At 49.7% G+C, this 44,371-nt stretch carries 42 protein-coding genes, 1 tRNA gene and 4 pseudogenes; 24 read left to right on the top strand and 23 right to left on the bottom strand.

Going from position 1 to position 44,371, the window contains the following annotated elements:
• The 3 genes and pseudogenes from OGV38_RS24260 to OGV38_RS25205 form a co-directional block, all read left to right on the top strand.
• Window positions 1-1,049: beta strand repeat-containing protein (locus tag OGV38_RS24260; protein WP_502874084.1), on the top strand; the 1,049-nt coding region annotated here is incomplete at its 5' end.
• Window positions 1,050-1,063: 14 nt separating this feature from the next.
• Window positions 1,064-2,521 (top strand): annotated as a pseudogene (locus OGV38_RS25210) (pectate lyase-fold domain-containing protein); the annotation flags it as partial.
• A 33-nt stretch (window positions 2,522-2,554) separates the two neighbouring features.
• Window positions 2,555-4,018, top strand: a pseudogene (locus OGV38_RS25205) (autotransporter outer membrane beta-barrel domain-containing protein); the annotation flags it as partial.
• Window positions 4,019-4,079: 61 nt separating this feature from the next.
• On the opposite strand, the gene ridA reads toward OGV38_RS25205, so the two are convergent.
• The 4 genes from ridA to pyrL form a co-directional block, all read right to left on the bottom strand.
• Window positions 4,080-4,466, bottom strand: a complete 387-nt coding sequence (gene ridA / locus OGV38_RS24250) for a 2-iminobutanoate/2-iminopropanoate deaminase (protein ID WP_016151491.1) — start codon at window positions 4,464-4,466, stop codon at window positions 4,080-4,082.
• A 76-nt stretch (window positions 4,467-4,542) separates the two neighbouring features.
• Window positions 4,543-5,004, bottom strand: a complete 462-nt coding sequence (gene pyrI, locus OGV38_RS24245) for an aspartate carbamoyltransferase regulatory subunit (RefSeq protein WP_016151492.1) — start codon at window positions 5,002-5,004, stop codon at window positions 4,543-4,545.
• A gap of 13 nt (window positions 5,005-5,017) precedes the next feature.
• Complete coding sequence (gene pyrB, locus OGV38_RS24240) at window positions 5,018-5,953, bottom strand: aspartate carbamoyltransferase (RefSeq protein ID WP_016151493.1); 936 nt, start codon at window positions 5,951-5,953, stop codon at window positions 5,018-5,020.
• 35 nt (window positions 5,954-5,988) lie between these two features.
• Window positions 5,989-6,090, bottom strand: coding sequence for a pyr operon leader peptide (gene pyrL, locus OGV38_RS24235; RefSeq protein ID WP_003025819.1), 102 nt, complete (start codon window positions 6,088-6,090; stop codon window positions 5,989-5,991).
• On the opposite strand from pyrL, the gene OGV38_RS24230 reads away from it, so the two are divergent.
• A complete protein-coding gene (locus tag OGV38_RS24230) occupies window positions 6,070-6,192 on the top strand; it encodes a hypothetical protein (RefSeq protein ID WP_085951096.1) in 123 nt (40 codons plus the stop codon). The genes pyrL and OGV38_RS24230 overlap by 21 nt on opposite strands.
• Here OGV38_RS24230 and OGV38_RS24225 read toward each other — a convergent pair.
• The 5 genes from OGV38_RS24225 to arcA form a co-directional block, all read right to left on the bottom strand.
• Window positions 6,189-6,668, bottom strand: a complete 480-nt coding sequence (locus tag OGV38_RS24225; RefSeq protein WP_003839609.1) for an arginine repressor — start codon at window positions 6,666-6,668, stop codon at window positions 6,189-6,191. The two genes, OGV38_RS24230 and OGV38_RS24225, sit on opposite strands and share 4 nt — an antisense overlap.
• A 144-nt stretch (window positions 6,669-6,812) precedes the next feature.
• On the bottom strand, window positions 6,813-8,216 hold the full coding sequence (locus OGV38_RS24220; protein WP_047414703.1) for a YfcC family protein: 1,404 nt from the start codon (window positions 8,214-8,216) through the stop codon (window positions 6,813-6,815).
• A 55-nt stretch (window positions 8,217-8,271) separates the two neighbouring features.
• Window positions 8,272-9,276 carry an ornithine carbamoyltransferase gene (gene argF / locus OGV38_RS24215; RefSeq protein ID WP_286475325.1) on the bottom strand — a complete coding sequence of 335 codons (1,005 nt, stop codon included), beginning with the start codon at window positions 9,274-9,276 and terminating at the stop codon, window positions 8,272-8,274.
• 55 nt (window positions 9,277-9,331) lie between these two features.
• Window positions 9,332-10,264, bottom strand: coding sequence for a carbamate kinase (gene arcC, locus OGV38_RS24210; RefSeq protein WP_046275810.1), 933 nt, complete (start codon window positions 10,262-10,264; stop codon window positions 9,332-9,334).
• Window positions 10,265-10,273: 9 nt separating this feature from the next.
• Window positions 10,274-11,494 carry an arginine deiminase gene (gene arcA / locus OGV38_RS24205; RefSeq protein ID WP_286475409.1) on the bottom strand — a complete coding sequence of 407 codons (1,221 nt, stop codon included), beginning with the start codon at window positions 11,492-11,494 and terminating at the stop codon, window positions 10,274-10,276.
• Window positions 11,495-12,167: 673 nt separating this feature from the next.
• On the opposite strand from arcA, the gene OGV38_RS24200 reads away from it, so the two are divergent.
• Window positions 12,168-12,620 carry a YhcH/YjgK/YiaL family protein gene (locus OGV38_RS24200; protein WP_016151499.1) on the top strand — a complete coding sequence of 151 codons (453 nt, stop codon included), beginning with the start codon at window positions 12,168-12,170 and terminating at the stop codon, window positions 12,618-12,620.
• A 99-nt stretch (window positions 12,621-12,719) separates the two neighbouring features.
• Here the strand turns inward: OGV38_RS24200 and argF (OGV38_RS24195) are convergent, their stop codons facing one another.
• Together argF (OGV38_RS24195) and argL are read right to left on the bottom strand one after the other, a co-directional pair.
• A complete protein-coding gene (gene argF / locus OGV38_RS24195; protein ID WP_286475319.1) occupies window positions 12,720-13,727 on the bottom strand; it encodes an ornithine carbamoyltransferase in 1,008 nt (335 codons plus the stop codon).
• Entirely contained in the window at window positions 13,697-13,792 is a 96-nt protein-coding gene (gene argL / locus OGV38_RS25200; protein WP_370916541.1) for a putative translational regulatory protein ArgL, read from the bottom strand. The genes argF (OGV38_RS24195) and argL overlap by 31 nt, the downstream gene beginning before the upstream one ends.
• Before the next feature lie 98 nt (window positions 13,793-13,890).
• Here argL and rraB point away from each other — a divergent pair, with 98 nt between their 5' ends.
• From rraB to OGV38_RS24180, 3 genes are all read left to right on the top strand, one after another.
• Complete coding sequence (rraB, locus tag OGV38_RS24190; protein WP_016151501.1) at window positions 13,891-14,316, top strand: ribonuclease E inhibitor RraB; 426 nt, start codon at window positions 13,891-13,893, stop codon at window positions 14,314-14,316.
• Window positions 14,317-14,367: 51 nt separating this feature from the next.
• Complete coding sequence (miaE, locus tag OGV38_RS24185; protein WP_019078254.1) at window positions 14,368-15,126, top strand: tRNA isopentenyl-2-thiomethyl-A-37 hydroxylase MiaE; 759 nt, start codon at window positions 14,368-14,370, stop codon at window positions 15,124-15,126.
• Window positions 15,127-15,291: 165 nt separating this feature from the next.
• Window positions 15,292-16,122 (top strand): topoisomerase II, encoded by an 831-nt coding sequence (locus tag OGV38_RS24180; RefSeq protein WP_286475316.1) that lies wholly within the window; start codon window positions 15,292-15,294, stop codon window positions 16,120-16,122.
• A 26-nt stretch (window positions 16,123-16,148) separates the two neighbouring features.
• On the opposite strand, the gene OGV38_RS24175 is transcribed toward OGV38_RS24180, so the two are convergent.
• Entirely contained in the window at window positions 16,149-16,652 is a 504-nt protein-coding gene (locus tag OGV38_RS24175) for a GNAT family N-acetyltransferase (protein WP_075849114.1), read from the bottom strand.
• Between the two features lie 195 nt (window positions 16,653-16,847).
• Here OGV38_RS24175 and OGV38_RS24170 point away from each other — a divergent pair.
• A pseudogene (locus tag OGV38_RS24170) lies at window positions 16,848-18,038 on the top strand (YjgN family protein).
• A 56-nt stretch (window positions 18,039-18,094) separates the two neighbouring features.
• On the opposite strand, the gene OGV38_RS24165 reads toward OGV38_RS24170, so the two are convergent.
• The 3 genes from OGV38_RS24165 to pepA form a co-directional block, all read right to left on the bottom strand.
• Entirely contained in the window at window positions 18,095-20,950 is a 2,856-nt protein-coding gene (locus tag OGV38_RS24165; protein WP_075849118.1) for a valine--tRNA ligase, read from the bottom strand.
• Window positions 20,950-21,393 (bottom strand): DNA polymerase III subunit chi, encoded by a 444-nt coding sequence (gene holC / locus OGV38_RS24160; RefSeq protein WP_016151505.1) that lies wholly within the window; start codon window positions 21,391-21,393, stop codon window positions 20,950-20,952. The genes OGV38_RS24165 and holC overlap by 1 nt, the downstream gene beginning before the upstream one ends.
• Before the next feature lie 110 nt (window positions 21,394-21,503).
• The gene (gene pepA / locus OGV38_RS24155) at window positions 21,504-23,015 is read right to left on the bottom strand and encodes a leucyl aminopeptidase (RefSeq protein ID WP_003025870.1); all 1,512 of its coding nucleotides are present in this window, start codon (window positions 23,013-23,015) and stop codon (window positions 21,504-21,506) included.
• A gap of 153 nt (window positions 23,016-23,168) precedes the next feature.
• On the opposite strand from pepA, the gene OGV38_RS24150 reads away from it, so the two are divergent.
• From OGV38_RS24150 to lptG, 3 genes are all read left to right on the top strand, one after another.
• Window positions 23,169-23,219, top strand: a complete 51-nt coding sequence (locus OGV38_RS24150) for a hypothetical protein (protein WP_212723231.1) — start codon at window positions 23,169-23,171, stop codon at window positions 23,217-23,219.
• Window positions 23,220-23,281: 62 nt separating this feature from the next.
• A complete protein-coding gene (gene lptF, locus OGV38_RS24145; RefSeq protein WP_016151506.1) occupies window positions 23,282-24,382 on the top strand; it encodes an LPS export ABC transporter permease LptF in 1,101 nt (366 codons plus the stop codon).
• A complete protein-coding gene (gene lptG, locus OGV38_RS24140; RefSeq protein WP_008786067.1) occupies window positions 24,382-25,464 on the top strand; it encodes an LPS export ABC transporter permease LptG in 1,083 nt (360 codons plus the stop codon). Before lptF ends, lptG begins: the two co-directional genes overlap by 1 nt.
• A 39-nt stretch (window positions 25,465-25,503) precedes the next feature.
• Here lptG and OGV38_RS24135 read toward each other — a convergent pair whose 3' ends face one another.
• The 5 genes from OGV38_RS24135 to idnD all read right to left on the bottom strand — a co-directional run bounded on the left by OGV38_RS24135 (window position 25,504) and on the right by idnD (window position 31,463).
• The gene (locus tag OGV38_RS24135; RefSeq protein WP_286475311.1) at window positions 25,504-27,006 is read right to left on the bottom strand and encodes a helicase HerA-like C-terminal domain-containing protein; all 1,503 of its coding nucleotides are present in this window, start codon (window positions 27,004-27,006) and stop codon (window positions 25,504-25,506) included.
• A 79-nt stretch (window positions 27,007-27,085) separates the two neighbouring features.
• Window positions 27,086-28,084, bottom strand: coding sequence for a DNA-binding transcriptional regulator IdnR (gene idnR, locus OGV38_RS24130; RefSeq protein WP_047358548.1), 999 nt, complete (start codon window positions 28,082-28,084; stop codon window positions 27,086-27,088).
• A 52-nt stretch (window positions 28,085-28,136) separates the two neighbouring features.
• A complete protein-coding gene (gene idnT / locus OGV38_RS24125; protein WP_016155581.1) occupies window positions 28,137-29,456 on the bottom strand; it encodes a gnt-II system L-idonate transporter in 1,320 nt (439 codons plus the stop codon).
• 187 nt (window positions 29,457-29,643) lie between these two features.
• On the bottom strand, window positions 29,644-30,408 hold the full coding sequence (gene idnO, locus OGV38_RS24120; protein ID WP_016151510.1) for a gluconate 5-dehydrogenase: 765 nt from the start codon (window positions 30,406-30,408) through the stop codon (window positions 29,644-29,646).
• A gap of 11 nt (window positions 30,409-30,419) precedes the next feature.
• Window positions 30,420-31,463, bottom strand: coding sequence for an L-idonate 5-dehydrogenase (idnD, locus tag OGV38_RS24115; protein WP_049268592.1), 1,044 nt, complete (start codon window positions 31,461-31,463; stop codon window positions 30,420-30,422).
• A gap of 217 nt (window positions 31,464-31,680) precedes the next feature.
• Here idnD and idnK point away from each other — a divergent pair, with 217 nt between their 5' ends.
• Window positions 31,681-32,202, top strand: a complete 522-nt coding sequence (gene idnK / locus OGV38_RS24110; protein WP_286475308.1) for a gluconokinase — start codon at window positions 31,681-31,683, stop codon at window positions 32,200-32,202.
• Window positions 32,203-32,232: 30 nt separating this feature from the next.
• On the opposite strand, the gene ahr is transcribed toward idnK, so the two are convergent.
• Window positions 32,233-33,252 carry an NADPH-dependent aldehyde reductase Ahr gene (gene ahr, locus OGV38_RS24105; protein ID WP_016155584.1) on the bottom strand — a complete coding sequence of 340 codons (1,020 nt, stop codon included), beginning with the start codon at window positions 33,250-33,252 and terminating at the stop codon, window positions 32,233-32,235.
• Window positions 33,253-33,472: 220 nt separating this feature from the next.
• On the opposite strand from ahr, the gene OGV38_RS24100 reads away from it, so the two are divergent.
• The 10 genes and pseudogenes from OGV38_RS24100 to OGV38_RS24055 all read left to right on the top strand — a co-directional run bounded on the left by OGV38_RS24100 (window position 33,473) and on the right by OGV38_RS24055 (window position 42,207).
• Window positions 33,473-33,557, top strand: a tRNA-Leu gene (locus tag OGV38_RS24100).
• 189 nt (window positions 33,558-33,746) lie between these two features.
• Entirely contained in the window at window positions 33,747-34,997 is a 1,251-nt protein-coding gene (locus tag OGV38_RS24095) for a tyrosine-type recombinase/integrase (RefSeq protein WP_044068855.1), read from the top strand.
• Between the two features lie 111 nt (window positions 34,998-35,108).
• A complete protein-coding gene (locus tag OGV38_RS24090; protein WP_058677510.1) occupies window positions 35,109-35,918 on the top strand; it encodes a DUF6387 family protein in 810 nt (269 codons plus the stop codon).
• A 166-nt stretch (window positions 35,919-36,084) separates the two neighbouring features.
• The gene (locus OGV38_RS24085) at window positions 36,085-36,291 is read left to right on the top strand and encodes a helix-turn-helix transcriptional regulator (RefSeq protein ID WP_044068024.1); all 207 of its coding nucleotides are present in this window, start codon (window positions 36,085-36,087) and stop codon (window positions 36,289-36,291) included.
• A 20-nt stretch (window positions 36,292-36,311) separates the two neighbouring features.
• The gene (locus OGV38_RS24080; protein WP_044068026.1) at window positions 36,312-36,611 is read left to right on the top strand and encodes a hypothetical protein; all 300 of its coding nucleotides are present in this window, start codon (window positions 36,312-36,314) and stop codon (window positions 36,609-36,611) included.
• A gap of 295 nt (window positions 36,612-36,906) precedes the next feature.
• Window positions 36,907-38,109 carry a tyrosine-type recombinase/integrase gene (locus OGV38_RS24075; RefSeq protein ID WP_044068027.1) on the top strand — a complete coding sequence of 401 codons (1,203 nt, stop codon included), beginning with the start codon at window positions 36,907-36,909 and terminating at the stop codon, window positions 38,107-38,109.
• Window positions 38,102-39,412, top strand: a complete 1,311-nt coding sequence (locus tag OGV38_RS24070; protein ID WP_044068028.1) for a tyrosine-type recombinase/integrase — start codon at window positions 38,102-38,104, stop codon at window positions 39,410-39,412. The genes OGV38_RS24075 and OGV38_RS24070 overlap by 8 nt, the downstream gene beginning before the upstream one ends.
• Window positions 39,409-41,284, top strand: a pseudogene (locus tag OGV38_RS24065) (DNA-binding protein). The gene OGV38_RS24070 and the pseudogene OGV38_RS24065 overlap by 4 nt, the downstream one beginning before the upstream one ends.
• A gap of 14 nt (window positions 41,285-41,298) precedes the next feature.
• Window positions 41,299-41,685, top strand: coding sequence for a hypothetical protein (locus OGV38_RS24060; RefSeq protein WP_286475292.1), 387 nt, complete (start codon window positions 41,299-41,301; stop codon window positions 41,683-41,685).
• 96 nt (window positions 41,686-41,781) lie between these two features.
• Window positions 41,782-42,207: a hypothetical protein gene (locus OGV38_RS24055; RefSeq protein WP_044068032.1), complete on the top strand. Its 426-nt coding sequence runs from the start codon at window positions 41,782-41,784 to the stop codon at window positions 42,205-42,207.
• Between the two features lie 52 nt (window positions 42,208-42,259).
• Here OGV38_RS24055 and OGV38_RS24050 read toward each other — a convergent pair whose 3' ends face one another.
• Window positions 42,260-42,574 (bottom strand): hypothetical protein, encoded by a 315-nt coding sequence (locus tag OGV38_RS24050; protein ID WP_044068033.1) that lies wholly within the window; start codon window positions 42,572-42,574, stop codon window positions 42,260-42,262.
• Between the two features lie 19 nt (window positions 42,575-42,593).
• Window positions 42,594-42,980 carry an SEN1984 family lipoprotein gene (locus tag OGV38_RS24045; protein ID WP_023339480.1) on the bottom strand — a complete coding sequence of 129 codons (387 nt, stop codon included), beginning with the start codon at window positions 42,978-42,980 and terminating at the stop codon, window positions 42,594-42,596.
• A gap of 241 nt (window positions 42,981-43,221) precedes the next feature.
• On the opposite strand from OGV38_RS24045, the gene OGV38_RS24040 reads away from it, so the two are divergent.
• A protein-coding gene (locus OGV38_RS24040) for an IS3-like element ISSen4 family transposase (RefSeq protein ID WP_096147877.1) occupies window positions 43,222-44,342 on the top strand; the annotation gives its coding sequence in 2 pieces (ribosomal slippage) (window positions 43,222-43,480 and window positions 43,480-44,342; 1,122 coding nt in all).
• Window positions 44,343-44,371 lie beyond the last annotated feature (29 nt).

Below are 44,371 nucleotides of genomic sequence, written 5' to 3'. Positions count from 1 at the left end.
ACGGCAACGACAACACCATCAACAACGGCGGCAAAAACACCGCAGACGGTGAAGGCTCCACCGGTACTGACGTGACCGGCGACGGTAACGACATCAACAACACCGGTGATAACAGTGGCACCAACGGCGGCACCGGCACCAGCGTGGACGGAGACGGCAACACGGTTGATAACGGCGGCAAAAACACCGCTGACGGTGCAGGCTCCACCGGTACTGACGTGACCGGCGACGGTAACGACATCAACAACACCGGTGATAACGGCGCCACCAACGGCGGCACCGGCACTGACGTGGACGGCAACGACAACACCATCAACAACGGTGGCAAAAACACTGCCGACGGTGCAGGCTCCACCGGTACAGACGTGACCGGCGACGGCAACGACATTAACAACACCGGTGACAACAGCGCCACTGGCGGTGGTACCGGCACTAAAGCTGACGGTAACGGCAACACCATCGACAACAAGGGTAACAACACTGCCGATGGCGCAGGCTCTACCGGTACGGATGTAGACGGTAACGGCAACAAAATCATCAACGAAGGCGACACCAGCGCAGCCAATGGCGGCACCGGCACTAGCGTGGACGGCAACGACAACACCATCGACAACAAAGGTCAAACTACGGCTGATGGGACTGGCTCCACCGGTACTGACGTAACCGGCGACGGTAACAAAATCAACAATGAAGGTGGCACCAGCGCAGCCAATGGCGGCACCGGCACCAGCGTGGACGGCAACGACAACACCATCGACAACAAAGGTCAAACTACGGCTGATGGGACTGGCTCCACCGGTACTGACGTAACCGGCGACGGCAACAAAATCAACAACGAAGGTGATACCAGCGCAACTGCTGGCGGCACCGGCACTAGCGTGGACGGTGGCGGCAACACCATTGACAACAAAGGCACCACCACCGCAGAAGGGCAAGGCTCGACCGGTACTGATGTCGCGGGTAATAACAACACCATTAATAACGATGGCGCCAGCAAAGTCATTGACGGTGCGACGGGGCAAAAGTCAGCGGTGACGGCAACACCCTGAACAACGCAGGGGAAATGACCGCAGGCAGTACCGACAGTACCAAACCGAGCACCGGGGTGGATGTTGCCGGTAATAACAATACCATTAACCAGAACGGTAAAATGGTGGTGGGTGATTTCTCCACCGGTCTGAACGTGACGGGTAAATCAAACACCATTAACCTGGCGTCTGAAGAGATGAGCATCACCGGTAATAAGGCTACCGGGGTCAACGTTTCCGGCGAAGCCAATACGGTGACGCTGACAGGCGATATGGTGGTGGATAAAGACCAGAAATCCCCACAGGCGAAGGACTATTTTGTTACCCCATCGTACGGGATTAACGTCAGCGGTAGCGGTAACACGGTAGTGCTGGACGGACATCTTCAGGTCATTGTGGATACTGAGTCGTTTGCTCATGCTGAGCTGCAACGCGATGGTGCCGTAGAAGCCATTCGTGGGGTAGTTGTCAGCGGTGACAATAACCGTGTCGATCTGTTGGGGGGGATTGAGCTTACTGGTGAAGTCAATCAAATTGACGGCAGAGAAGGACGTATTACTGGTGGCAATAGTGGTGGCTCAGCAGTCACCGTTAACGGTAAATCATCGCTTTACCTGCATGGTGACTCATCCATCAATGGTAACTACGCGACAACGTTTGAAAGCATATTTAACGTAACCAATCAGGGTTATCTTGAAATTAGTGAAGGTGCCACTGTCACTAGCAACATCGAAAGTATGAATTCTTATTGGCGTATTGGCGATAATGCTCTGATCATGCTGGGAAGTGGCAGTACGGCGACCAATAAAGGAACGATCAACCTAAGTGACTTAACTTTAAGTTTCCTGGGAGGTGCTTCATCCTTTACGAATGACGGTTCCGTGACTCTTGAAAGAGAAACGACTTTAGTAAGTAATGGCGGAGAAACGACACTCGGCATGCTGTCCACGGGTGGGTCACACGGTGTGAATAACGGAGATATCACTGGATATGTGCGTGCTCAGGACACTGTGCAGTATATGCCTGGGACCTCTACGGGGGGGCAAAATTTCAACAATGACAGCTATGCCATAACCCTTATGAGTGGGATGAGCGGAAGCGAATCTATTAACAATGGCGAGCTGGCTTTATATGGTCGCGGTGAAGCAATGCACGCCTATGGGTCAACAGCCAGTAACAACGGAACGATTACTGCGGATGGGCTCTGGAAAGATGCAAATGACACAACTGTTATAGGCGCTGGTGTATCCTCCACAAGGGCAGTCGATTTTGCCATCGGTATGGGGGAGGGAAATTTAGAAATGAGTGGCGGAGGCGGTTCGGCAGTTAACCACAGTGACGCCACCATCACTATTTATAATGCGGGTGCAGGCATGGCTGCAACTGGCGCGAATAACACGATTATTAACCAGGGCACCATTAATCTCGAAAAAAACGAGTTCTATGATGAGACTAAACCGCTGGTCGGAATGGCGGTGTATAAGGGCGGTGTTGCGTACAACGATGGCACCATCAATATTAATGCCGACAACGGTCAGGCGTTTTACAACGACGGTACAGGTACTATCCATAACAGCGGCACCATTAATCTGAACGGCGGCGCAATGTCGTCAGATGATACGCATATGGGTTCTGCGCCAACTGACAGCAATTCTGCCCCCGCTTCTGTTCAGCGTGTGAGTGGTTATGTGTTGGGTACCAGCGCCAGCGGCTCTGTCGGTACGCTTAATGCGGGTAATAACGCCCTGGCACTGGATTCTGTCAGCGTGGATACCGGTTTCACCGCAGGTACGGCTGCCACGACTCAGACCTTCGACAACGTCTTTACCGGGGCTGATGTGGAAGGCTTGGAAAACATCACCTCTGAAAGCGTGGTGTGGAGCGCGCAGGGTCAGAAAGACGCGAACGGCAACGTGGACGTCACCATGACCAAAAACGCCTACACCGACGTGGTGACCGACAGCAGCGTCAGCGGTGTTGCTGGCGCGCTGGATGCCGCCTACACCAACAACGAGCTGTTCAGTAGTCTGAACCTGAAGACCTCTGCCGACGTGACGAAGGCGATGAAGCAAATCAGCGGCAACAAGGCTGTGAACGTCTCCCGCGACGCCCGCAGACTCAGCAACCGCTTCGATATGCTGGCGGATGCCGCGCCGGAACTGGGTAACGGTCTGTCGTTTAACCTGGTGGCGAAAGGTGACCAGCGTGCCGAACTGGGTAAAGACACTCAGTACGACATGATGGCTCTGCGTCAGAAACTGGGCTTTGGCGATAATCAGTCGCTGACCATGGAGTACGGTATTGCCCGTCTGGACGGTAAAGGCAATGTCTCTTCCGGCAGCGACGGTATCACCGGCGGTTACAGCCAGTTCCTGGGTCTGGAGCACGCCATGCCGCTCGGTGAGGAAGGTCTCTCCTGGAACAACGCCCTGCGTTACGACGTACATCAGCTCGACAGCAAACGCGGCATTAACTACGGTGATGTCAACAAACAGGCGCTGGCGGACAGCCGTCAGCAATACCTGGAGCTGCGTACCGAGGGTCGTAAAACCTTCGCCGTCAGCGAAGGGCTGGATGTTGTGCCATATGCTGGTCTGAAACTGCGTCACACCATGGAAGACGGTTATCAGGAGCGCGGTGCTGGCGACTTTAACCTGAACATGAACAGCAGCACGGAAACGGCGGTTGATTCAGTGGTAGGTATGAAGCTGAGCTATGTCGGTAAGGATGGCTGGGCAGCAACGGCGACGCTGGAAGGCGGCCCGAACCTGAGCTACGTCAGTACTGGCAAAAAAGCGTCCCTGCAGGGGGCGGCAGGTCAGAGCTTCAACGTTGACGACGGTCAAAAAGGTGGCAGCATCAACAGCATGGCACAGGTGGGTGTGAAGTATAACGCCGGTAACACCAGCGCCGGGCTGGACGCTTTCCACTGGAAAGAGGACAACATCAGCGACAAGGGCTTTATGCTGAATATTAAACACAATTTCTGATAACAGCCTGAGTGAGTAAAAACAGAACCGCCGGAGTGATTTCCGGCGGTTTTTTTTACGCTTAGCGACGAACGGCGATCGCTTCAATCTCGATTTTCACGTCTTTCGGCAGACGGGCAACTTCCACGCAAGAACGCGCCGGGAAAGTAGCGTTGTGCTCGGTGAAGAACGCTTCGTAGGTCGCGTTTACGGTTGCGAAATCGTTCAGGTCTTTAACGAAGACGGTAGTTTTTACGATGTCGCCCACTTTCAGGCCTGCTGCTTCAACGATAGCTTGTACGTTTTCCAGCGACTGACGCGCCTGAGCGGACACGTCTTCCGATACGGCACCGGTTTTCGGATCGACCGGGATCTGACCGGAAGTGATTACCATGCTACCCAGGTCAACGCCCTGAACGTATGGGCCGATTGCTGCTGGTGCATTTTCCGTCGCGATAGTCTTGCTCATGATTTCTCCTGAATTACAGCGGTAATAGAATGTACCCGGCCATTATAGGGAGCCGGGAAATCATTACCAACACCAATTAGTTGGCCAGCACCACATAATGCGAAAACTCTTTTTCACAGTATTTGCATTTGAGTGCGATGTCGTCAGCGCGCTTTTTCACTGAAAAACTGGACGATACTGGTTCAGCATGGCTGATGCAGTTGCTGTTCGGGCAAACCAGCACGTTATCGATACGTTCAGGCAGGCTCGGACGTGATTTACCCACCACGTCATAATCGTCAATGCGGTTTACCGTTGCCTGCGGAGCGTACAGGGAGAGCTGGTTTACCTGCTCGTCGGTCAGGAACGTATTTTCGATTTTAATCAGGTCTTTACGGCCCATCTCGCCAGACGGCAGGTTCAGGCCGATGGTGATACGCTGGTCGGTTTCAGTCAGTTTGAACAACGTCAGCAGCTTAAAACCAACCTGTGCGGGAATATGGTCAATTACGGTGCCACGTTTGATGGCTTCAACCTGCAGTTTGTTATCGTGTGTCATCTCTTTTTCTCCCTTACAGTGCCAGTTCGCTATTCAGTACCAGTGCCAGTAACGCCTGGCGGGCGAAGATGCCGTTGCCAGCCTGCTGGAAATACCAGGCGTGCGGCGTCTTGTCGACGTCGGTGGTGATTTCATCAATGCGCGGCAGCGGATGCAGCACCTTCATGTTCGCTCTGGCACCGTTCAGATCGCTGGCACGCAGAACAAACTGTGCTTTCACGTTGGCGTATTCGGACGGGTCCAGACGCTCTTTTTGTACGCGGGTCATGTAGAGGATATCGACCTCCGCCATTACCTCTTCGATAGTGCCATGCAGGCTCCAGGCGATACCTTTTTCATTCAGCATATCCAGAATGTATTGCGGCATGGCCAGCGCGTCCGGGGCGATGAAGTAGAAGCGGTTACCTTCGAACTTTGCCAGCGCCTGGGTCAGGGAGTGGACGGTGCGGCCATATTTCAGGTCACCCACCATGGCGATTTGCAGATTGTCCAGGCGACCCTGCGTTTCCTGAATGGTAAACAGATCCAGCAGCGTTTGGGTGGGATGCTGGTTGGAACCGTCGCCGGCGTTCAGTACCGGCACGTTACCGGAGAACTCTGTTGCCAGACGCGCGGCACCTTCCTGCGGATGACGCATCACGATGGCGTCGACATAGGTGCTAATGACGGAAATGGTATCGGCCAGAGTTTCGCCTTTTTTGCCAAGCGACGTGTTGCTGCTGTCAGAGAAACCCACCACGCTGGCGCCCAGACGGTGCATGGAGGTTTCAAAAGATAAACGGGTGCGGGTTGACGCTTCAAAGAAGCAACTGGCGATGACCTTATGTTTTAACAGCTCTGGCTGCGGGTTAGCTTTTAATTTCGCCGCCGTCGCGAGGACCAGATTAAGGTCATCGCGGCTGAGGTCGTTTATGGAAATGATGTGTTTTTGATAGAGCGGGTTAGCCATGTTTATCTCCTGACGCCTGGGCAAAAAAAAGCCCCTCAATTGAGGGGCTCGGAATGGGTGATTAACGGAAAGAAAAACGGCAGGCCAGCGTCCTTTTTCAGACGCGGTAAGACAAAATGTCGTACACACTGAACCATACATCCTCCCGGCAAATTGTCCGCGATTATACTCAGCTCCGTTATGGGATCAAGCGAAAAATGCACTATTTATTCATCGCAAACGGTTCTTATGAATTTTAATTCATTTTGAATAGATAATTAATCTGCTTGTGGACCAGGCCCGTTCGCTGTACCACCCGCGGCGCGACCCAGACAATACTGCTACCGGCAATGACGCCGAGAATTTCTGGCAACGCGTGATAATCGAGGATTCTGGCTACGGCGCGACCATAGCCTGCTGCCGTGTGGATGAGGATAAACTCGCTATTGTGTTCCACGCTGACCACCATTTCAGCAATCGATCGGGCAGCATCAGGCGCGGGTCGTGATTGCGGATTTACAGAATAAATTTTTTGCCCTTTTGTATTTCTTATTTTTATAGCACCGAGCAGTTTCAGCAGACGAGATACCGTTGACTGGCTAATCCCGGTGAAACCATGGTGTTGTAGATCGCGGCGAAGCGCTTCCTGAGACAGGTAGCTTTTTTCGCTAATCAGGCGCTGACAAATCGCCAACTGTTTCTGCTCTTTGGTCGAGTAATCATCGAATTCCTTCATAAAAACACCCTAAATTTATCATTTGTATCAATGCGATGGCGAAATTCACCACATTTGCAGTATCAATAACGGCTCAAACGGGCGGTTGTGCAGAAAAACGAGAGCGCGCTCAAAAAAGCCGTCGGGATCCGACGGCCAACAGGACTACAGCATCGCGCCGATACTCAGAACAACCATGTTCAGCACTGTCAGAATTAGCAGCAGTGGTGCGACCCATTTCAGGTAGCGCACATAAGGAACACGAGCGATGGCCAACCCTCCCATCACAACCGCTGAGGTGGGGGTAATCAGATTCACAATGCCGGAAGCGGATTGATACGCGGTGACGACCAGATCCCTTTGCACATGGGCGAAGTCAGCCAGCGGGGCCATAATGGGCATCGTGAGCACCGCCAGGCCAGACGAGGAAGGGACCAGGAAGGAGAGCAAGACTTCCAGCCAGTAAGTCACATTGATGAAAATGGTGGTGGACAGACCGGAGACTAAATTTTCGGCGCTGTGCAAAATGGTGTGGGTGATCATGCCGTTGTCCATCACCACGACGATACCGCGCGCAATGCCGATAATCAGCGCCACGCCGAGCAGATCCCGAGCCCCGTCAATGAAGGTACTGGTGAATGCTTCTTCACTCATGCGGGCAATCACGCCGACGATAATCGCAGATGCCAGAAAAACCCCAGATATTTCCGCCATCCACCAGCCGAGCACCGCGACGCCATAAATCATCACTGCAAAGGCGGCGGCGAATATCAGCAGGATCCACTTACGCGTAGCCGTGAATTCAAGATTGGTATTGGCGCGACTACCGAGAAAATGGGCACGGTTTTCCTCCATTTTATCGGCCACGATGGAAAGCTCAGGATGGCTGCGAACTTTCCGTGCATAGCGCATGACCCATATCACACAGATTACATAGCCGACGACCAGCAGCAGAATGCGCATCAGCATTCCCTGGGTGAAGGGGATCCCGGCGGCGTTAGCGGCAATAACCGTTGCGAAAGGGTTGATTGTTGAACCGAGGGTGCCGATGCCTGCGCCAAGCAAAACGGTTGCAGCAGCAACCAGTGGATCAAAGCGCGCAGCCATCATGACCGGAACCAATAAGGTGTAGAAAGGAAGTGATTCTTCCGCCATTCCGTAAATCGTGCCTCCGGCGGCGAAAAGTCCCATCAGGATGGGGATCATCCACTCTTCTTTGCCGTTCAGCCTGACCGTCACGCGTTCGATGCCGGCGTCGATGGCGCCCGTTTTGTTTACCACGCCGAGAAACCCGCCAATAATCAGGACAAACAACGCCACATCAATCGCGCCTGCGGTGTAGGTTTCGTGGTTATAAAGCCCGTCAATCGGAGCCAGCAGTACAGCCGTTAAACCTTGTGGATGTGCCTCTGTTGGGGCATAGGTACCGGCAACCGGCACTTCTTTGCCCAGAGTGGCATTCATCGCCATCTGGTATTTCCCGGCAGGGACAATCCAGGTCATAACGGCGACGAGCGCAATGAGAATAAACAGGATGGTATACGCGCTGGGAAATTTGAATTTGCCCATGATGTTCTCCGGATAGCTTGGGCATATGCCGCCAGGCGGCACATGCCCACTGGGGTTAGTCGCCGAGTGTCGCTACCATGACCGCTTTGATGGTATGCATCCGGTTTTCTGCTTCGTCGAAGACGATGGAATGCGCTGACTCAAATACCTCCTCCGTGACTTCAAGCCCTTTCAGGCCGTAAGCCGCTTCGATTTCACGGCCCACTTTGGTGTGCTCGTTATGGAAGGCGGGCAGGCAGTGCATGAATTTCACATTGGGATTGCCGGTCGCATCGATGACCTGCTGGTTAATTTGATAAGGCGTCATCAGGCTGACGCGTTCTGCCCACGCCTCTTTGGGTTCTCCCATCGAAACCCAGACATCGGTGTAGAGAAAGTCCACGTCGTAAACACCTTCCTCAACATCCTCTGTGAGCGTAATGCGCGCGCCCGTCACGCTGGCGATTTCACGGCATTCGGCAACCAGCGCCTCGTCCGGCCAGAAGGATTTCGGTGCGACCAGACGAATATCCATCCCCATTTTCGCCGCGCCGACTATCAGCGAATTGCCCATGTTATTGCGGGCGTCACCGAGGTAAGCGAAGCTCAGTTCGGGTAAGGTTTTACCCGGGGCGTGTTCCAGCATGGTCATCAGATCCGCGAGGATCTGCGTAGGGTGGAATTCATTCGTCAGCCCGTTCCAGACCGGCACACCAGCGAACTGCCCCAGTTCTTCCACGATCTCCTGGCCGTAGCCGCGGTATTCAATACCGTCATACATGCGACCTAACACGCGGGCGGTATCTTTCATCGACTCTTTATGACCAATCTGCGAGCCGCTTGGGCCAAGGTAGGTCACCTGTGCGCCCTGATCGAAAGCGCCGACTTCAAAGGCGCAGCGGGTGCGAGTTGACGTTTTTTCGAAGATTAGCGCGATATTTTTACCGACCAGCGTTTGCCTTTCGCGCCCGGCTTTTTTCGCCGTTTTTAACTCGATAGCCAGATCGATCAGGTACTGGATTTCCGTTGGGGTGTAGTCCAGCAATTTGAGAAAATTGCGATTTTTCAGGTTAACAGTCATGAAAATATCCTTATGTAGGCTGGATAAGGCTTCGCTTTACCCAGCAAAAAAAGCCTTAAGCGTTAACATCAGTGGCTTCGCGCCGAATTAGCGTGCCTTTGTCACCAGCGAGAATGGCCGAACCGTCAGCCAACGAGCCGATGCCAGCAATCCCGTGACAGTGAGAGACAAATTCCGCGCAGGCGGTGACTTTGGGGCCCATTGAACCGGCGTCGAATTGCATTTCGCCGAGCCGTTCCGGCGTAATCTGGGCCAGCGGGCGCTGGGTAGGTTTGCCCCAGTCGAGATACACCGCATCGGCATCGGTCAGGATCAGCAGCGCATCGGCGTGGATTTGTTTGGCGAGCAGGGCGGCGGAGAGATCTTTGTCGATCACCGCTTCAATACCGTGGTAGCCATCGGCTTTTTCCACCACCGGTACGCCGCCACCGCCGTTGCAGATAACCAGATGATCGCGGGCGATCAGTGTGCGAATGGCGTCACTTTCCACGATTCGTTTGGGTTGTGGAGAGGGCACAACACGGCGGAATGCTTTACCATCGGCTTTGAAAACCCAGCCTTTTTCCGCCTGTAACGCGTGGGCCTGGGGTTCGTCATAAATCGGCCCGATATATTTGGTGGGATTGCTGAAGGCCGGATCGTGGGCATCGACTTCAACCTGAGTCAGCAGGACACTAATTTCACGCTGTGGGAGCTGGTTTTTCAGGGCCTGTTGCAGCATATAGCCAATCATTCCCTGACTTTCCGCGCCGAGAATATCGAGCGGATAGGGGGTGACGTTGGCATAAGCACTGTTTTGTAACGCCAAAAGTCCAACCTGCGGGCCATTGCCGTGTACCAGAATTACACGCCACTGCTGCGTGAGTTGAGCGAGAGTTCTTGCCGCCAGCTCAATATTCTTGCGTTGGATGTCGGCTTCCAGCGGTTCGCCGCGTTTGAGTAGCGCATTGCCGCCCAGCGCCACAACCAGGGTAGGTTTGTTTTCCATAACGTCTCCTTAAATACCGTCGCGTTCCAGCGGGCAACTCATGCAGCGCGCTCCGCCGCGCCCACGTCCCAGTTCGTCGCCAGGAATGGGTAAAACAGTGATGCCAGCTTTGTCGTATTTTTCGTTGGTCCAGATGTTGCGTTCGTAGCCCACCACAACCCCGGGGCGCAGCGTCAGAACATTGTTCGCGTCATTCCACTGTTCGCGTTCAGCTTCGAAGGCGTTGCCACCGGTGGTGATCAGATTGATCTGGTCGAGGCCAAGTGCTTTTTCGAGGGCATGTACCAGCGTACTTTCCTGGGTGCGTTTCAGGCCGCCGCGCCCGTCTGGTGTCAGGGTCCAGCACTGGACATCCGGGCGCACCGCTTCCGGGTAGACGGAGAAGGTATCGATATCGATGTGGGTCATGACGGTATCGAGGTGCATACAGGAGCGATGTTTCGGCAGTTCGACTGCGATGACGCGTTCTGCCTGGCGATGCTTAAATAGCGACTGGGCAAGGAACTCAATGCCCTGCGGCGTGGTACGTTCCGACATACCGATGAGAACTGCGCCGCGACCAATGACCAGCACATCTCCACCTTCTAATGTGGCGTGGTCGTAATTAATATTTTCATCGCCGAAATATTTAATAAAATCACCATCGGCAAATTGTGGATGCCAACGGTAAATCGCCCGCAAGTTATTAGTTTCTCGTTGACGTGCAGTTTTTGCCATCGGATTAATGGATACGCCGTTATATATCCAGCATGAGGTGTCGCGGGTAAATAAGTGGTTTGGTAATGGCTTCATAATAAAGTCATTAATATCGTGAGTATCGACCACCATATTTTTGATTGAGGCAGGAATTTCTCCGTATGTCAGCCCACCGCTTAAATGTCGGGCGAGCTCCCGGTGCTGCATATCTGCAAGCCAGGCGCGAATATCCGTGGCGAAAGCGGGGCCAAGCCGATAATCAGAAATTTGTGTATCCAGTAGCCAGCTTTTGGCATCGGGGATATCCAGAGTTTGTGTCAATAAATCAGTGAGTAACAGAACCTCAATTCCCTGTTGACGTAACGTGTTGGCGAAAATGTCATGCTCTTCTCCTGCACGTTCTACCGAAAGAACATCATCAAAAAGCAGTTCCTGGCAATTTGACGGCGTCAGCCTTTTTAGGCTGAGGTTAGGGCGATGTAGCATTACGCTACGTAATTGACCGATTTCAGACCCGACATAATGCTTTTCCATCATTATTCCTTTAATACGATTTTAAAAAATAAAGAGGAGGTGCCTGCAAATAATGTTTATTGCAGTCATGATTTTTCAGCTGATTTCAGAATCTATATTTAGATCTTATCTGATATAGAAACGTGATTCATTTCACAGTCAGGTCGATGTTTGGCATTTGTTGTTTAATTTATGAGATGGCTCTGAGAATTTAAAAAATAAAAACATGAATAATTGAATTACTACGCAGGAATATGTCTTGTTATTTAACTGTGTTAATTTTATGTACATGTCTAAATATTTAATAAATTAAATAGTGCGTTGATTTTTATATGTTTTTCTATATTTAATGAATTTTTATGCGAATCTATTATTTTATTATTTGTGCTGTAAGGTTTATTTCAAAATAAATATGACGATGAAGAAAGATAACGAAGGAGACGTAAACTGTGATCGATAGCTGGTTTTTCTAATAAAGCTTTATATAACAGTGAGTTAGTGACTGAGTTGAAAAGTATGAGACGAAAGTTATGCAGAGTTTATGCATAACCTGTTGCTGGCTATTAGCAATTATTTAACATCATCAGCGATAAACATGCGTTGACGCAAAATATCGGCAAATAGCAGTGGTATGGCAGACCGTTTTTTCGTATAACAACTAAAATGAAACGATGTTTTAATTAAGGGGTTTGAAATGATTGTCGGCAATATTCACAACCTGGATGCCTGGCTGCCGGAAGAGCTGCGTCAGGCGATTGAGCACATTAAAGCGCACGTGACGGATGCGACGGAAAAGGGTAAGCACGACATCGACGGCGAACGTCTGTTCTATCTGATTGCTGAAGATATGACGGAGCCGTTTGCGCAGCGCCGCGCCGAATATCACGCTCGCTATCTGGATATTCAGATCCTGCTCAAAGGTCAGGAAGGCATGACTTTCAGCACGCAGCCTGCGGGCGCACCGGAAACTGACTGGCTGGCGGATAAAGATATCGCCTTCCTGCCGGAAGGCGAACAGGAGAAAACGGTGGTGCTGAATGAAGGTGACTTCGTCGTCTTTTATCCGGGCGAAGTGCATAAACCGCTGTGCGCGGTCGGCGCACCTGCGCTGGTACGCAAAGCCGTGGTGAAAATGCGGGTAGCATAAACCGGTTTGCCGGGGGCGACTTACCCGGCCTACGGAAGTACGATGGTAGGCCGGATAGGGTGCGTCAGCATCGCCATCCGGCAATTCAATCACGCAATGCTATGATTTGGAAAGCGTCGCGACCATCACCGCTTTGATGGTGTGCATTCGGTTTTCCGCCTGATCAAATACGATACTGGCGGGTGACTCAAAGACCTCGTCGGTCACTTCCATGCCGCCGTGCAGACCATATTCCTGCGCCATTTGTTTGCCAAGCGTGGTTTGATCGTCATGGAACGCGGGCAGGCAGTGCAGGAATTTCACCTGCGGATTGCCGGTCAACGCCATCATCGCGCTATTAACCTGGTACTTACGCAACTGCGCAATACGTTCGGCCCATTTCTCTTTCGCTTCGCCCATCGATACCCAGACGTCGGTATAGATGAAGTCCGCGCCTTTCACGCCCGTGGCGACATCTTCGGTTAGCGTTATATTGCCGCCGTTTTTCTGTGCCAGCGCTTCACACTCCGCAACGAGGCTTTCCTCCGGCCAGCAGGCCTGGGGCGCGACCAGACGCAGATCCAGTCCGGTTAACGCAGCGGCTTCCAGCATGGAATTGCCCATATTGTTGCGGGCATCGCCGGTGTAGACCAGCACCATCTCATTAAACGCTTTACCCGGCAGGTGTTCCTGCATCGTGAGTAAATCCGCCAGCAGTTGGGTAGGGTGAAATTCGTTGGTTAATCCGTTCCAAACCGGAACTCCGGCATATTCCGCCAGCGTCTCGACAATTTCCTGACCGTGGCCTCGATACTGAATACCGTCGTACATACGACCGAGTACGCGGGCGGTGTCTTTGATCGACTCTTTATGACCAATCTGGCTGCCGCTCGGCCCGAGATGCGTCACGCGCGCGCCCTGATCGTATGCGGCAACTTCGAAAGAGCAACGGGTGCGGGTTGAGTCTTTTTCGAAGATGAGCGCGATGTTTTTACCGGTGAGTTTAGCGACCTCTGTACCGTTTTTCTTATCCGTCTTGAGCTGCGCGGCGAGCTGGAGCAGTGACGTGAGTTCAGCAGAGGTGAAATCAAGCAGTTTCAAAAAATGTTTCTGATAAAACGCAGACATAGTTCCCTCACATGGCTTAGGCCATTTATTGAATTAAAATTCAATTTATATGGGTGTTTATTCATTTGCAACCTTGTTTAACAAATCTTTCCTGGAAAGGTGGAGGCAATGACAGCGGTATGTGACAATAAGAGTATCGGCAGGACATTATGAGGAATGAGCCATGGCAAACCCGGAACTACTGGAAGAACAGCGTGAAGAAACGCGCTTGATTATTGAAGAGTTACTCGAAGATGGCAGCGATCCAGACGCGCTGTACACCATCGAGCATCACCTTTCCGCGGACGACTTTGAAACCCTGGAAAAAGCGGCAGTAGAAGCCTTCAAGCTGGGTTATGAAGTGACCGAGCCGGAAGAGCTGGAGGTGGAAGAGGGCGACACGGTTATTTGCTGTGACATCCTGAGCGAATGTGCTCTGAATGCCGAGTTGATCGACGCTCAGGTTGAGCAACTGATGAACCTGGCTGAAAAATTTGATGTGGAATACGACGGTTGGGGCACCTATTTTGAAGACCCGAACGGCGAAGAAGGTGAAGACGGCGACGATGAAGACCTCGTCGACGAAGATGATGACGGCGTGCGTCACTAAGTCATCTGCTGACCTACGGTAGCGTCTGCTGCCGTAGGCCAAGGATAACGTATGGATTACCTGCAAATACTCTCCCCGATCCACAACTTCCTGCACTGTAAAACGCCCCAGGCCTGGCTTGATAAAGCGCGAGCCCCGGCGAATCTCCCTCTGTTACTGACGGATCATCTCGTCTGCGAGCTGAAAGCGGCGCAAACGGCCATGCTGCTGGTGCGTAAGTATGTTGCAGATAAACAGGGATCGCAGGCGCTACTGGACTGGCTGAAACCCTATGAAGCGTATGCTTTCAGAGAAGGGGATGAACCGGATTTTATCGCGCTGAATAAACAGATAAGTAAAAGCGTAATGCCGCAAACTGACGACCCGTGGGGGCGCAAGCTAATCGACAGCATGGTTTTGCTGATCAAAGAAGAGCTGCACCACTTCTGGCAGGTGCGTGAAGCGATGATGAGCCGCAACATTCCCTACGTCAAAATTACCGCCAGCCGTTATGCCAAAGGCATGCTCAAAGAGGTGCGAACCCACGAGCCATTAACGCTAATCGACAAACTGATTTGCGGGGCCTACATTGAGGCGCGTTCTTGTGAACGGTTTGCCGCGCTGGCGCCGTATTTGGATGACGATTTACAGGCATTTTATCTTTCGCTGCTGCGATCCGAGGCGCGGCACTATCAGGACTATCTGGCGCTGGCACAGCAGGTTTCTGCCGACGATATCAGTAGTCGGGTGCGGTTCTTTGGCGAAGTAGAAGCTGCATTGATTACTTCTCCCGACGATGAATTCCGCTTCCACAGCGGTGTGCCAGCCTGACTCCCTTCTCTGACGCGCGGCGTTAATCGTCGCGCGGTTTAACCTTTCCTGTTTCCATTAGCAAAATCTGGTGGCTGGAAATCGCTCGCTGCTACCGTAATAATCAAAACACACGAAGGGGAAATATATCCCCGCAACAGAGACTGTTTTGCATAAGGATGGTTAATGAACTGGGCACACGTATTGTTGGCGGGTTATATCGGGGTGGTGATTGCTATCGTCGTTGGCATGTTTCGCAAAAAAGGCTGGCTGGGCAAGATCTCCGGCGCGGTGGTTTTTGTGGTGGCGATTGTCGCGTGGAATCTGTTTGATGTGCACTACCTGATCCCGCGCGAAAGCCCTGATTATGGGCTGACGGACGCGCAGAAATTTGAAAATGCGATGCTGGCAATGCCTGTTTATCAGGTACTTAAAGAGCAGGAACCCGCGTTATGGCAGAACATCCTCAACCAGGCAACGCAACTGAAAGAAGCTGGGAAAAGCGAACAACAGATTATCGACGCTATTCAGCCGCAAATCCTGCAGGTACAGATGGCGCGTTTGCAGCAGGCACCCGATGCCAATGTGATTGAGTATATGAAAATTAACCTCGAGCAGATTGCTGCGGTGGCAAAAGTGGGCGATGACGAGTGTTTTCGCTTTCTGTTCCCGGCGGTGAAAGGCGGGATTAACCCGGTGCGTATTATTCCGCGGGAGCTGATGAATCGTCGTATGGCCAGCGACATGAGTATGATGCACGCGGCTTATGGCCCGAACAAACATACGGTTACGGCGCAAGAGAAACAGCTGGCGCTTCAGGATCTGCAATCCATCGGCCCGGGATTGGTACAGCGCTTTGGACCGGATATCCAGATTATGGCTGATCCGAGTAAAGGTGTGGGCAAAGAGAAAGTCGCTTGTGAAATGGTGCAGGATTTATGGTCACGGGTGCTGACGCTGCCAACCGCTCGCGCGGCTGGCGTCATTCGGCTGATGCTCTCCGCCGAAATGCAGTAACACAACCATTGCCCCTCCGGCTGAAGTCAGAGGGGCTTTAACATCCGCACTTCGCAATCCACGTGCCCGGTACAGCCCAGCGCTTCGTTGATATGCTCAAACCCTAAATGTTCATACAGGCGGATTGCCTCGGTCAGAAACGCCGTGGTCTCCAGATAGCACTGTTTGAAACCCTGCTCACGGGCATGTTCGAGGGCCATCAGCGCCAGCTTTTTCGCCAGCCCCTGACCGCGTGCGCTCGACAGGAAGTACATCTTTTGCAGTTCGCAAATGTCCGGTTCGCTACATCCTAACGGCGCAACGCCGCCGCCGCCCACGACTTCACCGTTTTGCTCAACCACCCAGTAGGCCGCGCCCGGCTGGCTGTAAACCTGGAATAGTTCATCCAGATTAGGGTCGGCAACGGTATAGCCTTTATCGGCAGTAAGCCCGTATTCAGCGGAAACTTTGCGGATCACCGCAGCGATAGCGGCATTATCTGCTGCGGTGATTCGGCGCAGCGTAAGCGTGGTGGGTAGCACAACATTCATAATATGGCTCAATTCTAAAAATACACTTATATATTTATTTAATACCACTCTCTTCTGTCGGGTGCAAGACGTTCCTGAATCAGAAAAAAATTAAAATACATTGGCTAATTAAAAATAGTATTGTAAACGAACCAGTAAATAAACACTGGTTTTTATTTTTTTATCTTAATGGAATTTATATTGGGGATATTGTTCATGAATGATTTTGTTGGTGGTCGGGAAAATCAACGACACACATTTATTTTTATCGGTAAAGGATGGCAGTACTTTATTATTTGCATTGTCAATTTTTTGCTGTGTTGTATTACTCTGGGTATTTATACACCGTGGGCGATAGTGAAATGTCGGCGTTATATTTACGAAAGTATGACTCTCAATGGCCAACCCTTTACCTATAAGGCGACTGGTGGCGCGATATTCGTAAGCTTCTTGTCGATTATGGTGGTTTATGGTGCCAGCATGAGTTCTATTGCTAACGGCAGCCCTCTCGTTGGTTTTACTTTGATTGGTTTACTGGTAGCTGTCCTTCCATTAATGACCATAAAAAGCCTGCAGTATCAGGCGATGATGACGTCGCTTAACGGTGTGCGTTTTGGTTTTGATTGCTCACAATTACATGCATGGCTTTTTTTACTGGTTGTGCCAGTGGTGCTTGCTGTGGTGAACTGGGGAGTGATTTATCTTCTGATACTTGCCACCGACTGGATTGAGGGCAGTACTGGAATGCTTATCAGAATAGCATTTATCGCGTTGGTGGGAATTGTGGGCATGGGTATCACCTACGGTATTACCTATGCAAAATGGATGCAGTTAGTGGGTAATGGCGGTAATTTTGGTATTCACCGCTTTACTATTAACGTCAATATGAAAGCAAGCATAGTGGGGTGTATTAAAGCCGTGCTGGTACTGCTGCCATTTGTTGTTGTGATTGTCTGACTAATTGCCCCTATTTTTCTGCAAATGGTGATGTTGGCTGTGTTAGGCGTGGCCGACGACGAATTTATCCGGGAGAATCAGAGCAGAATAATGGCGAGCTATTTTCTCTATTTCGCCGGAATTATTGTGGTTGGAAGCTATTTATACACCACGCTACGTAATCTGTTCATGAATAACCTGGCGCTGGCCGAGGGCAAAATCCGCTTTCATTCTTCCGTCACTGCACATGGCCTGATCTGGCGTTTTGTACTGGTGTTGTTTATTTCAGGCATCACGTTTGGGCTAGCTTATCCGTGGATGAAAATGTGGCTGGTCAGTTGGCTGGCCAGTAACTCCCATGTACAAGGGGATTTGGATGCGCTGGAACTGACTGACCATACAGAGGCGTTGGAAACAGGTCCGGCGATGTGGGTATCACGTGGTGTGATGACCTACTTCCCGTTCATCTGATACAACAAGGCCGGAGCATGCTCCGGCCTTTAATACGTGTATAACGTCAACGGCAATTACAGCGCGGCGATGACCGCCTGCTGCTCAATCAGCTTCGCTTTCGCTTCCGCATAACCGTCCAGCTTCTCACGCTCTTTGGCGATAACTGCTTCCGGTGCGCGAGCAACGAAACCTTCGTTGGAAAGTTTGCCTTCGATACGGGCAATCTCACCTTCGATTTTCGCCACTTCTTTCGCCAGACGCGCCAGCTCATCTTCTTTATTGATGAGGCCAGCCATCGGGATCAGCAGCTCGGCGCCGTCGATGATTTTGGTCACGGAGACTGGACCTTTGTCATCGGCTGGCAGTACGGTGATGCTTTCCAGACGCGCCAGGTTCAGCAGGAAGCTGCGGTTATCGTTCACACGGCGCATCGCATCAGCGCTGCAACCGCGCAGCAGCAGTTCGAGCGGTTTGCCTGGGGCGATGTTCATTTCCGCACGGATGTTACGTACGGCAACGATCGCCTGCTTCAGCCATTCGGTATCAGCCAGTGCGGCTTCATCAACCTGTGCGGCGTTATATTCCGGGAACGGCTGCAGCATGATGGTGTCGGCGGTAATACCGGAAATCACCTTCACGCGCTGCCAGATGGTCTCGGTGATGAACGGGATGATCGGATGCGCCAGGCGCAGCAGACCTTCCAGAACGGTGACCAGCGTATTGCGGGTGCCGCGCAGTTCAGACTCGGAACCGCCGTTCATTACCGGCTTGGTCAGCTCCAGATACCAGTCGCAGAACTGGTTCCAGGTGAATTCGTACAGAATGCCCGCGGCGATGTCGAAGCGGAAGTTGTCCAGCGCTTCGCGGTACGCTTTGATGGTCTGGTTGAATTCAGCAAGGATCCAACGATCCGCCAGCGACAGGGTCATTTCGCCGCCGTTGAAGCCGCAATCCTGGTCTTCGGTGTTCATCAGCACGAAGCGGCTGGCGTTCCACAGCTTGTTACAGAAGTTACGGTAACCTTCCAGACGCTTCATATCCCAGTTGATGTCGCGACCGGTAGAGGCCAGCGCCGCCAGGGTGAAGCGCAGTGCGTCGGTGCCGTGCGGCTCGATGCCGTCCGGGAACTGCTTCTCGGTACGCTTGGCAATCTTCTCGGCCAGCTGCGGCTGCATCATGTTGCCGGTACGTTTCTCCAGCAGTTCTGCTAGGGAGATACCGTCGACCATATCCAGCGGGTCAATGACGTTGCCCTTGGATTTGGACATCTTCTGGCCTTCGTCGTCGCGGATCAGACCGGTCATGTAGACGGTCTTAAACGGCACCTGCGGCTTGCCGTTTTCATCTTTGATGAAGTGCATGGTCATCATGATCATGCGGGCAATCCAGAAGAAGATGATGTCGAAACCGGAAACCATCACGCTGGTTGGGTGGAACTGACGCAGCGCGTCGGTGTTTTCCGGCCAGCCCAGGGTAGAGAAGGTCCACAGTGCGGAGGAGAACCAGGTATCGAGAACGTCTTCGTCCTGGCGAAGCTGAATGTCGGCACCGAGGTTGTTTTCCTGACGCACTTCGTCTTCAGTACGGCCAACGTAGACGTTGCCGTCGTTGTCATACCATGCCGGGATACGGTGACCCCACCACAGCTGACGGGAAATACACCAGTCCTGAATATCGCGCATCCAGGAGAAGTACATGTTTTCGTACTGCTTCGGTACGAACTGAATGTCGCCGTTCTCAACCGCTTCAACCGCCGGTTTCGCCAGCACGTCGGCACGGACGTACCACTGGTCGGTCAGCATCGGTTCAATAACCACGCCGCCACGGTCGCCGTAAGGTACGGTCAGGTCGTGCGGTTTAATTTCTTCCAGCAGGCCCAGCGCATCAACGGCGGCAACCACCGCTTTACGCGCGGCAAAGCGCTCCAGCTTCTGGAACTCAGCCGGGATTTCATTGGAATAAACGTCGGATTCTTCGCCTTTGGTGTCGTACACTTCCGCGGTTTCACGGATGTCGCCGTCAAAGGTCAGAATATTGATCATCGGCAGGCCGTGACGTTTCCCGACTTCGTAGTCGTTAAAGTCGTGCGCCGGGGTGATCTTCACGCAGCCGGTGCCTTTTTCCATATCAGCGTGTTCATCGCCGACGATGGGAATGCGGCGGTTAACCAGCGGCAGAACAACAAACTTGCCAATCAGATCTTTATAACGCGGATCTTCCGGGTTGACGGCCACGCCGGTATCGCCCAGTACGGTTTCCGGACGGGTGGTGGCGACGACCAGGTAATCTTTACCATCAGCGGTTTTCGCGCCGTCAGCCAGCGGATAGCGGATGTGCCACATTGAGCCTTTCGACTCGCGGTTTTCCACTTCCAGGTCGGAAATTGCGGTGCGCAGTTTCGGGTCCCAGTTCACCAGGCGCTTGCCACGGTAAATCAGGTCTTCTTTGTACAGGCGAACGAAGACTTCTTTCACGGCATTGGAAAGACCTTCGTCCATAGTGAAGCGCTCGCGCTCCCAGTCAACGGAGTTGCCGAGACGGCGCATCTGGCGGGTGATGGTGCCGCCGGATTCCGCTTTCCACTGCCAGATTTTGTCGATAAACGCTTCGCGACCGTAGTCGTGGCGGGTTTTACCTTCTTCAGCGGCAATCTTACGCTCAACCACCATCTGGGTTGCGATACCCGCGTGATCGGTACCGGCCTGCCACAGGGTGTTTTTACCCTGCATGCGCTGGTAGCGGATCATGGTATCCATGATGGTTTGCTGGAAAGCATGACCCATATGCAAACTGCCGGTGACGTTCGGCGGCGGGATCATGATGCAGAAGGACTCTTTGCTTTCATCGCCGTTAGGTTTGAAATAGCCCTGCTTTTCCCAGTGCTCGTAAAGCGGCTGTTCGATATCTTGTGGGTTGTATGTCTTTTCCATTATTTCCAGGTTGCCGTATTCAGGTTAAAACCAGCCACGCGGTAAGCTTTGTAGCGATCGCGTGCCGATTGTTTCAAAGAATCTTCGTAAGGAACGAAGTCTATCACTTCTGTGAAAGCGGTGGCAAAATCTGCAAAGCCAACGCGCAAACTGATAAGCAGGTCGCGCGGGCTGCTGTTGCGTTTCTCCGGCCAGGCAATCTCTACCGGTGCGCCGCCTCTGGGGCCTTCACCTGCCAGATTATGCGGAACAAAGCTTTCTGCCGGTCTTGCCCACAGGGCTTCATCCAGTCGAAGAGCCTGCTTTTCGTTTTCGCAGGCGATCAGCACGCGCTTGCCAGCACGCCAACGTTCTGCGGCAATTTCACACACCAACTGCTCGACGGCGCTTAAGCCATCGTGTTGCGTGTCATTGTCCAGAAGATAGAAAGTTGCGTTTCTCATATATGGGGCTTCTTCTGGTGAATTTAAATGCGTTGCCATGATGCACAACCGTAGGCCGGATGGCGTTGCGCTTATCCGGCCTACGGGTCTTATTGCTTGTGCTTACCGCCTTACTCTTCGCCGTTAAAACCGGCACGATTGAGCAGGAATTGCGACAGCAGCGCCACCGGACGACCGGTTGCGCCTTTGGCTTTCCCTGAACGCCATGCGGTACCGGCGATATCGAGGTGAGCCCAGTTGTACTTACGGGTAAAGCGTGACAGGAAGCAGCCCGCGGTAATGGCGCCGCCAGGACGTCCGCCGATGTTCGCCATATCCGCAAAGTTGGACTCTAGCTGCTCCTGGTATTCATCACCCAGCGGCAAACGCCACGCGCGGTCGCCAGCCTGTTCGGACGCACCGATCAGCTCATGCGCCAGCGGGTTGTGGTTCGACATCAGGCCAGTGATGTGATGGCCCAGCGCAATCACGCACGCGCCTGTCAGGGTTGCGACGTCAATCACCGCTTCTGGCTCAAAGCGCTCGACGTAGGTTAATACGTCGCACAGGACCAGACGGCCTTCGGCATCGGTATTGAGAACTTCAACGGTCTGACCAGACATGGTGGTCAGCACGTCGCCTGGGCGATACGCGCGGCCACCCGGCATATTTTCGCAGCCTGCCAGCACGCCGACGACGTTGATTGGCAGTTGAAGCTCGGCCACCATGCGCATCACGCCATATACCGCTGCCGCGCCGCACATGTCGTATTTCATCTCATCCATGCCTTCGGCAGGTTTGATGGAGATACCGCCGGAGTCAAAGGTTAACCCTTTACCGACCAGCACGATCGGACGCGCGTCTTCGGATGGATTGCCTTTGTACTCGATGACCGACATCAGCGACTCATTCTGCGAGCCGTGACCGACGGCCAGATAAGAGTGCATGCCCAGCTCTTTCATCTGCTGCTCGCCGATCACGCGGGTTACAACATTTTTGCTGTAGCTGTCTGCCAGTTGGCGCGCCTGAGAGGCGAGGTAGGCGGCGTTACAGATGTTCGGCGGCATGTTGCCGAGATCTTTTGCTGCTTTAATGCCGGCGGCGATCGCCAGACCGTGCTGGATCGCACGCTCACCGCTGGTCAGTTCCCGGCGGGTCGGTACGTTGAAGACCATTTTACGCAGCGGACGACGCGGCTCGCTTTTGTTGGTCTTCAGTTGATCAAAGCTGTACAGCGTTTCCTGTGCTGTCTCAACGGCCTGACGCACTTTCCAGTAGTTATTGCGCCCTTTGACGTGCAGCTCAGTCAGGAAGCAGACGGCTTCCATTGAGCCAGTATCATTCAGCGTATTGATGGTTTTCTGAATGACCTGCTTGTACTGGCGCTCATCAAGCTCGCGCTCTTTGCCACAACCAATGAGGAGAATTCGCTCAGACAGAACGTTAGGAACATGGTGCAGCAACAGGGTTTGACCTGGTTTGCCTTCCAGTTCGCCACGACGCAGCAGTGCGCTGATGTACCCGTCGCTGATCTTGTCGAGCTGCTCTGCAATCGGAGAGAGACGGCGTGGTTCAAAGACACCCACGACGATGCACGCACTCCGCTGTTTCTCCGGGCTACCGCTTTTTACACTGAACTCCATGCACTACGCTCCTGAATCTTAAAGACAACGGCGGTGGCTACGGATAGAATTGCAAGCTTTCGTAACTCATACCCGCTGTTGCGGTGACTTCGTGTTAATCTTAACGTTATTACGGCATTGGCACGTCAGAACAATTTCTGAGAGGTGGATCCGTTGAGTATAATGATCTTAGCGACGATTTCGACGACTCAAGAGAATAAATGACGTTTAAGCCATGAAACAAGCTAAATTCCGGCAAAAGACGGGTTTTTACGGGCGTATTTAAAGTGATAATCATAAGATATCTGGTTCGGGAAACGCTCAAAAGCCAACTTGCGATCCTATTCATCCTGCTTTTGATCTTCTTTTGTCAAAAGTTAGTCAGGATCCTTGGTGCGGCGGTTGACGGTGATATCCCGGCGAATCTGGTGCTCTCGCTGCTGGGGCTGGGCGTGCCAGAAATGGCGCAACTTATCTTGCCATTAAGCCTGTTCCTCGGGCTGCTGATGACGCTGGGCAAACTGTATACCGAAAGTGAAATTACGGTCATGCACGCCTGCGGGCTGAGCAAGGCTGTCTTAGTGAAAGCGGCGATGGTGCTGGCGCTGTTTACCAGTATTATTGCGGCGGTCAACGTGATGTGGGCCGGACCGTGGTCCTCCAGACATCAGGACGAAGTCCTGGCGGAGGCGAAAGCGAACCCCGGTATGGCGGCGCTTGCTCAGGGGCAATTCCAGCAGGCCACTAACGGCGGCTCGGTGCTGTTTATCGAAAGCGTTGACGGCAGTAATTTCAACGATGTGTTCCTCGCGCAAATCCGCCCGAAAGGTAACGCCCGTCCTTCGGTGGTGGTAGCGGACTCCGGTCATCTTACTCAATTGCGCGATGGCTCTCAGGTCGTGACGCTGAACCAGGGGACGCGTTTTGAAGGGACCGCGCTGCTGCGCGATTTCCGCATTACCGACTTCCAGAATTATCAGGCGATTATCGGTCATCAGGCCGTGGCGCTGGATCCAAACGATACCGACCAGATGACCATGCGTACGCTATGGACGACCGACACCGATCGCGCCCGTGCGGAGCTGACCTGGCGTATCACGTTAGTATTCACCGTATTTATGATGGCGCTGATGGTTGTACCGCTGAGCGTGGTGAACCCGCGTCAGGGTCGCGTACTGTCCATGCTGCCAGCAATGCTGCTTTATTTGCTGTTCTTCCTGGTTCAGACATCGCTGAAGTCGAACGGCGGCAAAGGTAAGCTGGATCCGGTGTTCTGGATGTGGACGGTTAACCTGGCGTATCTGGCGCTGGCGATTGTGCTTAACCTCTGGGATACGGTGCCGATGCGCCGCTTACGTGCCCGTTTTATGCGTAAAGGAGCGGTATAATGCAGCCTTTTGGTGTACTTGACCGCTATATCGGTAAAACCATTTTCACCACCATCATGATGACGTTGTTCATGCTGGTGTCGCTCTCCGGGATCATCAAGTTTGTCGACCAGCTGAAAAAAGCCGGGCAGGGGAGCTACGATGCGATGGGCGCCGGGCTGTATACCCTGCTCAGCGCGCCGAAAGATATCCAGATCTTCTTCCCGATGGCGGCGCTGCTGGGTGCTTTGCTGGGGCTGGGCATGCTGGCGCAGCGCAGTGAACTGGTGGTCATGCAGGCTTCTGGCTTTACCCGTATGCAGGTGGCGTTGTCGGTGATGAAAACCGCGATTCCGCTGGTGTTGCTGACGATGGCCATCGGCGAATGGGTGGCGCCGCAGGGCGAACAAATGGCGCGTAACTATCGTGCGCAGCAGATGTACGGCGGCTCGCTGCTCTCGACCCAGCAAGGTTTGTGGGCGAAAGATGGCGACAGCTTTGTCTACATTGAGCGGGTGAAAGGTGACGCCGAGTTAGGCGGAATTAGCATCTACTCCTTTAACGACAAGCGCCGTTTGCAGTCCGTCCGTTATGCCGCAAGCGCGACGTTTGACCCGGAGCAGAAGGTCTGGCGTTTGTCGCAGGTGGATGAATCCAACCTGACCGATCCGAAGCAAATCACCGGCTCGCAGACGGTGAGCGGCACCTGGAAAACCAACCTTACACCCGACAAGCTCGGCGTCGTGGCGTTGGATCCTGATGCTCTCTCGATTAGTGGTCTGCATAACTACGTGAAGTACCTGAAGTCGAGCGGCCAGGACGCCGGACGCTACCAGCTCAATATGTGGAGCAAAGTCTTCCAGCCGCTGTCTGTGGCGGTAATGATGCTGATGGCGCTGTCGTTTATCTTTGGTCCGCTGCGTAGCGTCCCGATGGGCGTGCGCGTGGTGACAGGGATTAGCTTCGGCTTTGTGTTCTATGTGCTGGACCAAATCTTTGGCCCGCTGACGCTGGTGTACGGCATTCCGCCGATTATCGGCGCGTTGCTGCCAAGCGCCAGCTTCTTCCTGATAAGCCTGTGGCTGATGCTGCGTAAGTCCTGATATTCGCCCCTCCCGCTGTGCGGGAGGGGCGCCTTCCTGCTAGCGTTTTCTCCCGCCCATCAAACTCCCCAACATGCCGCGGATTATCTGATTGGTGACCTGTCGCGCCGCGCTCTTCGCCACGCTCTGTACCACGCCATCGCGCTTGCCGCCGCGCGGTCCGGTGCTGCCAAACAGAATATCCTTCAATCCACCGAGAATACCGCCGTCCACATCGATCGCTTTACCGTTGGCGGGAGGTGTATTTTGCTGCTCGGTGCTGGCCTGCACGCCTTGCTGTAAACGCTCATAGGCGGACTCGCGGTCGATCTGTTCTTCATATTTACCGTACAGCGAGGAGTGATTAATCAGCCCGTTACGCTCGTCATCCGTCACCGGTCCCATCCGCGAGTACGGCGCAATCACCATTGCTCGTTCAACCACCGACGGGCTGCCTTTAGCGTCCAGAAACGACACCAGCGCCTCGCCGGTTCCCAGTTCCTGAATGGCTTTTTCGGTATCAAATGCCGGGTTGGCGCGCATGGTTTGCGCGGCGGTTTTCACCGCTTTCTGATCCTTCGGTGTAAACGCGCGCAGGGCGTGCTGCACGCGGTTCCCCAACTGACCGAGCACGTTGTCCGGAATATCTGACGGGTTTTGCGAGACGAACCACACGCCGACCCCTTTCGAGCGGATCAGGCGGATCACCTGTTCGATTTTATCCAGCAGCACCTGCGGGGCGTCGTTGAACAGCAGGTGAGCTTCATCGAAGAAGAACACCAGTTTTGGCTTCTCCAGATCGCCTGCTTCCGGCAGCTGTTTGTACAGTTCGGAGAGCATCCACAGCAGGCTGGCGGCGTACAGTTTGGGCATCTGGTAGAGCTTCTCTGCGCTGAGGATGTTGATCATCCCTTTGCCGCTGGCGTCAGTTCGCATCCAGTCTTTGATGTCCAGCATCGGTTCGCCAAAGAAGTGCGCCGCCCCCTGTTGCTCCAGCGACAGCAGTCCACGCTGAATTGCCCCGACCGAGGCGCTGCTGATATTGCCATACTGATTCTGGAAGGATTTGGCGTTATCGCCGATGTACTGGGTAATGGCTCGCAGGTCTTTGAAATCGAGCAGCAGCAGACCCTGGTCATCAGCAATGCGGAAAATAATATCCAGCACGCCGGACTGCACGTCGTTGAGGTTCAACAAACGGGCCAGCAGCAGCGGGCCGAGGTCAGATACCGTGGCCCGCACGGGGTGACCTTTTTCGCCGAAGATATCCCACACCGTGACCGGATTAGCATGCGGTTGCCAGTCGGTAATGCCGATATTTTTCAGTCGGGCGAGCAGCTTTTCAGAGGCCTGCCCTTCCTCGGCCACGCCGGTTAAGTCGCCTTTCACATCGGCCATAAATACCGGTACGCCAATTTCAGACAGCGATTCGGCCAGCTTCTGTAGCGTGACGGTTTTACCGGTCCCGGTCGCGCCGGTAATCAGTCCGTGACGGTTGGCCATGCCTGGCAGTAAAAACAGTTCGGTGTCCGGCGTGCGGGCAATTAGCAGGGGTGTGCTCATTGAGATTTCCTCCATTTATCTTGCCTGGAGTATAGGCAATGTCCATCAAAGAGAGTATGCGATGGCCAGAGAAAATGACTTAAAGCGTATTGCCGTGATAAATCTGGTACCCCAAATCCACGGTGTTGTGGTTATGGTCGTTGTTCTTGATTTTGCTCAGCAACATCTGCGCTGCCATGCGGCCAATGTCAAAACGCGGGGTGATCACGCTGGCGAGGCTTGGGATCATCTGCCTGCCCATTTCCAGCCCGTGAAAACCGGCAATTGAGATCTGTTCCGGAACGGCCAGATCGCGCTCGCGGCACAGCAGCAGCGCGCCCATTGCAATATCGTCGTTGGTGCAAAAAACGCCGTCTAAATCCGGATGCGCGGCGAGCGCGTCCCGCATCATCTGGGTGCCGAGATGGATGGATGAAATAGAACGCGGATTGACGCGCAGCGGCACCAGACCCCGGCGCGTCATGGCATCGCAATAGCCGCGATAGCGCTGTTCATCGCGGACGTCGTCTTTCGAACCGAGATAGAGGATTTTGCGCCGCTGGCGTTTATCCAGCATGGTGCTGACCATATCAAACGCCGCCTGACGGTTATCGAAGCCTACTTCCATGTCCAGACGATCGCCCTGAATATCCATCAGCTCCACCACCGGAATGTTGGCTGAACGCAAAAACTTCACCGTGCGCAGGGTGTGATATTTCTCGGACAGGATAATGCCGTCGATATTGTATGACAGCAGATTGATTACCGACTCTTCCTCGGATTCCCGGTCGTAATTGTAGTTGGCGATCAGTGTCTGATAGTTATGATCCGAGGTGACCGACTCAATGCCGGCCAGAATGTCAGCGAACAGCTGGTTTTGAAACGAGGGGATCAGCACGCCAAGCGTATAGCTTTGCGCATTCAGCAGCATCGCGGGCGCGCGGTTGGGGATGTAATTAATCTCCTCCATAATCTGCGCGATGCGTTCGCCGGTTTCCTTTGCGACCTTTTTTGGCGAGCGAATGTAGCGGCTCACCGTCATTTTGGTCACGCCCGCCAGCGTGGCGATGTCTTGCAAAGAAATTCTGTGGTTCCTCATTTTCTCTCCAGTGCCGGGGAGCGCGGATCTGTGCTCCCCGGTGATGACCGTCTTAATGCAGAATGGCGTTCAGCGCCAGAACCCCCAGCAGCCCCATAATGGAAATCAGCGTCTCCATTACCGTCCAGGTACGCAACGTTTCCCCGACGCTGAGATTAAAATAGCCTTTAAACAGCCAGAATCCCGGATCGTTAACGTGGGAGGCAATCACGCTGCCCGCGCCGGTAGCCAGCACCATCAGCGCCGGGTCGGCATGAGTGACGTTGATAATCGGCAGCACCACGCCCGCGGTGGTGATCGCCGCCACGGTGGCTGAACCGAGCGCGATACGCAGCAAGGCGGCGACCGTCCAGCACATCAGCAGCGGAGAAAGCGACGTGCCGGTCATCAGGTGCGAGATATATTGCCCCACGCCGCTGTCGACCAGAACCTGCTTAAACGCGCCGCCCCCGGCGATGATAAACACAATCATCGCAATCGCACCGATAGAGTCGCCAATGATATCCATAATTTGCTCGATCGTACGTCCGTTACGTCGGCCAAGGGTAAAAATGGCGAGCACGATAGCGATAAACAACGCGACCGCAGGGTTACCGATAAATTCAAAGAACACCCGTACGCTGTTGGTTTTCGGCAGCGTGATTTCGCACACTGCGGCGACCGCCATCAGTATGACCGGGATTACCGCGGCAAAGATACTGTTCCAGAATGACGGCATCTCTTCTTCGGTGAACAGATGCGGGTTGAATAACCCTTCCGGCGGCGCTTTCTCAAAGCGGGTCAGCAGCTTAGAAAACAGCGGCCCGGCAACAATCACCGTCGGGATAGTAATAATAAAGCCGTACAGCAGGGTGGTGCCGAGATTAGCCTCGAAAATGGTGGCAATCGCGGTCGGCCCCGGATGCGGCGGCAGAAAACAGTGGGTCACGGACAGTGCAGCTACCATCGGGACGCCAACATACAGCAGCGGCAGGCCGGAAGAGGCCACCACCGTAAACACCAACGGCAGCAGCAGAACAAAGCCGACTTCGAAAAACATCGCCAGACCCACCACCAGACCGGTGATCACCAGCGCCCACTGCACGCGTTTTTTACCAAACGTGCCAATCAGCGTGGTGGCGATGCGCTGAGCCGCGCCGGTATCGGAAATCAGCTTACCGAGCATTGCACCGAAGCCAAGGATCATCGCCAGACCGCCTAGCGTCCCGCCGATCCCATTTTGTATTGAGTGCAAAACGGCCTGGGCATCCATCCCTTCGGCAAAACCGACGACCGCCGCCACCAGGACCAGAGCAATAAAGCCGTTAACTTTAAAACCAATCATCAGGACCAGGAGCAGCGCGACGCCTGCCGCAATTATTATTAATGGCATAATCGTTTCTCTTATATCCCCGTCATACTTCAAGTTGCAGGTGTGTTGGCTGCGCTCACTCACCCGAATCACTTACTCAAGTAAGCTCATCGGGTTCATTCACTTGCCGCCGTCCCGCAACTCGAATTATTTAGGGGTGGCCAAAAATGCAGCGCCTGGGCGCTGCGTGATGTTGCGTTGTGTTGCATCAGACGGCGACCAGCATGCCGCCATCGACAAACAACAGGTGCCCGTTAACAAAATCGGATGCTTTGGAAGAGAGGAAGACCGCCGCGCCAATCAGCTCCTGCGGATCGCCCCAGCGCGCGGCTGGCGTACGTTTGCACAGCCAGGCGGTGAAGGCTTCATCCTCGACCAGCGCTTTGGTCATCTCGGTTTTGAAGTAGCCCGGTGCGATACCGTTGACCTGGATATTGTGGCGTGCCAGCTCAACGCACATACCGCGGGTGAGCATTTTCACCGCGCCTTTCGAGGCGGCATACGGCGTGATGGTGTCGCGGCCCAGTTCGCTCTGCATGGAGCAGATGTTGATGACCTTCCCGGCCTGACGTTCCACCATGCGACGCGTTACTGCCTGCGAGACCAGGAACACCGCCGTCTGGTTAACGGCAATCACATCGTTCCAGTCCTGCTCCGGGAACTCGGTAAACGGATGGCGGCGCTGAATACCGGCGTTATTCACCAGTACATCGATTGGGCCAATGTCTTTTTCGATATGGTCGATGGCGGCATCAATGTCCTGTTTCTGCGTAACATTAAACGGCGCGGCAACGGCGCGGATCCCTTCCTGTTGCAGTTTGGCGACGGCAGCCTCTGCGCGCTCCGGCGTAATATCATTGACGATAATCTGCGCGCCATATTTACCCAGCCCGGTCGCCAGTAAATAACCAATACCCTGGGCCGAACCGGTGATCAGAATATTTTTTCCATCCAGTGAAAAAAGATCGTTCATTATGTTCTTCCTTATTTTGTTTCAGCAAAAACGAGCTGGACTTTCGCCGCCTGGGTTTTATCCCCGGCAAAGATCAGCGCCTGTTCAAGCTCGGTAAACGGATATTCAGCGCTGAGTAACGGCAGTGGATCGATAACGTTATTCGCCAGCCACGACACCGCGGTGTTGAACTCGGTGGTAAAGCGGAACGAGCCTTTGAGCGCGATCTCTTTGCCGATCAGCATCATCATCGGGAAGTCCGGCACCGCGCCGCCCATGCCAACCTGCACCATCACGCCTTTCGCGCGGGTGACCTCCAGGCAGGTGGTGATTGAGGACGGATGACCAGAGACTTCGAAGCTGACGTCGAAGTAGCCTTTCTCTTTTTTCCACTCATCGAGCGAGTCCTGCTGCGGGTTAATCAGCGTGTCAGCACCCATCTGCTGGGCCAGCGACAGCGAGCGCGGGCTGATATCAGCACAGACAATTTCTGCTGCGCCGAGCGTTTTCACCGCGCTGACGATCAGGCAGCCGATAGGCCCCACGCCGGAGATAAACACGCGCTTGCCCTGCAGGTCTCCTGCTTCATGCGCGGCGTGGATCGCGACTGCCAGCGGTTCGGCAAAGGCCATGACTTTTTCATCGGCGTGCTGGGGGTAGGGGATGCACTGCGCGGTATCGACGGTTTTAAATCGGGTAAAGCCGCCGTCAACGTGGGGAAAATACATGGCGCTGCCAAAAAAGCGCATTTCCGTGCACTGGTTTTCGTCGTGCAGCAGACAGTATTTACAGTGGCCACAGGGCTTCGACGGATTAATAGCCACCGACTGACCTTCATGTAATTCTTTTGAGTCGCTGTGCACCACTTTACCAATAACTTCATGGCCTAAAATCATCGGTGCTTTAACGGTAAAATTACCGACTTTTCCTTCCTGATAATAATGTAAGTCGGAACCACAAATTCCGCCGCGGGTAATTTGCACCAGCGTTCCTTTATTATTCCATTCAATATTTTGGTCGGTAATGGCAACAGTTTTCTTACCCGCGACAACGCAGGATTGGGTTTTGACTTGCATAAATGCCTCACTGGTCAGGTAGTAACCTCGGCAGCATTTAAACGGTTTTGATTGTTATTATTTGTGATAAAGATCACGCTGGAAAATTGTTACACTACAATGTTACGCATAACGTGATGCGCCTTGTAAATCTGCTCAGCCACGCCGAAAAAAGGTGAATTCTGCATTGTGGAAGGCGTAGTATCGCGCCATGGAATATGAATCTGGAGTTTTTTCAATGGCCGGGGAAATTTATATTTTGATGGGCGTTTCGGGTAGCGGTAAATCTTTAATTGGCAGCAAAATTGCTGCAGTATTATCGGCTAAATTCATTGATGGTGACGATCTCCATCCGGCCCAAAATATTGATAAAATGTCTGAAGGTATTCCATTAACCGATGAAGACCGACTACCGTGGTTAGCACGATTAAATGACGCTTCATACAGTTTATATAAAAAGAATGAGACCGGGTTTATTGTCTGCTCGTCATTAAAAAAACAGTATCGCGATATATTGAGACAGGGCAGTCCGAATGTGCATTTTTTGTGGCTGGACGGCGATTACGAGACCATTCTGGCGCGCATGCAGCGTCGGGCAGGGCATTTTATGCCGGTGGGATTACTCAAAAGCCAGTTCGATGCGCTGGAGTGCCCGCAGGAGGACGAACATGATATTGCCCGCATCGACGTGAACCATGACATCGAGCATGTGACGGAACAGTGCCGCCAGGCGGTGATCGCGTTTCGTAACGGGCAATAAGCTCAGCCCCTTGCGGGACTGAGCCTTGCATCAGAAGTCGGCTTTCAGCACCACGCGGTAGCGGGCTTTGCCGTCACGCACGTGCTGGATAGCGTCGTTAATTTGCGACATTGGGTACAGTTCGGTGGTGGGCGACACCTTGCTGCGCCCGGCAAACTTCATCAGCTTGCGCAGTTCGAACGGCGTACCGGTTGCCGAACCGGAGATGCTGCGATCGCCGGCAATTAAGGTGAACGCTGGCACTGGCAGCGGCTTCAGCACCGCGCCGACGGTATGGAAGTTACCACCGTAGGCCAGCGCTTCAAAATACGGCTGCCAGTCGAGATCGACGTTAACCGTGTTAATAATGAGATCGAACTGGCCCGCCAGCGCTTTTAGCGCATCCGGATCGCGGCTGTTAACCACCTTATCCGCCCCCATCGCCAGCACTTCCTGCTCTTTCGCCGGATTGGAGCTGAACGCGGTCACTTCGCACCCCATCGCGTGTAACAGCTTAATGGCGATATGCCCCAGGCCGCCGATGCCGATCACCCCAACGCGGCTGGTGGCGGTGATATGGTGCATCAGCAGCGGTTTGAACACCGTGATACCGCCGCACAGCAAGGGACCCGCCGCCGCCAGATCGATGCTTTCCGGCAGCGGGATCACCCACTGCCAGTCGGCCCGCAGTTTCTCGGCAAAGCCACCGCGATTGAGAATAGTGGGAACGGAACCTTCCAGGCAGTTAATCTGATTGCCGCTGATACAGGCGTCGCAATGCCCGCAGCTGCGCGCCGTCCAGCCAATGCCGACTCGCTGACCAACCTTCAGACCTTTATCTTGCGCCGCGCTGCCGAGCGCCGCCACGCGACCAATCACCTCATGCCCGGCAACCAGTGGATACTGAGAGAACCCCCATTCGTTGTCGATCATCGACAAATCGGAATGGCAGATACCGCAGTAATCGACCTGGACTTCGACATCTTCCGGCTTAAGCTCGCCCGCATCATATTCATAGAGTTCGAGTTCGCTGCCCGCCGCTTTTGCGGCGTAGCTTTTTATCATCGACATCGTGTTTCCCTCAGTGTGGTGTTGAACTGGAAGTGTAGAGCATGGGGAAACGGGACGCTTCGCAGAAGGGGGGATTAATAAGGGGACAAACTGTGACGATGGTTGCAGGTGAGAAAGGGAATGCTGAAATTTTCAACACTTAGCGAGTCAGGCACACGCTGGTGCTTGCATGGTGGCGCATGACAGGTATAATCCACAACGTTTTCCGCATCCCTTCCGTGCCGGAGTGGCGAAATCGGTAGACGCAGTTGATTCAAAATCAACCGTAGAAATACGTGCCGGTTCGAGTCCGGCCTTCGGCACCATACAAAGCTTTTTCCAAGTCTACTAACGTCTACTTTAGTCCATAAAAACAGTAGGTTAAGCAGGGTCTTGGCCTTTCTTAGTCTGTTCACGTCTACTTACTTCTATCCACATATACCAACGAATGATGGTATAACTGGTGGTATCTTCGGTTCGATTGATTTTGATACCAACAGCGGAGGTATCAACTGATGGCACTTACTGATATCAAAGTTAGGACTACCAAGCCCTCCGACAAACCTTTCAAACTCACAGATGGGCAGGGTATGCACCTGCTGATCAACCCCAATGGTTCAAAATACTGGCGACTCCAATACCGTTTCGATGGCAAACAGAAAGTTTTAGCATTGGGGGTTTATCCAATAGTCTCTCTTGGTGAAGCTCGCAGGAAACGAGATGAGGCCAAAAAGTTGGTATCTGATGGTATCGACCCTTCCGAGAAGAAAAAAGCAGACAAGATCGAGCAGAGCGAAGCTCTGACATTCGAGGCTGTCGCAAGGGATTGGCATACTGCCTGTAAAAGGAAATGGTCTGATTCCCACAGCGAGAGAGTTCTAAAAAGCATGGAAGATGGTCTCTTTACTGCTATTGGTAAAAGAAAAATATCCGAACTTAATACCAGAGATCTTCTTGCCCCTATCAAGGCTGTTGAAGCTTCCGGGCGATTGGAAGTTGCTTCCCGATTACAGCAAAGAACAACGGCAGTGATGCGATATGCTGTCCAGAACGGGCTGATAGATTACAACCCTGCTCAGGAGATGGCAGGAGCTATTGCGGTAGCAAAAAGAACCCACCGACCGGCATTACCGTTTGATCGCTTCTCTGAACTCCTGGAGCGAATTGAAATATTCAAAGGTAGAAAGCTCACGAAGTTAGCCGTAAAGCTTACATTGCTCATTTTCATTCGTTCGAGTGAACTCAGGTTTGCTCGTTGGTCAGAGATAGATTTCGACAATGCCATGTGGACTATTCCTGCAGAGCGAGAGCCATTACCCGGAGTGAAACATTCGCATCGTGGTTCGAAAATGCGAACTCCACACCTTGTTCCTTTGAGTTGTCAGGCATTGTCTGTGTTGATGGAAATTAAAGAGATCAGCGGTGACCATGAACTCGTGTTCATTGGCGACCATGATTTCAGAAAGCCCATGAGTGAAAATACGGTAAACAAGGCTTTGAGGTCTATGGGCTATGACACAACCGTGGAGGTCTGTGGACATGGATTCAGAGCTATGGCTTGTAGTGCTTTGATTGAATCCGGCTTGTGGTCGAAAGATGCTGTTGAACGGCAAATGAGCCATCAGGAGCGTAACTCAGTTCGTGCTGCCTACATACATAAAGCAGAGCACATTGATGAGCGAAAGTTAATGCTTCAATGGTGGGCCGATTACCTTGACCTCCTAAGAATACGACAAGTTTCACCATTTGATTTTAAAAGGATTTAACTATGAATAAGTAGTTAAGTAATCGCTCTCCCTTATCAACTTTGTTAAGGGAGAATTAATTCAAATATGCAGTGTTAACTCATTCAAGCTTTGAATACAGTGGAGGGATTAATGAAAGTAGTAAGCCCTTATGAAGAATTAAAAAGCTGGTTTAGTCTCGAAAACTATGAGCAGTTAAAATCACTTACAATCAAAGAACTGCATACTGAGCTTGCCTTTAGAGAAGCGATTTTCGACAGTGTAAATTTTGGATGGGAAGATGATAATCAAAATTTAAGATCTATCCTTGAAGGTAATCCTATTTTAAGCACACAAGATAATAATCATGGTCATTTTGGCAAGGGCCAAAGACATGTTGCGCAGGTTAGCTTCGGTGATATAAAAAAATTAGAGAACAAGTTAATAATGTTTAGCATGGATTTTTTTGAAGAAAATGGCGATTTCAAAAAAGAGTTGAAAAAGAAGCCAATAACAAAAACTATGAGAGACTTTTTCCTTAACCAAAATAGCAGCAAGATGTATGTTTCATTTGATTTAGGAATGTCCAGCGATGAAGAAATTATAACAGCCTTACAAACGATGCTACCCATTCTCAGGAAAGAATATGAAATTGAGCCAGTAAAAACAGAAAAATTTGGACTGGCAAAAATAAGAAAGCTTGTCGATTACAATATTATCCCAATGATGGACCTATTGATTTGGGCAAAATTTAAAAAAGTAAAAATCTCAAATATGGTCTTGTCTCGTGTCTTGTATCCCGACTTTACAAGTGAGATCAGAGGAGAAGATCACATTAAAGATACAGACAGGCCTGTTGCAGAGAAGTCATTGAATGGAGAAACAACCCGTAGTCTCGAATACTTTATCAGCAAAAACAGCCATCTCCTCAACATACCGATTTCTGAACTCGGCTCTTTCTAGTTGTAAATCATCATGTTAATTGTCAAGGGGAGGGCGTAAATATTTTTCTTCCCCAGAATTTCCTTTCATTCTTCCCTCATCTAACTTTTCAGTTATCAGCATTCCCTTCATAGATACAAATCTGTGTGGCTAATATCTCCGTAACGGAAACGGAGGAGACAGCCAAATGAATACAATCAATCAAAGCTTAATTCGTTTACCAGAAGTCTTGAAACGAACTGGTTTCGGCAAAGCCTGGATCTATCGTCTGATCAGTGAAGGTCGGTTTCCGGCACCAGTGAAGATCGGTGTTCGTGCCGTTGCTTTTGTCGAGAGTGAGATTGATGCCTGGATTCAGTCTGTTATTGAAACAAGTCGAAATAATGTTGCTTAGTTAATTTGGGGAGACATGTTATGAATATCGAAGAATTTGTGAGTGAAGATAACCATATGTGCAATTTAGGCGATGATCTTTTTTACAAGATCTTCGAGTTGGAGGCAATCTATGATTTACCTGATAATGAATTTAACAGAAAGATTGTTTACTGGTTAAGCCAGTATTTAGTAGGGAATCTAAGGAAACCGTTAGATGAGATCTCTGAGCTTAATGCTTCCAAACGGATATATGTTTACGAGACCTGGTTCTCGTTAATTAAATGCCCTCATGAAATGAAACTTTTGGCGAAGCGGATAATTCTATATCTATTGGATTAATAAATTTTTATGAAAATGTAAGGTTTGGATGAATATTCTTGCTTAAAACTTTACAGAATAACTTACATTATTTTTATGACCGTTTATTCGCAAGGCAGTGAGATAATTTTCGAGGTATTAGGTGTACATAATTTAAACTAGATCTACCAGATGATAATTTGACAAGAATAATCGTCTATCTCACTGTTTTAATTTAAATTAAAACCTTAATCTATCCAAATAAATTTGTAAATCTACGAAATTCTTATTATTAATATATTGGAATTATACTTTTTGTAAAGTTTAGGAGGAAAATATGTGCAGTATTTGTGTGGATTCTTTTATGTTTGAAAATGGTGAGAGATATTGTCATGTCGTAAATAAAGATACTGGTGAACCATTGTATTATCCAAACTTGTATATAACAACACAAGTCAGGAATCGGTCAGAGTCTATATCAACAATGAAGGTTATTGCCGGTAGCATTTCATTGTTATATCGATTCTTTATGATAAAAAATATCAATATTGATGAGAGAATCCAGAAGAAGCTGTTTCTCGCTCCTCATGAAATTGAGGATTTGATTGAATTTACTTCATTAAATTTCCGATATGGAGGGGATGGTAATTTTAGGATTTTAAATGTCAAAAAACCAACTAAGTATTTTCGCATTACAACAGTAGCTAACTATCTTGAATGGTTGTGCAAAATACTTCTCTCACATGCAGGTCAGGAAAATACTATCAAGGAGGTAATGGCTTTCATTAACAACATAAAAAGAAAGAGACCAAGAAATAATGATAAATATAATATGGAAATCGAAAAGAGCTTAGACAAAGCACAACTGGATTCTTTGTTTAGCATACTTTCGCCAGGGGGTAACTTGAACCCGTTTAAGGAAAAAGTGCAAAAAAGAAACAATCTAATATTTCTTCTATTACATTGCTTTGGTTTGAGGGCAGGTGAACTTTTGAATCTGCGTATTGGAGATATCGATTTTGCAGAATCAACAATCGCAATAAGAAGGAGAGCAAATGATAAAACAGATTCACGAGTTTATCAGCCATTAGTGAAGACTTGCGAAAGAAAATTAATTGCTGATACAAAACTTATATATGAAATTTCAGATTATATTTTGAATGATCGCAGGAAAATTAAAAATTCTAATAAGCATGATTTTTTGTTTATTACCTATAAGGAAGGGAAGACTCAAGGGCAACCTCTGTCATTTTCCTCATACCATAAGATAGTTAGTATTGTTCGTCAATCCTCGTCACATCTAAGTGGATTAACAGGTCATAAACTCAGGCATACATGGAATTATGAGTTTTCGAAAGCAATAGATAAGAATCAGGAAATATCCGATGAAAAAGAACAGCAAATTCGTTCTTATCTCATGGGATGGCGACCCGGTTCAGATACTTCAATAATTTATAATCGCAGGCATATTTTTGAGCTATCGAAAAAAACTGCACTTGAACAACAAGAGCAATTATTCAAGGGAGGATTTGATGAATAATTTAATCAAATATAACTCTGATAAAATGTCTTTGCATGAACATAAAATCGTCAGTTCGATTGAAAACAATGGAATCAAAATTAGAGAATTGATATGTGTTATGAATGAAAAATTGGTTTGTGGATTTGTATATACAGTACAATATTATTTTAATAGTAACAGCTACTTGTATGTGAAAAGTATTGTTAGGAATATGGAGAATCTTATCAGTAAACTTTCTCCTACTTATATTGATGATAAGGTTCTAATTGAATATCAAAATAAGCAATTATCAAAAGCCCCAGCATCATTTCGCGTTTTACGACCATTTTTGATTAAATGGTTTGAGTTTGGATATCCTGGAATAGATGAAAGTGCAGTAGACCTGTTAAAGCATTTGGACCTAAAAATAAAAAAATCTGGTCAGTCTGTTTTACAAGATGATCCAACAAAGGGCCCACTAACTAAAGAGGAACATACTTCCTTGAACACGGCTATGAATCATGCATATAGAATAGGTGTACTGTCACTGTCAGATTATGCAATATCGCTATTAATGAGTCTGACAGGTAGAAGACCTCAGCAGTTAGTTATGTTGAAATATAAAGACCTTCTTCAAAAGAACTTAGATAATGGTAAAGTAGAATATTTAATTTCAGTACCACGAGTTAAACAAAGGGGTAAACAACTACAATATCGAGAACTGCCAATAATCTCAGAGGTTGCATCAATTGTTCAACTGCAAGCTAATCAATCCGTGAGGTTTGTTGAGCAAACCCTTGGTAAAACTCTTGATGATTATAACAAAGGCAAGGTTCCAGTTTTCTTGAACGAGGAAATACTGCTTGATTTAGCCATAATAGATTCTAATTTCCTGGAGTCTAATAAAATATATGCAAAACCAACAATTGCTAATACAGCATTGAAGAACATTATTAATACTGAGAACTTAATTTCAAATCGTACAGGTTCTCTACTTAATGCTACTCCTCGCAGGCTTCGCTATACGATAGCAACCATGCTGGCTAGAGAGGGACATAATGCCAATACTATAGCTGAATTGTTGGATCATTCTTCTACTTCAAGTACGGGAATTTATATTAAAAATCTTGCTGGAAGTGTTGAAAGAATTGATTCCGCTGTTTCAGAACAATTGTCATTTGTCGCGGATATTTTTATGAATGGAATAAAGTCTAAAGAGAAAAAAGATTTCAAATTTTGCTCTTCGAGAAAATGCGAAAGTCAGAATTTAAATGCAAGTTTCCCTTGTGATAAATGTGTTTTCTTTATGCCAGTTGATATTGATGAGGTAAATGCCCAATGAACAATATCATTTTATTTAAGTCTAAAAAACAACTTACGGCAGAAAACAATTATAATCAATTCATAAAATTTTGTCGCTATCAACTATCTGGGCTAACCCAAACTCAGGATTGGGAAGAATATGTCTGGAAAGGGTATGTAACCTTTAGAAAGATAGGGGTTGGACATAAAGCATTTAACTCAAAAGATGCAATGCATGAAGATTTTCTTGATTTTGCAAAAGCATATATCAGATATCAACACTCATTGAAACCCTTGAAAAATTATGGGGCTACAATGATGGCCTTGAGATGTCTCGAACAGTCTCTTTTGCAAGTTCTGAACAGTGGTCTCATTTATAATGTTACAGCCGTTGTTTTTGATGAGGCATTGCAAATCGGAAGTAAATATTTTAAAGGTAATGTCCTCGCTCAATGTGGGATACAGCTTGAAAAATTATCAAAATTTATATGTGAACATAACCTTGTGAAATCAGGATACATATCCTGGAAAAACCATGTGAAGCAGAAGGTCAAAAACAACTATCTTCCTGAGATTGAGGACTATCACAGAAACGATAAGTTACCGGATGAATCAGCATTACTTGCCATTGCTGATATTTTTTCTAAAAATGATGAGCTACTGAGTCCAAGGGATAAATTCACCAGTTCAGTATTTGCACTTCTGCTTTGTTGTCCGAGCAGAATTTCTGAGATTTTAGCCTTACCTGCTGATTGTGAGATTACACAAAAAGATGATAAGGGTGTCGAAAGATATGGTCTGAGATTCTATTCGGTTAAGGGGTATGGCCCTAATATCAAGTGGATTCCACAGGTTATGATACCAGTTGCGAAGAAAGCGATTAGGAGACTGCTTTCCTTATCACAAAATGCAAGGGAATTAGCTCAATGGTGCGAAAAATACCCTGATAAATTTTACCGACATGAACTTTGCCCAAAAGTTGATGAAAAATTAAAGTTGACTGTTGTACAGGTTTGTCATGCACTTGGCTACCCTTTACATGATCGTAAATCATGCGTTCTAAAAATTAAAAGAACGAGTTTGGATGGTGGGAAAAGTTTCTTAAACTCCAATGATTATAACTATTCATTGAGTGACCTATGGGAAATGATTAGCTCAGGTTTTAGCAGAGACTTTCCTTGGTATGATGAAGAAAAATCTATAAAATTTAGCAATGCCTTATGTTTATTGATCCCTCGCCAACTTTCTTTATCACAAATGAGCGATATCTATTCATTTTATAAACCTACTAATGGATTCTTTTTTAGAGACATACAAGATAAAACAAGTCATGAGTCTGGATTTAAAAATATTTTCGCCCGATACGGATATTATGATGATGAGGGTAAACCACTACATATTCGCTCACACCAACCACGGCACCTATTAAACACAATAGCCCATTATGGTGAAATGTCTGAGCTTGATATAGCTAAATGGTCTGGTCGTATCAATGTGAATCAAAACAGAGTTTATAACCATGTGTCGGAAGAAGATATGTTAGATAAAATTAGAGCTATTAAATTGAACAAGAGTAATTATTGTAAAATGGAGTCAATTCCCTCAAATGAATCGCCAGTTGATTTTGATAACCTTTATCAAGGGGCAATTCACTTAACAGAATTTGGTTACTGTGTGCATAACTATTTGGTTCAACCTTGTTCTAAAATCAATCAGTTTGTGGAATATAATAATGAAACACTGAACATGAAATCAGTAGATAGAATTAGACTGCAATCTGTCCGAGAGAAAGTAATACAATTGATAAATATAACTCAAATCGCGTTTGAAAATGGTGACTTTGGGGCTGATAAATGGTTGCAACACCACAAAAAAAAATTTGGAAAGAATTAATAAACTTTTAAATAATTGAAACAGGAGATACATATGGCAAAACATTTGAACAGGAGCGAAATAAAGATAATTACAAGTATTATACTGACTTGGGACGGAAAAATCACATGGAGTGATTTATGCAACTCTGTTTATAAGCATCTAAACAGAACCATCACAAGGCAATCATTAAGTGCTCATAGTGAAGTTGTTGAAGCATATAGAACAAAGAAGAACTTGCTCAACTTGAAAGGATCAGGCTTAAAGAAACCAGCTAACTTAACTATTGCGGCACAGCAAATATTAAACCTAAAAGCCGAAAATGAAATGCTAAAAAAACAGAATAATAGATATAAAGAACAATTCAGCTATTGGCAGTATAATGCATATAGACATGGTCTTAGTATGGAACAATTGAATAGGCCATTCAATAAAAAATAATAGTTGATAGGTTACACCTATTGACAAGTTAAATAAATGCGATAAATATAAATATATGGTCAGGAAGACTATTTAACTAATGCAAGGATGCATTTTATGGACAAAAGCAACATCAATCCAGAATTTACTCTGGAAGAGCAACTTATCATTATCATCGATAAGTATATCTCAAAAAGATACCAGCCAGGCGATAAAAGTTTCTCATGCCAGCTATACTTAATTTTTGTAGGATACCATCTAAAATATTTTTACCCTAAAAATATTTATTCTAGATCTAATCGTAATATTGATAACATAATGGCTATGTTTAGCTCGGTATACAAAAGTCTGACAAGCAATCTACTACAACGATTAAATAACAAAGAAGGGGTTCTAAGAGAGCTAAACTCGCTAGTTAATTTCATAGATAACAATCAGGAAAAAGCAGAACAAATCTATGCTACTGTCAGAGCACAATATGAAATGAAAGTAATTGAAAAAGAGTTAATCCATGAAGTTCGCGTGAGAACCGTAAGATTATAGACAATAAAAAGCCCCTATGCAGGGGCTAAAAGAGACTTCTCGATATAAATTACTACTGAACTTCTTTCCAGACACCATCAGCTTTCACAAGCTTAACAGGCTTTGTTTGTTTCATGTTGCTAATTGAAGCATCGACAATGCAGTTGTAAACATTGTTTGCTTCTTCTGTGCAACTTAGTTTCTTAACATAATCTATTCTTAAAAGATCTTTTTCGGGAATACTTGAGTTCAGAGTTTTCATGCTTGCATTTGATCTATCTACAACACTTTTGAAAGCATTGTATATGTCTTTTTCAGAAGGTTCGGAATTACAGGCTGTTAATAGAAAAGTAGAAAGGATAACTGCGAGAATTGAGTATGTTTTCATTTTCTTGTCCAGGAAACGATTAATTAAGAATGCCAGATTTTGTATTGTTATTATCAGTAGAGAATGTCCACTTGCTTACGGTTTCTCCATTGAAGTCGATTTCGAGAGTTTTAGACTGAGTCTGGGAACCGCCAGTTAGCAAACCGACAACAGGGATAAAAGTCGAGGCATTGAACTGATTGTTATACATGAAATATCTCCATTGCTCGTTGCCATCGTCAAGAGTCGTTCTGGTGTCAGGCTCACCAAGTTGAACAAGTAGCTCTGCCTTAGTTGTTTTGTTTTTAATTATTTTCGATTGAAGGCTTTGAGCCGTTTCATTTTTGATTTTTTGGTTCCCTGATGTTGAACAGCCAGAAATTAAAAATATTGCAATGAAAAAGGAGGTTACAATAAATTTATTCATTTTATCTTCCTTATTATATTTGATTAGGGTTAGCTTTTATGTGTGAAAACGGCTCTGTGTGCAAATTTCTTACGTAAATAGAATCTTAAAGAAATTGCTGATGCAAAATAGATAACGACAGAAAATATAAAACTTTGACTGACAGCGAATATGAAGAAAGCTATCGCCAATGACCTGCTCCCCGTTGATTAGTACACCCCGATGTTAGTAATGTCTTCATAAGCCACATGAGGACATCCCCATGAAGAAGCGTTTTTCCGACGAACAGATCATCAGTATTCTCCGCGAAGCCGAAGCTGGGGTACCCGCCCGTGAACTCTGCCGCAAGCATGCCATTTCCGATGCCACGTTTTACATCTGGCGTAAGAAGTATGGCGGTATGGAGGTGCCTGAAGTTAAGCGCCTGAAGTCGCTTGAGGAAGAGAACGCCAGACTCAAGAAGCTGCTTGCCGAAGCCATGCTGGATAAAGAGGCGCTTCAGGTGGCTCTTGGGCGAAAGTACTGACGACAGACCAGAAGCGGGAAGCCGTGATGTTGATGTGTGATGCGACCGGTCTGTCGCAACGTCGTGCCTGCAGGCTTACAGGTTTATCCCTGTCGACCTGCCGCTATGAGGCTCACCGTCCGGCTGCTGATGCGCATTTATCAGGGCGCATCACTGAGCTGGCACTGGAGCGCAGGCGTTTTGGCTACCGTCGTATTTGGCAGTTGCTGCGCCGTGAAGGGCTTCATGTTAATCATAAGCGCGTGTACCGGCTTTATCACCTCAGTGGCCTGGGCGTAAAACGCAGAAGACGTCGTAAAGGGCTGGCAACAGAACGTCTGCCGCTGCTCCGTCCGGCGGCGCCCAATCTGACCTGGTCGATGGATTTCGTCATGGACGCACTTTCCACCGGTCGCAGGATCAAGTGTCTTACCTGCGTCGATGATTTCACAAAGGAATGCCTGACGGTCACTGTTGCCTTTGGGATTTCAGGCGTTCAGGTCACGCGTATTCTGGACAGCATTGCACTGTTTCGAGGCTATCCGGCGACGATAAGAACTGACCAGGGGCCGGAGTTCACTTGCCGTGCACTGGATCAATGGGCCTTTGAGCATGGTGTTGAGTTGCGCTTAATCCAGCCGGGCAAGCCAACGCAGAACGGATTTATTGAGAGCTTTAACGGACGATTTCGCGATGAATGTTTGAATGAGCACTGGTTCAGCGATATCGTTCATGCCAGGAAAATTATTAATGACTGGCGGCAGGATTATAACGAATGCCGCCCGCACTCCACGCTGAATTATCAGACACCGTCTGAATTTGCAGCGGGCTGGAGAAAGGGTCATTCTGAGAATGAAGATTCCGACGTTACTAACTGAGTGTTGTATCTAATCGTGGGGGCAGGTCA

This window comes from Citrobacter sp. Cb080, from assembly GCF_030334745.1.
In the GTDB taxonomy this organism is placed as follows: domain Bacteria; phylum Pseudomonadota; class Gammaproteobacteria; order Enterobacterales; family Enterobacteriaceae; genus Citrobacter; species Citrobacter braakii.
The sequence above is the reverse complement of the archived record's forward strand: the minus strand, read 5'-3'. Positions and strand labels throughout refer to the sequence as shown.

Excerpts from the sequence above, each read along its gene's own strand:
- idnD (WP_049268592.1), bottom strand. The coding sequence starts at position 31,463 with ATGCAAGTCAAAACCCAATCCTGCGTTGTCGCGGGTAAGAAAACTGTT.
- OGV38_RS24075 (WP_044068027.1), top strand. The coding sequence starts at position 36,907 with ATGTGCAGTATTTGTGTGGATTCTTTTATGTTTGAAAATGGTGAGAGA.
- pyrB (WP_016151493.1), bottom strand. The coding sequence starts at position 5,953 with ATGGCTAACCCGCTCTATCAAAAACACATCATTTCCATAAACGACCTC.
- arcC (WP_046275810.1), bottom strand. The coding sequence starts at position 10,264 with ATGGAAAACAAACCTACCCTGGTTGTGGCGCTGGGCGGCAATGCGCTA.
- OGV38_RS24055 (WP_044068032.1), top strand. The coding sequence starts at position 41,782 with ATGGACAAAAGCAACATCAATCCAGAATTTACTCTGGAAGAGCAACTT.
- argF (WP_286475319.1), bottom strand. The coding sequence starts at position 13,727 with ATGTCTGCGTTTTATCAGAAACATTTTTTGAAACTGCTTGATTTCACC.
- OGV38_RS24085 (WP_044068024.1), top strand. The coding sequence starts at position 36,085 with ATGAATACAATCAATCAAAGCTTAATTCGTTTACCAGAAGTCTTGAAA.
- OGV38_RS24060 (WP_286475292.1), top strand. The coding sequence starts at position 41,299 with ATGGCAAAACATTTGAACAGGAGCGAAATAAAGATAATTACAAGTATT.
- holC (WP_016151505.1), bottom strand. The coding sequence starts at position 21,393 with ATGAGAAACGCAACTTTCTATCTTCTGGACAATGACACGCAACACGAT.
- ahr (WP_016155584.1), bottom strand. The coding sequence starts at position 33,252 with ATGTCGATGATAAAAAGCTACGCCGCAAAAGCGGCGGGCAGCGAACTC.
- OGV38_RS24070 (WP_044068028.1), top strand. The coding sequence starts at position 38,102 with ATGAATAATTTAATCAAATATAACTCTGATAAAATGTCTTTGCATGAA.
- OGV38_RS24080 (WP_044068026.1), top strand. The coding sequence starts at position 36,312 with ATGAATATCGAAGAATTTGTGAGTGAAGATAACCATATGTGCAATTTA.
- OGV38_RS24230 (WP_085951096.1), top strand. The coding sequence starts at position 6,070 with ATGTCGTACACACTGAACCATACATCCTCCCGGCAAATTGTCCGCGAT.
- OGV38_RS24200 (WP_016151499.1), top strand. The coding sequence starts at position 12,168 with ATGATTGTCGGCAATATTCACAACCTGGATGCCTGGCTGCCGGAAGAG.
- OGV38_RS24135 (WP_286475311.1), bottom strand. The coding sequence starts at position 27,006 with ATGAGCACACCCCTGCTAATTGCCCGCACGCCGGACACCGAACTGTTT.
- lptG (WP_008786067.1), top strand. The coding sequence starts at position 24,382 with ATGCAGCCTTTTGGTGTACTTGACCGCTATATCGGTAAAACCATTTTC.
- OGV38_RS24095 (WP_044068855.1), top strand. The coding sequence starts at position 33,747 with ATGGCACTTACTGATATCAAAGTTAGGACTACCAAGCCCTCCGACAAA.
- OGV38_RS24180 (WP_286475316.1), top strand. The coding sequence starts at position 15,292 with ATGAACTGGGCACACGTATTGTTGGCGGGTTATATCGGGGTGGTGATT.
- OGV38_RS24045 (WP_023339480.1), bottom strand. The coding sequence starts at position 42,980 with ATGAATAAATTTATTGTAACCTCCTTTTTCATTGCAATATTTTTAATT.
- rraB (WP_016151501.1), top strand. The coding sequence starts at position 13,891 with ATGGCAAACCCGGAACTACTGGAAGAACAGCGTGAAGAAACGCGCTTG.
- idnT (WP_016155581.1), bottom strand. The coding sequence starts at position 29,456 with ATGCCATTAATAATAATTGCGGCAGGCGTCGCGCTGCTCCTGGTCCTG.
- OGV38_RS24090 (WP_058677510.1), top strand. The coding sequence starts at position 35,109 with ATGAAAGTAGTAAGCCCTTATGAAGAATTAAAAAGCTGGTTTAGTCTC.
- arcA (WP_286475409.1), bottom strand. The coding sequence starts at position 11,494 with ATGGAAAAGCATTATGTCGGGTCTGAAATCGGTCAATTACGTAGCGTA.
- pyrI (WP_016151492.1), bottom strand. The coding sequence starts at position 5,004 with ATGACACACGATAACAAACTGCAGGTTGAAGCCATCAAACGTGGCACC.
- OGV38_RS24165 (WP_075849118.1), bottom strand. The coding sequence starts at position 20,950 with ATGGAAAAGACATACAACCCACAAGATATCGAACAGCCGCTTTACGAG.
- OGV38_RS24050 (WP_044068033.1), bottom strand. The coding sequence starts at position 42,574 with ATGAAAACATACTCAATTCTCGCAGTTATCCTTTCTACTTTTCTATTA.
- OGV38_RS24175 (WP_075849114.1), bottom strand. The coding sequence starts at position 16,652 with ATGAATGTTGTGCTACCCACCACGCTTACGCTGCGCCGAATCACCGCA.
- idnO (WP_016151510.1), bottom strand. The coding sequence starts at position 30,408 with ATGAACGATCTTTTTTCACTGGATGGAAAAAATATTCTGATCACCGGT.
- argF (WP_286475325.1), bottom strand. The coding sequence starts at position 9,276 with ATGACTGTTAACCTGAAAAATCGCAATTTTCTCAAATTGCTGGACTAC.
- miaE (WP_019078254.1), top strand. The coding sequence starts at position 14,368 with ATGGATTACCTGCAAATACTCTCCCCGATCCACAACTTCCTGCACTGT.
- idnR (WP_047358548.1), bottom strand. The coding sequence starts at position 28,084 with ATGAGGAACCACAGAATTTCTTTGCAAGACATCGCCACGCTGGCGGGC.
- argL (WP_370916541.1), bottom strand. The coding sequence starts at position 13,792 with ATGAATAAACACCCATATAAATTGAATTTTAATTCAATAAATGGCCTA.
- ridA (WP_016151491.1), bottom strand. The coding sequence starts at position 4,466 with ATGAGCAAGACTATCGCGACGGAAAATGCACCAGCAGCAATCGGCCCA.
- OGV38_RS24220 (WP_047414703.1), bottom strand. The coding sequence starts at position 8,216 with ATGGGCAAATTCAAATTTCCCAGCGCGTATACCATCCTGTTTATTCTC.
- OGV38_RS24225 (WP_003839609.1), bottom strand. The coding sequence starts at position 6,668 with ATGAAGGAATTCGATGATTACTCGACCAAAGAGCAGAAACAGTTGGCG.
- pepA (WP_003025870.1), bottom strand. The coding sequence starts at position 23,015 with ATGGAGTTCAGTGTAAAAAGCGGTAGCCCGGAGAAACAGCGGAGTGCG.
- pyrL (WP_003025819.1), bottom strand. The coding sequence starts at position 6,090 with ATGGTTCAGTGTGTACGACATTTTGTCTTACCGCGTCTGAAAAAGGAC.
- idnK (WP_286475308.1), top strand. The coding sequence starts at position 31,681 with ATGGCCGGGGAAATTTATATTTTGATGGGCGTTTCGGGTAGCGGTAAA.